This is a genomic window from Olsenella sp. oral taxon 807 (assembly GCF_001189515.2).
In the GTDB taxonomy this organism is placed as follows: Bacteria; Actinomycetota; Coriobacteriia; order Coriobacteriales; family Atopobiaceae; genus Olsenella_F.
On the sequence record NZ_CP012069.2, the window covers coordinates 749,306 to 806,976 of the forward strand.

46 protein-coding genes (2 of these 46 running past the window's edge) are annotated in these 57,671 nt (G+C 61.3%); 32 read left to right on the forward strand and 14 right to left on the reverse strand.

All coding sequences use genetic code 11. The features are described 5' to 3' along the window. Positions 1-827, forward strand: partial view of a CCA tRNA nucleotidyltransferase gene (locus tag ADJ70_RS03185; RefSeq protein ID WP_050343423.1) — the 3' portion only. It extends 628 nt beyond the left edge of the window; only the last 827 of its 1,455 coding nucleotides appear in the window; its start codon lies beyond the left edge, outside the window; it ends in the stop codon at positions 825-827. Between the two features lie 8 nt (positions 828-835). Here the strand turns inward: ADJ70_RS03185 and ADJ70_RS03190 are convergent, their stop codons facing one another. From ADJ70_RS03190 to ADJ70_RS14475, 3 genes are all read right to left on the reverse strand, one after another. Continuing rightward, positions 836-1,507: a CoA pyrophosphatase gene (locus ADJ70_RS03190; protein ID WP_050343425.1), complete on the reverse strand. Its 672-nt coding sequence runs from the start codon at positions 1,505-1,507 to the stop codon at positions 836-838. Positions 1,508-1,813: 306 nt separating this feature from the next. Continuing rightward, positions 1,814-2,116 carry an STAS-like domain-containing protein gene (locus tag ADJ70_RS03200; RefSeq protein ID WP_050343429.1) on the reverse strand — a complete coding sequence of 101 codons (303 nt, stop codon included), beginning with the start codon at positions 2,114-2,116 and terminating at the stop codon, positions 1,814-1,816. 742 nt (positions 2,117-2,858) lie between these two features. After that, positions 2,859-3,233 (reverse strand): hypothetical protein, encoded by a 375-nt coding sequence (locus ADJ70_RS14475; protein WP_157051381.1) that lies wholly within the window; start codon positions 3,231-3,233, stop codon positions 2,859-2,861. A gap of 832 nt (positions 3,234-4,065) precedes the next feature. Here ADJ70_RS14475 and ADJ70_RS03210 point away from each other — a divergent pair. From ADJ70_RS03210 to ADJ70_RS03250, 9 genes are all read left to right on the forward strand, one after another. After that, complete coding sequence (locus ADJ70_RS03210) at positions 4,066-5,559, forward strand: anthranilate synthase component I family protein (protein ID WP_050343433.1); 1,494 nt, start codon at positions 4,066-4,068, stop codon at positions 5,557-5,559. Beyond that, positions 5,559-6,131 carry an aminodeoxychorismate/anthranilate synthase component II gene (locus ADJ70_RS03215; protein ID WP_050343435.1) on the forward strand — a complete coding sequence of 191 codons (573 nt, stop codon included), beginning with the start codon at positions 5,559-5,561 and terminating at the stop codon, positions 6,129-6,131. The genes ADJ70_RS03210 and ADJ70_RS03215 overlap by 1 nt, the downstream gene beginning before the upstream one ends. 136 nt (positions 6,132-6,267) lie before the next feature. Next, on the forward strand, positions 6,268-7,290 hold the full coding sequence (trpD, locus tag ADJ70_RS03220) for an anthranilate phosphoribosyltransferase (RefSeq protein ID WP_050343437.1): 1,023 nt from the start codon (positions 6,268-6,270) through the stop codon (positions 7,288-7,290). 26 nt (positions 7,291-7,316) lie between these two features. Next, entirely contained in the window at positions 7,317-8,147 is an 831-nt protein-coding gene (trpC, locus tag ADJ70_RS03225; protein ID WP_050344726.1) for an indole-3-glycerol phosphate synthase TrpC, read from the forward strand. After that, on the forward strand, positions 8,144-8,809 hold the full coding sequence (locus tag ADJ70_RS03230) for a phosphoribosylanthranilate isomerase (protein ID WP_050343440.1): 666 nt from the start codon (positions 8,144-8,146) through the stop codon (positions 8,807-8,809). Before trpC ends, ADJ70_RS03230 begins: the two co-directional genes overlap by 4 nt. Next, entirely contained in the window at positions 8,806-10,005 is a 1,200-nt protein-coding gene (trpB, locus tag ADJ70_RS03235) for a tryptophan synthase subunit beta (protein ID WP_050343442.1), read from the forward strand. Before ADJ70_RS03230 ends, trpB begins: the two co-directional genes overlap by 4 nt. Then, complete coding sequence (gene trpA / locus ADJ70_RS03240) at positions 9,998-10,837, forward strand: tryptophan synthase subunit alpha (protein ID WP_216597307.1); 840 nt, start codon at positions 9,998-10,000, stop codon at positions 10,835-10,837. The genes trpB and trpA overlap by 8 nt, the downstream gene beginning before the upstream one ends. Before the next feature lie 101 nt (positions 10,838-10,938). Beyond that, a complete protein-coding gene (locus tag ADJ70_RS03245) occupies positions 10,939-12,054 on the forward strand; it encodes a DUF3810 domain-containing protein (protein ID WP_050343444.1) in 1,116 nt (371 codons plus the stop codon). A gap of 857 nt (positions 12,055-12,911) precedes the next feature. After that, on the forward strand, positions 12,912-14,216 hold the full coding sequence (locus tag ADJ70_RS03250) for a glutamate-cysteine ligase family protein (protein WP_050343445.1): 1,305 nt from the start codon (positions 12,912-12,914) through the stop codon (positions 14,214-14,216). Between the two features lie 282 nt (positions 14,217-14,498). Here the strand turns inward: ADJ70_RS03250 and ADJ70_RS03255 are convergent, their stop codons facing one another. Then, positions 14,499-15,620, reverse strand: a complete 1,122-nt coding sequence (locus ADJ70_RS03255) for a 5-methyltetrahydropteroyltriglutamate--homocysteine S-methyltransferase (RefSeq protein ID WP_050343447.1) — start codon at positions 15,618-15,620, stop codon at positions 14,499-14,501. 128 nt (positions 15,621-15,748) lie between these two features. Continuing rightward, a complete protein-coding gene (locus ADJ70_RS03260) occupies positions 15,749-18,628 on the reverse strand; it encodes an AAA domain-containing protein (RefSeq protein WP_050343449.1) in 2,880 nt (959 codons plus the stop codon). A 366-nt stretch (positions 18,629-18,994) separates the two neighbouring features. Here ADJ70_RS03260 and ADJ70_RS03265 point away from each other — a divergent pair, with 366 nt between their 5' ends. The 4 genes from ADJ70_RS03265 to ADJ70_RS03280 all read left to right on the forward strand — a co-directional run bounded on the left by ADJ70_RS03265 (position 18,995) and on the right by ADJ70_RS03280 (position 23,005). Beyond that, positions 18,995-20,182 (forward strand): pyridoxal phosphate-dependent aminotransferase, encoded by a 1,188-nt coding sequence (locus tag ADJ70_RS03265; protein WP_050343451.1) that lies wholly within the window; start codon positions 18,995-18,997, stop codon positions 20,180-20,182. A 159-nt stretch (positions 20,183-20,341) separates the two neighbouring features. After that, positions 20,342-20,866, forward strand: a complete 525-nt coding sequence (locus ADJ70_RS03270; RefSeq protein ID WP_050343453.1) for a hypothetical protein — start codon at positions 20,342-20,344, stop codon at positions 20,864-20,866. Between the two features lie 5 nt (positions 20,867-20,871). Continuing rightward, positions 20,872-22,050: a DUF2207 domain-containing protein gene (locus ADJ70_RS03275; protein ID WP_050343454.1), complete on the forward strand. Its 1,179-nt coding sequence runs from the start codon at positions 20,872-20,874 to the stop codon at positions 22,048-22,050. Positions 22,051-22,144: 94 nt separating this feature from the next. Then, the gene (locus ADJ70_RS03280) at positions 22,145-23,005 is read left to right on the forward strand and encodes an aldo/keto reductase (protein ID WP_050344730.1); all 861 of its coding nucleotides are present in this window, start codon (positions 22,145-22,147) and stop codon (positions 23,003-23,005) included. A 27-nt stretch (positions 23,006-23,032) separates the two neighbouring features. Here the strand turns inward: ADJ70_RS03280 and ADJ70_RS03285 are convergent, their stop codons facing one another. Next, positions 23,033-23,803, reverse strand: coding sequence for a S9 family peptidase (locus ADJ70_RS03285; protein ID WP_050343456.1), 771 nt, complete (start codon positions 23,801-23,803; stop codon positions 23,033-23,035). A 412-nt stretch (positions 23,804-24,215) separates the two neighbouring features. On the opposite strand from ADJ70_RS03285, the gene ADJ70_RS15270 reads away from it, so the two are divergent. The 3 genes from ADJ70_RS15270 to ADJ70_RS03300 all read left to right on the forward strand — a co-directional run bounded on the left by ADJ70_RS15270 (position 24,216) and on the right by ADJ70_RS03300 (position 29,115). Next, the gene (locus ADJ70_RS15270) at positions 24,216-25,175 is read left to right on the forward strand and encodes a hypothetical protein (RefSeq protein WP_253273220.1); all 960 of its coding nucleotides are present in this window, start codon (positions 24,216-24,218) and stop codon (positions 25,173-25,175) included. A 101-nt stretch (positions 25,176-25,276) separates the two neighbouring features. Continuing rightward, positions 25,277-26,446, forward strand: coding sequence for a CAP domain-containing protein (locus ADJ70_RS03295; RefSeq protein WP_050343458.1), 1,170 nt, complete (start codon positions 25,277-25,279; stop codon positions 26,444-26,446). Positions 26,447-26,631: 185 nt separating this feature from the next. Continuing rightward, complete coding sequence (locus ADJ70_RS03300) at positions 26,632-29,115, forward strand: glycosyltransferase (protein WP_157051382.1); 2,484 nt, start codon at positions 26,632-26,634, stop codon at positions 29,113-29,115. Between the two features lie 137 nt (positions 29,116-29,252). Here ADJ70_RS03300 and ADJ70_RS14900 read toward each other — a convergent pair whose 3' ends face one another. Next, positions 29,253-30,383 (reverse strand): GH25 family lysozyme, encoded by a 1,131-nt coding sequence (locus ADJ70_RS14900; protein ID WP_050343462.1) that lies wholly within the window; start codon positions 30,381-30,383, stop codon positions 29,253-29,255. A 1-nt stretch (position 30,384) separates the two neighbouring features. On the opposite strand from ADJ70_RS14900, the gene ADJ70_RS14905 reads away from it, so the two are divergent. Beyond that, positions 30,385-30,927, forward strand: a complete 543-nt coding sequence (locus ADJ70_RS14905; protein ID WP_050343464.1) for a hypothetical protein — start codon at positions 30,385-30,387, stop codon at positions 30,925-30,927. A gap of 291 nt (positions 30,928-31,218) precedes the next feature. Here the strand turns inward: ADJ70_RS14905 and ADJ70_RS03315 are convergent, their stop codons facing one another. From ADJ70_RS03315 to ADJ70_RS03330, 4 genes are all read right to left on the reverse strand, one after another. Further along, positions 31,219-33,642, reverse strand: a complete 2,424-nt coding sequence (locus ADJ70_RS03315; protein WP_050343466.1) for a glycosyltransferase — start codon at positions 33,640-33,642, stop codon at positions 31,219-31,221. Between the two features lie 215 nt (positions 33,643-33,857). After that, positions 33,858-35,156, reverse strand: a complete 1,299-nt coding sequence (locus ADJ70_RS03320; RefSeq protein WP_083443779.1) for a glycosyltransferase family 2 protein — start codon at positions 35,154-35,156, stop codon at positions 33,858-33,860. A 185-nt stretch (positions 35,157-35,341) separates the two neighbouring features. Continuing rightward, a complete protein-coding gene (locus ADJ70_RS03325; protein WP_050343469.1) occupies positions 35,342-36,271 on the reverse strand; it encodes a zinc dependent phospholipase C family protein in 930 nt (309 codons plus the stop codon). Positions 36,272-36,322: 51 nt separating this feature from the next. Next, positions 36,323-38,413: a glutamine synthetase III gene (locus tag ADJ70_RS03330; RefSeq protein WP_050343471.1), complete on the reverse strand. Its 2,091-nt coding sequence runs from the start codon at positions 38,411-38,413 to the stop codon at positions 36,323-36,325. Between the two features lie 350 nt (positions 38,414-38,763). Between ADJ70_RS03330 and ADJ70_RS03335 the strand changes: the two genes are divergently transcribed. The 8 genes from ADJ70_RS03335 to ADJ70_RS03370 all read left to right on the forward strand — a co-directional run bounded on the left by ADJ70_RS03335 (position 38,764) and on the right by ADJ70_RS03370 (position 47,240). Continuing rightward, entirely contained in the window at positions 38,764-39,156 is a 393-nt protein-coding gene (locus ADJ70_RS03335; protein ID WP_050343473.1) for a hypothetical protein, read from the forward strand. Positions 39,157-39,177: 21 nt separating this feature from the next. Next, a complete protein-coding gene (gene polA / locus ADJ70_RS03340) occupies positions 39,178-41,904 on the forward strand; it encodes a DNA polymerase I (protein WP_050343475.1) in 2,727 nt (908 codons plus the stop codon). 59 nt (positions 41,905-41,963) lie between these two features. Further along, the gene (gene rnhA / locus ADJ70_RS03345) at positions 41,964-42,485 is read left to right on the forward strand and encodes a ribonuclease HI (RefSeq protein WP_050344733.1); all 522 of its coding nucleotides are present in this window, start codon (positions 41,964-41,966) and stop codon (positions 42,483-42,485) included. A 74-nt stretch (positions 42,486-42,559) separates the two neighbouring features. Further along, positions 42,560-42,937: a heavy-metal-associated domain-containing protein gene (locus tag ADJ70_RS03350; RefSeq protein ID WP_050343477.1), complete on the forward strand. Its 378-nt coding sequence runs from the start codon at positions 42,560-42,562 to the stop codon at positions 42,935-42,937. Between the two features lie 342 nt (positions 42,938-43,279). Further along, positions 43,280-44,320: an iron-siderophore ABC transporter substrate-binding protein gene (locus ADJ70_RS03355; RefSeq protein WP_216597308.1), complete on the forward strand. Its 1,041-nt coding sequence runs from the start codon at positions 43,280-43,282 to the stop codon at positions 44,318-44,320. A 3-nt stretch (positions 44,321-44,323) separates the two neighbouring features. Beyond that, positions 44,324-45,355, forward strand: coding sequence for an iron ABC transporter permease (locus ADJ70_RS03360; RefSeq protein WP_050343479.1), 1,032 nt, complete (start codon positions 44,324-44,326; stop codon positions 45,353-45,355). Next, a complete protein-coding gene (locus ADJ70_RS03365) occupies positions 45,352-46,377 on the forward strand; it encodes an iron chelate uptake ABC transporter family permease subunit (protein ID WP_083443780.1) in 1,026 nt (341 codons plus the stop codon). The genes ADJ70_RS03360 and ADJ70_RS03365 overlap by 4 nt, the downstream gene beginning before the upstream one ends. After that, positions 46,338-47,240 carry an ABC transporter ATP-binding protein gene (locus tag ADJ70_RS03370; RefSeq protein WP_216597309.1) on the forward strand — a complete coding sequence of 301 codons (903 nt, stop codon included), beginning with the start codon at positions 46,338-46,340 and terminating at the stop codon, positions 47,238-47,240. Before ADJ70_RS03365 ends, ADJ70_RS03370 begins: the two co-directional genes overlap by 40 nt. A 122-nt stretch (positions 47,241-47,362) precedes the next feature. Here ADJ70_RS03370 and ADJ70_RS03375 read toward each other — a convergent pair whose 3' ends face one another. Beyond that, the gene (locus ADJ70_RS03375; protein WP_050343482.1) at positions 47,363-48,097 is read right to left on the reverse strand and encodes an HAD family hydrolase; all 735 of its coding nucleotides are present in this window, start codon (positions 48,095-48,097) and stop codon (positions 47,363-47,365) included. Between the two features lie 379 nt (positions 48,098-48,476). Between ADJ70_RS03375 and rpsA the strand changes: the two genes are divergently transcribed. From rpsA to ADJ70_RS03395, 4 genes are all read left to right on the forward strand, one after another. Then, the gene (gene rpsA / locus ADJ70_RS03380) at positions 48,477-49,682 is read left to right on the forward strand and encodes a 30S ribosomal protein S1 (RefSeq protein WP_050343484.1); all 1,206 of its coding nucleotides are present in this window, start codon (positions 48,477-48,479) and stop codon (positions 49,680-49,682) included. A gap of 257 nt (positions 49,683-49,939) precedes the next feature. Then, a complete protein-coding gene (locus ADJ70_RS03385; RefSeq protein WP_050343486.1) occupies positions 49,940-50,356 on the forward strand; it encodes a hypothetical protein in 417 nt (138 codons plus the stop codon). Between the two features lie 56 nt (positions 50,357-50,412). Further along, complete coding sequence (gene coaE, locus ADJ70_RS03390) at positions 50,413-51,045, forward strand: dephospho-CoA kinase (RefSeq protein WP_050343488.1); 633 nt, start codon at positions 50,413-50,415, stop codon at positions 51,043-51,045. Continuing rightward, positions 51,035-51,649: a lytic transglycosylase domain-containing protein gene (locus ADJ70_RS03395; RefSeq protein ID WP_253273221.1), complete on the forward strand. Its 615-nt coding sequence runs from the start codon at positions 51,035-51,037 to the stop codon at positions 51,647-51,649. Before coaE ends, ADJ70_RS03395 begins: the two co-directional genes overlap by 11 nt. On the opposite strand, the gene ADJ70_RS03400 is transcribed toward ADJ70_RS03395, so the two are convergent. Beyond that, positions 51,646-54,168 carry a hypothetical protein gene (locus ADJ70_RS03400; RefSeq protein ID WP_050343493.1) on the reverse strand — a complete coding sequence of 841 codons (2,523 nt, stop codon included), beginning with the start codon at positions 54,166-54,168 and terminating at the stop codon, positions 51,646-51,648. The two genes, ADJ70_RS03395 and ADJ70_RS03400, sit on opposite strands and share 4 nt — an antisense overlap. A 172-nt stretch (positions 54,169-54,340) precedes the next feature. Here ADJ70_RS03400 and uvrB point away from each other — a divergent pair, with 172 nt between their 5' ends. Continuing rightward, positions 54,341-56,659 (forward strand): excinuclease ABC subunit UvrB, encoded by a 2,319-nt coding sequence (gene uvrB / locus ADJ70_RS03405; protein ID WP_083443782.1) that lies wholly within the window; start codon positions 54,341-54,343, stop codon positions 56,657-56,659. Positions 56,660-56,978: 319 nt separating this feature from the next. After that, positions 56,979-57,278 carry a PTS sugar transporter subunit IIB gene (locus ADJ70_RS03410; protein ID WP_050343495.1) on the forward strand — a complete coding sequence of 100 codons (300 nt, stop codon included), beginning with the start codon at positions 56,979-56,981 and terminating at the stop codon, positions 57,276-57,278. Between the two features lie 174 nt (positions 57,279-57,452). Here ADJ70_RS03410 and ADJ70_RS03415 read toward each other — a convergent pair whose 3' ends face one another. Further along, positions 57,453-57,671, reverse strand: the 3' portion of a protein-coding gene (locus ADJ70_RS03415; RefSeq protein WP_050343497.1) for an NAD(P)/FAD-dependent oxidoreductase. The gene runs 1,440 nt beyond the window's last position; only the last 219 of its 1,659 coding nucleotides appear in the window; the start codon falls outside the window, past its right edge — the gene reads right to left on this strand; its stop codon occupies positions 57,453-57,455.

A 57,671-nucleotide genomic window follows, 5' to 3' on the forward strand; every position in this document is an offset into this window, starting at 1 on the left:
GCATTGGCCAGGAGCTCTCGGGCATCGTCATGAGCGGGCGGCTCGCATGGGCGCTCATGGCCCAGACCGAGGTCATGTGCGAGGCCATCCCCGAGCTTAGAGCTTGCGTGGGCTTCGAGCAGCACAGCCCCTACCACGCCTACGACGTGTTCGAGCACACGGCGCGCGTCTGCAGGGCCGTCGAGGAGTTCACGGGTGGCCTCGCCTCTGCCGAGCTGCGCTGGGCGGCGATGATGCATGACATCGCCAAGCCCCAGACCTTCACGAGGGACGAGAGTGGGCGCGGTCACTTCTTTGGCCATCCCAGACGCGGGGCGGACGTCACGCAAGGCGTGCTCAGGAGGCTGGCGCTGCCAAAAGAGCTCGTGGCATCCGTGGTGGCGCTCATCCGCCTGCACGACCATCCCCTGAGCCCGACGGAGCGCTCCGTCTCGCGGATGCTCCTTGCGCTTGAGCGCGCGTGCCCGGGACATGCGCGGGAGCTTGCCTTCTCGCTCATCGACCTTAAGCGCGCTGACGCGGTGTCAAAGACCGTCACCGCTGCCTCGTATGCCATCGAGCTCGACCGAATGAGCGAGCTGCTGCGGCGCAGGGTCGCACGTGGTGTCTGCTGCCGGGTTAGTGATCTTGCCGTGGGTGGTGCAGACGTCATGCGCGAGTTGGGAGCGGCGCCAGGCCCTCTGGTCGGTGCCGTGCTGGCCGACCTCCTCGCCCAGGTGGTCGACGGGCGGCTTCCCAACGAGCGCGAGGTGTTGCTCGACGCCATCCGGACCAAGTCCAAGACCAGATCCAAGCGCAGCCTCGGTCTGCCTGAGGACCAGCCCTGACTCGCAGATCAGCTCCGACTCGCCGTGTGGGCGTGAGGGTTACCGTTTCCTCTCGGTGAGGGGCCTGCCGCCTCACCTCCCAGTCTCATGAGCTGGACGAAACGGTCGATGACCCGCGCCGTGGCGCCCCAGACGGGTGGGTCGGTGTCATAGAAGGGGATGTGGTCCACCTTGTTGCGCCAGGCGTAGTCGCGCCCTTGCGGGACCAGCTCCCAGGGGAAGTCGTCGGGAAACTCGCGAAGCAGGGAGACCTCGTAGCGACGTGGCTCGTGCGAGAGGAACCATGCGAGCGGGATCCTGAACGTGTGCTCGACCTCGTCGGGGCTGAAGCTACCCCCATAGTTTGCTATCGTGCCCACGAAGGCATGGAGCGTCGAGCCACCGGGCCCCTCGATGCCACCGAGGCCTGAGAGAAGCTGTATCTGCGAGGGAGCGACAAGAAGCTCCTCGGCTGCCTCGCGCAGGGCAGCCTCCTGTGGCTGCTCCCCAGCCTCGATGGAGCCTCCCGGCAGGCAGACCTCCCCGGGTTGGGTGGTAAGCGAGCGCGCCCGTCTCTCGAAGAGCACGTCATAGCTACCGTCTTTCCCACTGGCATCGACGAGCGACACGAGTACGGCGGCCCCGCGCCTCTTGCCCTGCCATCGCGCGAGCCCGCGCTCGAGCCGTCGTCTGATGTCCATGCCGCCTCCCGCTCACGTCGTTGGGGTCCATCACGTAGGATGGGTAAATGATAGCGCTATGGTAGATTATAGGATCGTTCGAGTGGGGAGGATCGGGCGATGAGACTCGAGCGACATCCGTCCCATGATCTCCAGGCGGGCGGGGCTTTGCCACTCGCAGCTGCCCTTTGCAGTGTACAGTGTCGCATTGGCTTGATGGAGATCGCTCGTGCCCACATTTCTGTCGTACCTAATCAGGTACCTCTCAGTGCGCTCACTGTCATGCATAGGTGTATGGCTGCTTGTCCGTTGGTGTGGGTGGGCCACCTAACGAGCCATGGCGGTATTCTGGGCGAGACGGGCATCTATTGCGCCACGTATGACACGAGCCCACATCGGCGAGATGTTCTTGAACGTTGTGCGTGCCCGCATCGCATCCATGCCCATGGTAAGTGCCATGCGCCCAAACACCTCGTCTGCAAACGAATTCGTGATACTGTCCACGCCCGAGAAATCAAACGTGACGACCTCTGCTGCGGAGATGACCTTTGGAAAGATCTGGTCATAGGCCACCCTGCCCGCTACGCGCGTAATCAATGCCTGACCAAAATCTGCCATTGAGATGACCATCTGACCCTCCTATCTCTCTTCTGTCATACCTAACGTATTACGTACCCCAGTCGCAACCATCGTCATTCCTAATAACTTACCACAGTGGGTTGGATTCGACATATCGACCATTTGTGGGATCCCATCGGGCTGGTTTGCTCTCGCCTCCATCATGCATATCGGAATCAAAAATGAGGCTTCGTGAGTTCGCTCGCATGCAGAGCGCGTCCCTTGGTGAGGCCCACACGCAAAGTGCGCTTTTCCGTGAGGGGCCGCACACAGAATGCGCTTTTCCGTGAGGGTCCGCGCGCAGAATGCACTTTTCCGTAGAGTGCGCTTTTCCTCACCTGGGCAAACGTGGAGCCACCTCACGCAAAGGCGCATTCTGCGCAGATGGCCTCACGTAAAAGCGCAGTCTGCACCCGCCACCTCACGGAAAGGCGCACTTCGTGCGACCGCTCGCATGCAGAGCGCGTCCCTTGGTGAGGCCCACACGCAAAGTGCGCTTTTCCGTGACATCGCCCGCCCAGAATGCGCCTTTCCGTGAGGGTCCGTGCGCAGAATGCGCCTTTCCGTGAGGGCGACACCCCCAGAGCGCGTCTTTACGTGAGTCGCCGGTTGCGGAGTGAGGCGCTTGTGTACGCTGTTGCGCCGTTGCGAACAGACGTGGGGACGCAGGAGTGTACACAGATCGGCGAAAATGGGCCCTCGGAGCCGGTTTGGGGCACTTGTGTACACTGTTGCGACGCGATTCGCCGAGGCGTCAACCCACACTAACCCCCGAAGAGCCAAAAATTTCCCTCTCTGTCTCTGGTATGCGCATGACTATCAGGGTGCCCGGGTAGTATAGGCCGTCCATGGTCTCGGTCCCGTTAGAGGACACATGGATGGCAGACTTTCTGATAACAGTCCATACGTGGCCCTCTGTGACCTTCGCCAGACGGGCGGCAAAGGCGAGCCCCATACCGCCGCTCACCTTATCTGTGCCTACCTCCGAACAGCCAAACCACTCATCGGTCTTAGCCTCGAATGCTAGGGTAACGAGCTCATTTATAGGATCGTTCGAGTGGGGAGGATCGGGTGATGAGACTCGAACGGCATCCGTCCCATGATCTTCAGACGGGCGGGGCTTTGCCACTCGCAGCTGCTCTTTGTCACGCGCCTTCTCGCGCAGGCGGTCTTCCGACTCGTGTAAGCATGGCAGGCACAGTGCTTCGATTCTCAGGCTCCATCCGCGCCAAATCGCGCCCAATCGCGCCAAATTGCGCCAAAACGCGCCACATGGGATATGTTGGCGCAAATAGGAAGCTCGTCGACGAAGGTGTTATCGCGCCGGTGGGCAATGGCCGGGCGCGGAGGTACGTGCCAGCTGGACAACACGTCACATAGCTATGTCGGTCAGCGATATGAGCCCGTTCTGTGGGCCACGTCTCGCAAATCTCCCTTGGTGGCATGGGCCTGCATGGAGGTCCGGACGAGGCCTTGTTGTCGATCGGAGTCGCCGAGGATCTCATTCGAACGACATCCGTCCCATGATCTCCAGACGGGCGGGGCTTTGCCGTCGAGATGGCGTGGATTATTCATGACGCGAAAATCAGCTGGTCTTGTCAGGCCTTAGCGGCTATAGTCTATCTTCAATCGAAGAGCGAGGCCAAACCTGTGAGGCGGAAGGTAGACGCAGCACGCGCGTACAGAGATTCCGAGGTGCTGAGATTCGGGACGAGATGCGAGGCGTTGAGTGGACCGCTGAGGGCGCACCGAACGGACCTGTGAGGTCTTACTAGGCTGCGACGTAAGGCACGCGTTAGCTGCCGGGGATGTGATGGCATCCCAAAAGTGCGCGGGCAGCTCTGCTCGCGAATCAAGGTGGCACCGCGGACTGTTGCACCTCATGGGTCCGTCCTTGACGTCCGGTTACAGTGGATTGTCGGGGATGGGCTTTTTTGTCCCCGCACAGGGGAGGTCGAGGAATGTATCCGTCCTTGGAGGAAGTCCGGCGCATCGCTGCGTCTGGTGACTACCGACGCGTTCCCGTGAAGCGGGAGCTACTGGCAGATGACTTCACCACAATAGGGGTATTGAGGGCGTTGCGCGCGACGAGCGCCCATGTGTTTTTGCTCGAGAGCGCGGAGCCTGGTCAGCACGCGGGCCGATACTCCTTTCTGGGCTTTGCGCCCAGCATGGAGCTGAGCTGCCTTGACGGCACGCTGAGGGTTCGTCGTGGCGTCGAGCTTGCCGGGGCCGATCCCGCAGTTGAGGTCCACCAGGTGGATCATCCCGGAGACTATCTCCGTCGGCTCATCGATGAGAACCGCACGCCGCGACTCGAGGGCTTCCCTACGTTCACGGGCGGTCTTGTGGGCTATTTCTCCTATGACTACCTCAAGTACTCTGAGCCCACGCTGCGACGCAAGGGCCTGGGGCAGGAGGACTTCCTCGACATGGACCTCATGCTCTTTGACGATGTCATTGCCTTTGACAGCTATCGCCAGCGCGTCATACTCATGACGGGCGTCCGCACGGACGACGTCGACGCGTCCTTTGCCCGCGCGGGCGCACGTCTCGATGCCATGGAGCGCCTCATTCGCACGGGCAGGCGCGGGGACTTCGAGCCGCTGCGCCTTAAAGGTGAGCTTACACCGCAGCTTAGCGAGGCGCAGTGGAAGCGCATGGTCGAGGTCGCGAAGGGCCACATCTACGAGGGCGACATCTTCCAGGTAGTGCTCTCGAACCCTATCTCTGCCCCGGCAGAGGGGAGCCTCCTCGACTGCTACCGGCTTCTGCGCTCCGAGAACCCCTCTCCCTACATGTTCTATCTCAGCTCGGATGACGTGGAGATCGCAGGCGCGAGTCCCGAGACCTTAGCCAGGCTCGAGGATGGCACACTTTACACCTATCCGCTCGCGGGTACCCGCCCGCGCGGCGCCACCAAGGATGAGGACGAGGCTCTCGCCCGAGAGCTCCTCTTGGACGAGAAGGAGCTCGCCGAGCATAACATGCTCGTCGACCTCGGCCGCAACGACCTTGGTCGGCTCGCCAGGCTCGGTAGCGTGAGAGTCGAAAACTACCTTGAGGTCCTGCGCTTTAGCCACGTCATGCACATCGCATCGTCCGTCTCGGCTACCATCGCCGACGGTTACGACGCCGTGGACGTGATCGACGCGGTCCTTCCGGCAGGTACGCTCTCGGGCGCTCCCAAGCTCCGCGCCTGCCAGATCATCCAGGAGCTCGAGGGCGCGAAGCGTGGCATCTACGGTGGCGCCATCGGCTACATGGACCTCTCGGGCAATCTCGATACCTGCATCGGCATACGGCTCGCATACAAGAAGGACGGCCGGGTCTGCGTCCAGTCAGGAGCCGGCATCGTGTCCGACAGCGTGCCCGGGCGCGAGTTCCAGGAGTGCCAGAACAAGGCCCGGGCTGTCCTGGACGCGCTTTGTAAGGCGCAAGGAGGCATCGACTGATGATCATCCTCATCGACAACTACGATAGCTTCACCTATAACCTCTACCAACTCTTGGGAAGCGCTCGTCCTGACGTCAGGGTCATCCGCAACGACGCGATGGGCGTAGCCGAGCTCAAGGGCCTCGAGCCGGATGCGCTCGTCCTCTCTCCCGGTCCGGGACGCCCCGATGAGGCGGGCGTCTGTGAGGCGGCTGTGCTCGCCCTCTCGGGCGTAGTTCCCATCCTTGGGGTGTGCCTTGGACACCAGGCCATCTGCGAGGCCCTTGGTGCCACCATTGTCCACGCCGAGCAGATCACGCACGGTAAGTCGTCGCTCGCTGCGCTCGACGAGGGCTCACGGCTCTTTGGTGGCATCGGACCGACCGCACGGGTCGGACGCTACCATTCGCTCGAGGTCGACCCAAAGAGCCTGCCCGCCTGCCTGCGCGTGAGCGCCTCGACCGAGACGGGCGAGGTTATGGCTGTGGAGCACCTGAGCCATCCTACCTTTGGCCTGCAATTTCACCCCGAGTCCATTCTCACGCCGTCGGGGGAGAAGATCGTGCGCAACTTCATGAGCCTCATCGAGTGAGGGCGCTGCGTTTTCGGCATCACGCGGGGACGCCCGGCCTTACTCCCACGGGCTCGTCCCCGCCCCACAAGCCCGCCTCACGCCCGTCACGTGGGGGTCGGGCGATGACACGACCCATCAACAGGAGGAATCGACCATGATCAAGGAAGCCATAGACAAGATAGTTCAGCACGGGGACCTCAGCTACGATGAGGCCTATACCACGATGCGAGAGATCATGGGCGGGAAGACCTCGCCCACCCAGAACGCGGCGTTTCTTGCTGCCCTCTCGACGAAGTCCACCAAGGCCGAGACCATAGACGAGATATCCGGTTGTGCCGCCGCGATGCGCGAGCTTGCCACGCCCGTGCCGCACCCCGGCATCGAGACGCTCGAGATCGTGGGGACGGGAGGGGATCGCTCCGGTACCTTCAACATCTCGACGACTGCGGCGCTGTTGTGCGCGGCGGCAGGCGCGAAGGTCACCAAGCATGGCAACAGGGCCGCCAGCTCGCAGTGTGGCACCGCAGACTGCCTCGAGGCGCTCGGTGTGAACCTTTGCCAAGACCCCGAGAGGGTCCTGGCGGAGCTTGGGGGTTGCGGTATCGCGTTCCTCTTTGCCCAGAGCTACCACGCGGCCATGGGCTACGTCGGCCCCATCCGCAGGGAGCTGGGCTTTCGTACCGTCTTCAACATCTTAGGCCCGCTCACGAACCCCGCACGCCCCACATACTTCCTGCTCGGTGTCTACGACGAGTATCTCGTTGAGCCAGTGGCTAAGGTCCTCGCGAAGCTCGGGGTGAGACGCGCCTACGTCGTCTATGGCACGGACCGCATGGACGAGATCTCCCTGTCAGCGCCCACCGCCGTCTGCGAGCTCAAGGAGGGCTATTACCGCAGCTTCACCCTGCAGCCTGAGGACTTTGGCCTCAAACGCTGCAAGAAGGAGGATCTCCTGGGCGGGACGCCTGCTAAGAATGCCCAGGTTGTGCGTGACATCCTTACAGGCAAGCTCGATGGGCCCAAGCGCGACGTGGCGCTCCTCAACGCCGGAGCGGCGCTTCACGTCTGCGGCGTAGCCGACTCCGTGGCAGAGGGCATCGAGGTCGCACGGGAGCAGATCGCAAGCGGAAACGCGATACGGACGCTCGATGCCTTTATCAGGCAGAGCAACGCGTGAGGGGCAGGGCTGCCATGGGAGCGCACATGACGAACGGAGAGGAGAGCATCCTCAAGAGAATTGCGGCGAGGACCTGCGAGCGCGTCGCTGCCGAGAAGGTGGTCCACCCGCTGGCAACGGTGGCTGCCGCCGCTGAGGAGCGGGCCGCCAAGGAGCGAGCGGCACATCTCGCCCCCAGCTTTTCCTTCCCGTTCGAGAGGGCGCTTCGCGCGCCTGGTCTGAGCCTCATCTGCGAATGCAAGAGGGCAAGCCCCTCAAGGGGGCTCATCGCCGCCGACTTCGATCCGGTGGGTATCGCGCGAGAGTACGAGGACGCGGGCGCCGATGCCATCAGCTGCCTCACTGAGCCCTTCTGGTTCCAGGGGGCAGACAAGCACCTCGAGAGGGTTGCCCAGGCCGTCTCGATCCCCGTCCTTCGCAAGGACTTCGTGGTGGACGAGTACATGATCTACCAGGCAAAGGCCATTGGTGCCGACGCGGTGCTCCTCATCTGCGCGATTTTAGGCGACGCCCAGCTCAAGGCATACATAGGGCTCTGCGAGAGGCTTGGCCTCACGGCGCTGGTGGAGGCCTACGAGCCCGAGGAGCTGTCGCGTGCGCTCGAGGCGGGAGCGAGGGTGGTCGGCGTGAACAACCGCGATCTGCACAGCTTCGAGGTTGACTTTGGCCGCAGCATCGAGCTTAAGTCCATGGTCGGGCCTGATCGGGTCTTTGTCTCGGAATCAGGGATACGCGACGCCCGTGACCTGAGGCGCCTCGCTGAGGCCGGTGTGGATGCCGTGCTCGTCGGAGAGGCGCTCATGCGTCGGACAGACAGGCGCGCGGCACTCGACGAGCTGAGAGGAGGCCTCTCATGAGGGACAGGGAAGCGACCGGCGTACGTGCCCATGAGCTGCTCGCGCCGTCGGAAGGCGCCCTGCGTGTCAAGCTCTGTGGCATGTCTCGAGACGAGGACATCGCGGCGGTCAACGATGCGGGACCCGACCTTTGCGGCTTTGTCATCAACTTCCCTCGTTCGCCCCGCAGTGTCTCTCCCGAGTCGCTCGGACGGCTGGTGGGTGAGCTTGACGAGACGATCCTTGCGGTTGGCGTCTTCGTGGACCAGCCGGCTACATTCGTGGCTCAGGTCGCCCATGATCTTGTGGATGTGGTGCAGTTGCACGGATCGGAGCGAAACAGCTACATCACCCGCCTGCGCACCCTGACAGACGCTCCCATCATCCAGGCATTTCGCGTTCGCACGAACGCTGACGTCATGCGTGCGAACGCATCTTTTGCAGACCTCGTGCTGCTCGACAACGGCTGGGGGACGGGGAGGTCCTTCGACTGGTCGCTCATCGGGGGTATCAGGCGTCCCTTCATGCTTGCGGGCGGTCTCACAGCGGACAACGTGGCGGGAGCGGTCGGGGCCCTCTCGCCCTGGGGGGTCGACATGAGCTCGGGCATCGAGACGGATGGACGTAAGGACCCACAGAAGATCAAGGCCGCGACCCAGGCGGCGAGAGGAGCTTTGCGATGAGTAACTCAACGCATTCGAGAGGACGCTTTGGCATCCACGGGGGTCAGTACATCCCCGAGACGCTAATGGGTGCGGTCATCGAGCTTGAGGAGGCGTATGGCCGCTACCACGCTGACCCGACCTTTACCGCAGAGCTTACGGGTCTGCTCGACAACTACGCGGGCAGGCCGTCTTTGCTCTATCTCGCGCACAACATGACCGAGGACCTGGGAGGCGCTAAGATCTACCTCAAGCGCGAGGACCTCAACCACACGGGTGCGCATAAGATCAACAACGTGCTTGGTCAGGCGCTCCTCGCCAAGAGGATGGGCAAGGGACGTCTCATCGCCGAGACCGGGGCAGGGCAGCACGGCGTGGCGACCGCGACCGCAGCGGCCCTCATGGGCATGGAGTGCGTGATCTACATGGGCGTGAGGGACATGGAGCGTCAGGCACTCAACGTCTATCGCATGCGCCTTCTGGGCGCCGAGGTCCGAGGCGTCTCATCAGGCACCGGTACCCTCAAGGACGCGGTGTCCGAGACCTTCCGCGAGTGGGCCAGCCGTATGGACGACACCCACTACTGCCTCGGCTCCGTCATGGGGCCGCATCCCTTTCCCACGATCGTCCGTGACTTCCAGGCCGTCATCTCGCGCGAGGCGCGCCAACAGTGCCTCGACGCCGAGGGGAGGCTCCCCGACGCGGTCCTGGCCTGCGTGGGTGGAGGGTCAAACGCCATAGGCAGCTTCTACCACTTCATAGGGGACGAGGGAGTCGAGCTCATCGGCTGCGAGGCCGCCGGGCGGGGCGTGGACACCACGAAGACCGCCGCGACCATGGCTACGGGCTCGCTCGGCATCTTCCACGGGATGAAGAGCTACTTCTGCCAGGACGAGTATGGCCAGATCGCACCTGTGTACTCCATCAGTGCGGGTCTTGACTACCCGGGTGTCGGCCCCGAGCATGCGATGCTGCGTGACTCGGGTCGCGCCCGCTACGTGGCCGTAACGGACGATGAGGCCGTCGGTGCCTTCGAGTACCTCTCGCGCACGGAGGGCATCATCCCTGCCATCGAGAGCGCACACGCGCTTGCCTATGCCATGAGTCTCGCACCCACCATGCGTGCGGACCAGATCATCATCGTCACGCTCTCGGGCCGTGGCGACAAGGACGTGGCGGCCATCGCCCGCTACAGGGGGGAGGACCTTCATGAGTAGGGACGTGGCGGCAAGACGAGAGGAGGGCGTTCGCATGGGTGGGGTGGCATCAGCCTTCACCGCCGCCGACGGTAGTCGAAAGAAGGCCTTCATCCCGTTCGTCACCTGTGGGGATCCATCCATTGGTCTTACCGAACAGGTCGTGAGGGCCATGGAGAGGGCCGGGGCGGACCTCATTGAGCTGGGCATACCGTTCTCGGATCCCACGGCCGAGGGGCCGACGATCCGGGAGGCCAACGTTCGTGCCCTCAAAAACCATGTCACCACCGACGAGGTCATCGATATGGTGGCGCGACTTCGCTCGGGGGGCCTCGGGGTCCCTTTGGTCTTCATGACCTATGCCAATATGCTCTTCTCCTATGGGCTCGAGCGCTTTGCCAAGCGCGCCGCAGAGGCTGGCGTCAACGGTGTCGTGCTGCCCGACGTTCCCCACGAGGAGAAGCAGGAATTTATGGGTCCGCTTGGGGCGGAGGGTCTCGAGCTGGTGTCCCTGGTCGCTCCGACCTCACACGATCGCATCAAGGAGATTGCCTCCGACGCCCAGGGCTTCGTGTACGTCGTGAGTTCGCTGGGCGTCACGGGCGTACGCTCCAAGATCGTCACCGACATCCCCGCGATGGTAAGGCTCGTTCGCGAGGCGAACCCCACCATCCCGACAGCCGTGGGCTTTGGTATCTCTACGCCCGAGCAGGCCGCCACCTTGGCTGACGAGTCCGACGGCGCCATCGTGGGCTCGGCCATCGTCAGGCTCTTGGCGCAGCATGGAGAAGATGCCGTGCCCTATGTCGAGGACTACGTGCGAGAAATGGCGAAGGCGACGCATGGGGCCTAGCGGATCCCGTGTGAGCGCGCATGCGCAGGGAAGTCCCCGTACCATCTTGTGTGCTATGGTCATGGAAAAGCGGTGTTCAGGAGTCGTGGGAGGTATTCGTGATGGCAGATCAGGAGGGGAGAGGGGGCCTCTGCACGCCGACGCGCTGGCGACTCATCGCGTCGGGGGTGCTTCTGGCCGCGTGCCCTCTGCTCGTGCTCCTCTTTGAACGTTTTGGCGAGGCGCTGTCTGGTGGCTATCGCCCGTTCTCAAAGGGACTCCTCTCCCTTCAGGCGACCGTCGCGAGCGTTGCGCCCTTCGCGCTGTGGGACTTTCTCGTCGTGGGCCTTGCCTTGGCCGCACTTTTCACCCTCGTTCGTCGTGTCGTACGAAGGCGTCCCTTGCTGCCGTGGCTCTCTGTCGTCCTTTTGGTCAGCTCCGCGACGCTTTTCCTCTTTGTGTCGGGTTGGGCGCTCAACCACTACGCACCCTCGCTTGCCAACGAGATCGGTCTTGAGGTGGGGGCGTACACAGACGATGAGCTTGCGGCGGCGACCAGACACTACCTCGAGCGGGCCGCAGCGCTGGCCCCCTCGGTTCCCAGAGGTGAGGATGGCGAGCTTCTGAGGCAAGACTTCTATGAGTTGGCGCGTATCGCAGGTGGCTCGTACCGTGAGCTGTCGGAAAGCTATGGCATCTTCGAGGGATCTCAGGCACCCGTGAAGGCCCTCTTGCTGCTGGGGGAGCCGCTGCTTCTCAGTGGGCACGTGGGAATCTTCTTCTCTCCTACGGGGGAGTCGAGTGTGCCGGTCAACTGTGCGGTAGCGGACCTGCCGTTCACGATGTGCCACGAGGCCGCGCATCGCCTTGCCATCGCGCGCGAGCAGGAGGCGAACTTCGCCGCCTTTCTCGCCTGCACCACGAGCGACGACGTGAGGTTTTCCTACTCGGGCTACTATGGCGCCTTCTCCTTTTGCTATAGCGCCCTGCGTCGGAGCGATCCCGACCGTGCAGCCCGCCTGCTCGACGAGGTGCGCACATCTGGCCTCGATGCTGGTGTCGGTCTCGTGCTTGCTGACCTCGTGGCAACGGGCAGGCACTACGATGCCTATGAGGGGTGGTTCGGAAGGGTCGGCAGTGCCGTCAATGATGGCTACCTTCGGAGTTTTGGCGAAAGGGAAGGCGTCAAGTCATACGGTCTTGTGGTCGACTACCTGATAGCGTGGGATAGGCGATGAGTTCCTTGTTGCCTGAGGATGTCGCAGCGCACTTCGCCGTCGTGCCTCATCAAAAGGCGCACTCTGTATGTGGGCAGTCACGCAGAATGCGCCTTTCCGTGAGGTCCAACGCAAGGCGCGATCGCAGAATGCGCTTTTCCGTGAGGGTCCGTACCCAGAATGCGGTTTTACGTGAGGGTCCGCTCGCAGAATGCGCTTTTCCGTAGAATGCGCTTTTCCTCACCTGGGCAAACGCGGAGGCACCTCACGGAAAAGCGCACTCTGGACGGGAGACGTGACGGAAAAGCGCACTCTGCGGCTGCGCCTCACCAAAAGGCGCACTCTGTGTGCGGGCAGTCACGCGGAATGCGGTTTTACGTGAGGTCCAACGCCCAGAATGCGCTTTTCCGTGAGGATCCGTGCCCAGAATGCGCTTTTTCGTAGAATGCGCTTTTCCTCACCTGGGCAAACGTGGCGGCACCTCACGCAAAAGCGCATTCTGTGCCGACGCCCTCACGCAAAAGCGCACTCTGCCCCGACGCCCTCACGGAAAAGCGCACTCTGTGCCGGCGGCGTGACCAAAAGACGCATTCTGGACGGGAGACGTGACGGAAAACCGCACTCTGTACCGGCACCTCACGAAAAAGCGCACTTTGGGCCGCGCCCCCAGATCGCGCCTCACGGAAAAACCGCACTCTGCATTCTATGCATGTTATGTGCCGCTTCCCATGGGGTGTCCGATCTCTCGTTGGGGTAGTGGCACGACGGCTAAGTTATGGCTGGTACGGTATGTAACAATCCGACTGCATGCGTGTCTTCCTTGCAGCAACTGCGAGACGTTACAGCTGGTACGATCGGTATGGATAAGGGAGGCTGTGATGGCAGCATTCGACGAAGCCATTCTGGAAGAGAATCGTCGCCGCATCATCAGGTACTTCGAGGGTGGCGCGCGCGAGCTGCAGGGTCCCGGGACCCTTGGCACCGAGGTTGAGCACTTCGTGATCGCGGATGACGGAAGGCCCGTCACCTATGAGCCCGCAGATGGCCTCATTGGCATACGAGACGTGCTGGGGCACATCGAACGGCTCTATCCCGAGCACACCCGCAACGAGCAGGGTGACCTGCTGGGTCTTGGTGGTCCTGAGAGCACGGTCACCCTGGAGCCTGCGGCGCAGATTGAGGTCAGCGTCGCGCCGCATGTGGCGGTGGCTGACGTCATGGCGGGCTATCGCCTGTTTCGCGAGCGTGTGGACCCCTACCTTGCTAAGCATGGTGCCCGTCTCCTGAGCGTGGGCTACCATCCAACGCGCAGGGCTCGTGAGCTCGCTCTTATCCCCAAGTCTCGCTATGACTTCATGGACCGTTACTTCGCCCACATAGGTCTGCACGGCGAGCGCATGATGCGGGCATCTGCCTCAACGCAGGTTTCGGTGGACTTCTCGAGCGAGCGGGACGCCGTCCGCAAGCTGCGCGTTGCGTCGGCGTTGGCCCCCGTGCTCACGGCCATCGCGGACAACACGCGCGTGTTCGAGGCAGAGGCCAACCATGTCCCCCTCGCCCGCCTGCGACTCTGGCGTGACGTGGACAACGCGCGCTGCGGAACCATACCCAACGTCTTCAGCGACGGCTTTGGCTTTGGCGACTACGCGGACTGGCTGCTTGGGACTCCGCCCATCTTTGTGACGCGACCCCCTACGAGGGGCACCTCCCCTTCCCGCGTGCGGGAGGCATTCGATCTGCCGTCATCACTCATGTATGCCGATGCTCCCATGGGCACACAGGACATCGAGCATCTGGTGTCGATGTTCTGGCCAGATGCGCGCCTCAAGCGCTTTGTGGAGATCCGCCCGGCAGACGCCCTGCCCGAGCAGGGGGTGGCCGGCTACACGGCCCTCATCAAGGGCCTCTTCTACTTCGAGTCCTCCCTGCGCGCCGTCGAGGACGCACTGGGCGTGGAGGGCGGGTCCTGGAGGTTGCGCGCCGCCGACGTCGAGAAGGCCATCGTCTCGGTCAATCGACGAGGGTTTGGTGGCGTGCTGTATGGCCTGCCGCTTTCGGAGTGGGAGGACCTGCTCTTCTCACAAGCGCGTCAGGCGCTCGACGGCAATGAGGGCAGACTCCTCGACTGGCTCGAGGGGTTTGCCCATGACAAGGACTGGTGGCAGACAGGCGAGCGTCCATGAGACAGGTCCCGTCGCTTGCTGTCCCGTCCCGCTCAAGGGAAGTTCCCATCGCGGATACCCACTGCGCCTGGCATCTCGTCGCGCCCAGGCGCCCTCGCCCCTCTACGAGTACAGCCTTGCAGAGGGGCGAGGCACGACCAAAACAGGCTACGCCACGCCGAACGTCATCCCTGCCGTTCCCTAAGGAGGCGCTGAACAAATCGAACGAGAGGAATCGTAGAGTTGCGTTTGGCAGGTCGGGATGACTCTACGGTAGGTTGGTCTGGTTTGTTCAGCGCCTCCCTACGTTTCCCAGACGCGCTCGGCGATGCGCCTGACGAGCGCGACCTTGGCCCACTGCTCGTCCTCGCTCAGCTCGTTTCCCTCTTCGGTGGACGAGAAGCCGCACTGCGGCGAGAGACGCAGGCGCTCCAGGGGTACGTAGCTTTCAGCCTCGCGGATGCGCGCGATGACGCTGTCCTCGTCCTCGAGCTCGGGGAACTTTGAGGTCACGAGACCCAAGACGACGATCTGGTCCTTGACGTGGGCGAGGGGAGCGAAGTCTCCGGCGCGATCCGTGTCATACTCCAAGAAGAAGGCGTCGTAGTTGGCACCACCCAGGAGTACCTCTGCCACGGGGTCATAGCCGCCCGATGAGAACCAGGTGGAGCGGAAGTTGCCGCGGCAGACGTGGGTGGTGATGGCCATGTCGGCAGGCCTCGCCTCGAGGATTGCGTTGATGGTCGCCACGTACCTCCTTGTGACCCCGTCGAGATCGATACCTGCCTCCTCGTAGGCCCTACGCTTCCGGACGTCGCAGAACTCGCCCCAGCTCGTGTCATCAAACTGCAGGTAGCGACAGCCGAGGTCGTAGAAGGCCCTCACGGCGTCCTGGTAGGTGGCGACAATATCGTCAAAGAGCACCTGCTCGTCTTGGTAGCGCTCGATGGGATCGAAGCTTGCCTTTCCACGCACGCAGGGAATGAGATGCAGCATCGAGGGGGAGGGAATCGTCATCTTCGTGGGGTAGTTACCCACTATCTTGCGCAGCTTGGCATAGTGTGCAAGGAAGGGGTGGTCGCCGAGGCCGATCCTGCCCGTGAAGCGCAGCTGGGCACCCTTGGGCTTGGGACCTTTGAACTCGACGGACCAGTCTGTCGTGTCGATGCGCTCGACGCCCCCGAGCTCCTCGAGAAAGTCGAGATGCCACATGGCGCGGCGGAACTCCCCGTCGGTGACGGCGCGAAGGCCAGCGGCCTTCTCCTTCTCGACGAGCTCGGCTATACACTCATCCTCAACGGCGGTGAGCTCGTCGTGTGAGATGTCGCCTGTGACAAAGGCGGCACGTGCCTTCCTAAGACGGGCGGGGCGTAAAAAGCTGCCGACGATGTCATAGGCGTAGGGTGGTTGCTTGAGGGCTGCCATGGGCTTTCCTTTCGTCTGGGACTGACGACACTGAGACGATCTAAGTATGAAGGCATCTCCTGCCTGTCAGAGCGTCTGTTTTCGCATGAGCGGTCATCTGATGGAACGATAGCGCAGGTGTCCACGAGTCATAGCGTCCACGAACCATCCGTGTCGATCACGATGGAGGTCGCCTTGCGACTCGAGAAGCCGTCTGGACCTAGTGCCTGCCTGAGGCCGTCACGAAGGGTCGCGACAATCACGTCTTGCCCCTCATTGGCCCTGATACGCCTGAACGGAAGACCGATCTTGTCGAATATCCCGTCCTTCATGCGATCACGCTGTGCCTGTCGTCCCCGGTCGTTTTGAGCCTCGTCCAACTCGAACGCCGCGAGTGGGCTGTTGTCTATGTGACGGAACAGCATGAAGTCCACGTGTGCCGAGGTGCTGACGAACCGCTCCTCCTCGGCCAGCCAGCCCGAACCTACCATCCCGCCGTCTTTTGGGACGAGCAGCTTCAAGGGGTAGTTTCTACACCACCCAATATGCCCGAGCATCCCTGTGGACTCGATCGTCTTCTTGAGCAGAACCTCGACCTGTACCTCAAAATACTGATCAGACGTGTTCTCCTGCATCTGTTTCAGAAAGGCGTCTCGCTCCCCAGATGAGTCCGAGTACAGGTAAGGGAACACCGGCCGTACCCTCGATCGCTCGATCGGGCCGCTATGGTATTCGATGTAGCGTCTCAGGTCGGCGATGCTGCCCTCCCCGTTGGTTGCGCCCCGTGTCGCTATGAGCCACAGGCAGCTCTGCGCCCTAGACACCGCCACATTTACCAGGTTCGGGTTGTTGAGGAGGTCCGTTGGCTGACTGGCGGTTGTGACGAGCGCCATCGCGGCCTTCTCGCGACCCTGGTACTCGCGCACGGCGCCTACCTCGAGTTGCGTCGAAGCTGTATCGGGCAGGTCTGACAGGCACTCTCGTATCCCGTCCGCCTCCTTGCGATATGGGGTTGCCACCCCGATGTCGCTTGCGCTGAAACGTGCCAGGAGCTGCGGAAGGACGTCTTCCTTAAGGATTCTGGCCTGGGCTTTGCCGTAGTCGCCTGGCCCCTCCCCGAGCTCGGTACCGAGCGAGCATCCGAGTGCGGGAGCGTCTCCCTGGGCGCCTGTCTCGCTCATCACCATGAGCTGTCCACCATAGAACTGACGGTTGCAGAAGCCGATGATGTCAGGAGCGCAGCGATAATGCTCTCTGAGCAAGGTACATGGCATTCTATGCTCCTTGTTCGAACGAGAGATCTCGTCCAAGCAGTCCAAGAGACTATGCGTGGAATATTCATAGGAACTCGGTAGGTCTCCCAGCGAGCATGCCTGAGCGCTTTTGGCGTGCTCGGCAGACAGCACGCAGGGGAGCTGGTTTCTATCGCCCACCACGACGGCGCGCCTTGCCGAGGACAGCGCAAGAAAGCCCGTGAGCAGATCGACCTGTGATGCCTCGTCGATTATCACGTAGTCAAAGGGGAGGCCACCCTTTCCGAGCTGCTTGCGCGCGTCATGGGTCGTGGAGCTGATTACTGGGTACTCCCTTCGAAACTCCTCGGGCTCCTTCATGGGATCTTCGAAGTGGCGACGCGTCCTTCCCATGCCTCGACCAAAGCGGTCATAGAGCGCAGCCTGGAAGAGTTCTCTTGAGCGCGCAGTGACGGCTTGGATTGCGAGACCCGCGTTGTGTGTGGCGAGAAAGCCCTCGTCCGATTCGACGGCGTCTCTCATGAGACTCAAGTCGTGCTGGTAGAGGGTACTGTCTACCTTGATCTCTAGATCCACGCCTGCGGAGCCGTAATCTCTCCACCTGCCGATGCCCCACATGAGGGCATAGCGTATCCTGCTTAGGAGAGGTATGCGGCGGCCTGCGTTGGCGCAGGCAACAACCTCGTCGTGCAGCTCGCGTAATCGCGAGGGACTCAGCTGCCCTTTGCAGGTGAGTGTGTCTACGGTGCTTCCCTCACCAAAGTGTGAGTACTCAAGCTCGAGATCGCGCAGGCGCTCGCGCAAGCTCGCCACCTTGCGTTGCCTCCCATAGACCTCACGTAGTAGCTTGCTGCCCGCATTCACCTCGTCTGCCAGCTGCTTCTGCTCGCTGCGCGTCCGCTTCCATCTCAGAATGCTTACGGGATATGGCTTCAGCCTGTCCTGCTTCCTTACGAAGTCCATCTGCTGGTCGCGTCGTCCCATCTCTGCTACCAGAAAGCCCATGCCCTCATGCCTGAGCTTCTCCACGACATTGTTTGTGGCAGAGTTGTTTGGAGAGACGACCAAGACCGTCTTGTCTCTCACGATGAGGTTTGCGATGATGTTGAGGATCGTCTGGGTCTTGCCCGTGCCAGGTGGACCTTGGATTACTGAGATCCTGTTGTCAAGTGCGGCGTCTATGGCGTCCATCTGACTGAGGCTCGAACCAAATGGCAGGATGACCGGTCCCGCGTCAGCACGGGGCGCTCGAGGTGGGCTGGGCTTCACAAGAAAGGAGGAGGCGAGGCTTCGAACGGAGTCATTGGCAAGAGACTTCAACTGATTGAACAGGTGATTTCTGGCTGGTTCGTCCCCATCGGTAGGGCGGGTGGCGATCGAGACGTCAAGGAGATACCTGAAGAGTGATGAACCCCTGACGAGGGACTCTCTCGCGACAGTCGCGTCTTTTTGATAGGTATGCCGCTTACCCCGCTCATCTATGACAAGCGTCTGTAGCGAATAGTCCGGGTTGCTGGTAGACACCTGACGTGCGATGCGTCGTGGATTCAGGTAGCGGTCATTGCCCACCCAGTAGCAGAAGCGATCCTCGATAGGGGCCTCCTTCTCCCTGACGAGGGCGACCATGTCGCTTCCATAGCTGTACTGCCGTCCTGGATTGGCGCGATATACCAGCTTATACGTATCGTCGGGCATCAACCGAGGCCGTTCTAGGAGGCTGCTCGTCTGGTCTTCGAAGCGCTTGCTGATGTTGCTATATACGTAGATCCTTTCCATCAAAAACAGACTCCCCCTCGACGGCCCACTGAGTCATGATACCGCCAAACGCTCCGTAGCACCTAGGTTCGCCCCTACACATATAGACGATGTGCATAAGCGAAGATGCGAACACATGGCATCATCGATAAACTGAAGCAAATCACAAGCCCTCATGTGCGGCGCGCATCTATCACGGCTGCTCATACAGGCCTCGGTGGTCCTTCGGAAAGCTGTCTTTGGTCTGTCGAGGTGACGTGTTTCTATACAGCCGCGATTCTTGTCAGGTGGGACCAATGCTTCCAAAGGGATACCATGATTGTCGCGATCACACAGTCCTGCTGGTGGAAAAGACGAACGTGTCCTACGGGTCATAGGGGGATGACAATGCAAACGCTCAGCACCAAGACCTCGCAATTCTCCGATTCCGTCATACGGCGCATGACGCGCGTGTCGAATCGGTACGGTGCCATCAACCTCTCGCAGGGCTTTCCCGATTTTGACCCTCCCAGGGAGATAACAGACTGTCTGGCCGAGGTTGCCCACAAGGGGCCGCACCAGTACGCCATCACCTGGGGTGCCCAGGGCTTTCGCGAGGCGTTGGCCCGCAAGCAGACGCCGCTCATGGGCATCGGTGAGATCGATCCCGACTCCCAGGTCGTCGTAACCTGCGGATCGACTGAGGCCATGATGTGCGCGATCATGACCGTGTGCGACCCAGGGGATCGTGTGGTGGTGTTCTCTCCGTTCTATGAGAACTATGGGGCGGATACCATCCTTTGCGACTCAGTTCCCAGTTACGTCGAGCTGTACGCGCCCGAATTCAGCTTCGACGAGTCCGAGCTCGAGCATGCCTGTGCCCTGCCGCACACGAAGGCCCTCATCCTCTGCAACCCCTCGAACCCCACGGGACATGTCTTCACCCCGCAGGAGCTTTCGTCCATAGCGGACCTCGCCGAGAGGTACGACCTCTATGTGATCACGGACGAGGTCTATGAGCACATCGTCTATGCCCCCTATAGGCATGTGTACTTTGCTGGCCTGCCCGATATGGCCGAGCGCACGATCTCGTGCAGCTCGCTTTCAAAGACCTACTCCATCACCGGTTGGCGTCTTGGCTACACCATAGCACCCGCAGGGATAAGCGAGCGCATCAAGAAGGTGCACGACTTTTTGACCGTGGGTGCGGCGGCGCCGCTCATGGAGGCGGCAACGGTGGGTCTCGGGTTGCCACAGGGCTACTACGACGAGCTGTTGGCGACCTATACCCGAAAGCGTCAGCTCTTTTGCGAGGGATTGCGTCGATTGGGCATGCCTTTTGTGGAGCCACAGGGTGCGTACTTCGTGATGTGCGACATCTCGGAGGCGGGCTACGAGAACGATGAGGAGTTCGCCGTCGAACTGGCGCGTCGTATGGGTGTGGGCGGCGTGCCTGGATCATGCTTCTTCAATGTTCCCGAGAACCGCTTCATTCGCTTTCACTTTGCCAAGAGCGATGGCGTGCTCAACGATGCCTTGCAGCGCTTGGAGGGATGGCAGGATAGGATGGCAAGGCGCTCGCCCTGCGACGTGTAGCCTCAACCTCATCGGCCTTCGGCGTACGCTATGTGGTAGGCGCCAGGATCGAGAGGGGCGGCCAGGGGGGAAGGCTCCTGCCATGTTCCCGGTAACAGGCTTATTCGCTATGATGGGGACGTGGGCGTGCTTGTCGTGTCTAATGGAATGGCGGGATCGATGAACCTCGAAATGCAGTTCTGGGACGGTTTGCGCGAATGGGCATCACGGTGCCTCGACTTCTGGAAGGATGTGGGGTCGCTCGGTGCCACCAGCGGAGGCTCCAGAGGGACAGGGCTTGAGTCCCTTGGCTTCGTCACCACCGCCCTGATGTCCTACTGGCTCGTGCTTCTGATCCTCGTCGCGCGTGGCATCATCGGAATGAACGAGCAGGGGCGCTATATAGCCCATGCGGAGCGCTACGAGAGGACCATGGCAACGCTGGGAGACTCTCGCAGACGGCAGGATGGTAGGTGGGTGGCGTACTACGAGGCCTCGATAGATGGGTCAAGGCGCAAGCTTCGGTGGGAGAGCAGCCTTGAGCCGACGCCCGAGGCTAATCTTTGGTATGAGCCCGGCACGGCACACGGCTGGGTCGAGGGCAACGCTTACGACCCTCATAAGAAGTGGAGGGTGTTCGCCTTCGTGGCTCCCCTCGTCGGCGTTATCGTGTGGACAACCGTGACGCTGTATATGGCGAGGTGAGGCTGGTGGCTACCGAGAAGTATCTGCGCACCGGCAGGCTTGCGCGCTGGTCTCGTCTGCGCGATCTCTGCGGGCTCATTCCGCTCGCCATCGCACTTCCCGTGTTCCTTGCCATTCTCCCGGGAAGTGGGGTGACCAGTGTCATCGGCGTGCTTGCGGTCATGGTGATAAGTTTGGCAGTTGGCGCCTTCACGGGAATGCCAGTCCTTGCCGTCTGCTTTACCCTGTGCTCTTCCATGGTGAGTCGCACGCGTGCGGAGGCGAGGTTTGTCGCGACGCGAGACATCACCTACTACCGCGAGACGCTCAAGGGCGTGAGCCCCGCACTCCTCTCTATGGTCAGTGACCTGCGGGTGGAGCCGCGCAAGGACATAGCTGCCAGTCTTTTGAGCCTCCAGATGAGGCATATCGTCTCGTTTGGGCCTCGGGGAATCGAGGTCACGGACGCTATGGCCGACGATGTCGCCTCACTTGTTCCATCAGATGCATTTCTCGTTTCACGTCTGCGTCAGGGCGGCATATCAGCTGCAGACTTTGGGGAGTGGTCTAGGTTGGCCGAAAGGGAGGCCCTCTCCACGAGCTACCTCCTTCGCTATGGCTTTGGAGGAGCCATGAGGGTCAGTGGCTGTGCGAGCGGCTGCCTGGAGGGTTGCGCCATTCCGATGCTGTGCGTTATTGTGGCGCTCATGGTGGGCGCCCTCGCGCTTACGGGTGGGTTGGGACCTGCGTTCGAGGCGTTCTCCTCCTTCATCGCGGGACCGGGGAGGACGCGCGAGCTGGTTGCCCTCGTCGAGCATGACCCTGGCGTGCTCGTTCCCTTCATCCTCCTGTCCCTCTCACTGCTCATGGGCGTCTATGGGACCCTGTACCTGTTCGTGAACGCGATTGTGACGGCCGTGCGCAGCAGCGTCCGCACCAATGACATCCGTCGCACGGCGGCAGGCGATGTCTTGGCCGAGTGCGCCTTTGGACTCAAGAACTATCTGAGCGACTTCACCTGTCTTTCCGATGCGGACCGAAGGGCACTTGTGCTCTGGGACGACTTCTTTGTCTACGCGGTGGTGCTCGACGTCAACGAGCGGGCGGCCCGTGAGGTGCTGCCCCTCAAGGGAGTGAGTCTCGACGAGCTGCTTGCCGCAGTGGGCGAGAGGGGCGCGGCAGATTCGGTCTCCCCAGTCTGCTAGGATGGCCCATGAGCCGACAACGTCCGTGCGCGTGACCGCGCTCATCGAGACGCGTGGGTTCGCCCATTCGGCTACAGAAAAGGAAGGTGCACAGATGACGTTCAAGCCAAATCTCATGTTGCGTGATGGCAGGCAGATGCCTCGGCTTGGTATGGGTACCTGGCGTTTGGGTGAGGGGCTTCATCCTCGCGCCCAGGAGCTCGCTGCCCTGAGGACAGGTATTGACGCTGGAATCCGTCTTATCGACACTGCCGAGATGTACGGCGACGGGGCTACTGAGGAGCTTGTGGGCGACGCCATACGGGGCGTTGAGCGCGAGGATCTCTTTCTTGTGTCGAAGGTCTGCCCACAGAATGCCAAGAGGCACGACATCGAGCGGAGCCTTGATGCCACGCTCGGGCGTCTTGCCACCGACCACCTCGACCTATACCTCCTGCATTGGCGTGGCGCAATTCCCCTCGAGGAGACCGTCGAGTGCATGGAGGAGCTGGTCGAGGGTGGCAAGATCTTAGCGTGGGGTGTGTCGAACTTCGATACAGACGATATGGAGGAGCTCGCGTCCGTGGCTGGCGGCGAGCACTGTGTTGTGAACCAAGACCTGTACCACCTGGGTTCTCGTGGGGTGGAGTTCGACCTTCTCCCTTTGATGCGCAGGCACCAGATCCCACTCATGGCCTACTGCCCACTGGCGCAGGCAGGAAGATTGAGGGGCGATCTGGTTGGGAGCGACGCGGTGCGACAGACGGCCGCCGCGCACGGTTGCACGCCCATGCAGGTGCTTCTCGCCTTCGTGCTGCGCCGTGAGGACATCATCGCTATTCCGAGAAGCTCGAGTGCCCAACATGTGCTCGAGAACTTCGAGGCGCGCAAGGTCGAGCTTACCGACGAGGACCTTACGCGCCTTGATGGCGAGTTTCCCGCGCCCACCCGCAAGGTTCCCCTCGACATAGAGTGAGCTCCCGCATAGGGCGGGAGCCGGGCGTTACTTGTTGATGTGGGCAAGGAGCCAGTCTGTGGATATGTTCACGACCTCGCTGTAGGCTGGCTCCTTGAAACCGTGCTTGCCACCCTCTATGACATGCAGCTCCGCGTTGGGGAAGATCTCGGCTGCGCGCTGCGAGTAGGAGAGGGGCACGTTATCGTCAGCGTCGCCATGGAACAGGAGCACGTCGCGCGGGAAGGCGCCGATGTGATCGTAGAAATTGTAGTCCCAGCAGCTGCACAGGAAGGCCTTGCTCACCATCGTCGACATGACTTTGAAGCTGTCCGGCAAGAGCTCGCGGCTGGGGCAGGCGGCGTGCACGGCGTCGTAGAGATTGAACGCGGGGTAGAGGAGCACGACGCCGCGCACGAGGTCGGCATTGGCGCGCGCCGCCATGAGGGTGATCGACGCTCCCAAGCTCGACCCCATGAGAAAGAGGTTGTTCTCGTCCACGTAGGGCTCGCGAGAAAGCTCCCAGGCCACAGACTCAAGGTCATGCTGCTCGGTGAAGAGGGACATACCTCCCGGTTGCTCGCTCGAGCTGCTGTACTGTCCCGAGCCACAGAAATCGAACACGTAGGTTACCATGCCGTTCGCTGCAGCGGTGCGCGCATAGGGCTCCATGTCACCACGGTTGGTTGAAAGCCCGTGCGAGAAGACGGCCGTCGCGCGCGGGCGTCCGTCCTCAAGGCCCTCAGGCAGGAAGAGCTTGCCGTAGATGTCCTTGTCTTCCCGCTTTCCCCACCACTCTTGCTCCCTATAGTTACCCATGCTGGTCTCCGTTTCGCATCGAGCTCGATCGTAGGCGTCAAGTATATCCGAGGCACGTGTACAGGGTAGCATGTTGTCATAGCTTGTGGCAGCTCGCCTGCGGCTAGAGATGGGCACTCCACAGCTCCTTGTGGACGCTACGTGACCTCTCGCGTGCGGCACGGTGACACTGGTGCCCTGGACAGTCGGCTTCTGAACGGTCGGGCGGCTTGCCTAAGGGTGACCCCATGACATGTCATGGGGAGGCGGGAATTCAGCTTGTGAGGCCATGGCTTACGATCTTATGGGGCCTTCTCGGGGCGCGATGTGGAAGAAAATGCTTGCCGTTCTCGGGTCGAGCGTTTAAAGTGATATCAAAGCCTCATAGCCTCTTTGTGTAGGATTCCATTGTCTGTTTGGAAGGGAGAGCGTGATGAAAGATCGGGTGACTGTGAGACAGCTGCGAGGAAACCTTCTGTGGGTGATACTCGCGCTTGCTCTTCCTGCGCTTCTTGTTGCCCCGTCTTGGGCACTCGCGAAGGAGGACATCAACTCGAAGGCGTCTGCCTTCACGGTCGTGGGCGGCACCTATGACGGGAGTGAACAGGTTACGTGTAAGGCGGACTCTCTCAAGGAGGGCACAGACTATTCGGTCAAGTTTGAGGATGCCGTCAACGCCGGTACGCACGTTGCCGTCATAACGGGAATGGGCTACTACGAGGGCACACTCCTGAAGCACTACACCATTGCCCCGGCCGATGTCACCAAGGCCACGATCTCGGGCCTGGATGACGTCCACTACACGGGCCAGGAGGTTAAGCCTACCCTTACGCTCACGTATGGCCAGCTCAAGCTTAGGGAGGGCGTTGACTATACGCTCAAGTTCTCCAAGAACAAGAAAGTCGGGATGGCGGAGGTGACCGTCACAGGCAGGGGCAACTATGTCAACAGCTTTGACAGGAGCTTCCAGATACGATACAGGCATCAGCTTGTGTACCGCCTCTACAACAAGTGGTCTGGTGAGCACCTCTTCACGACCGAGGCGAAGGAGTACGAGGACTGTGGTCGTCAGGGCTGGACGCAGGAGGGCGTGGCGTGGGACGCGCCAGATCCCTCCGATACCCCCGTCTATCGCCTGTACAACAAATTCAATGGTGAGCACCTCTACACCACGAGCAAGAGGGAGCATGACATTCTCGTTGCCAAGAAGTGGACGAGCGAGGGCGTCAAGCTCTACAGCGCGGGCGGCATGCCCATTTACCGCCTGTTCAACCCCTATGCGCAGGTAGGAACGCACATCTTCACTATCGAGCGCTCAGAGTACGACAGCTTGGCTGGGGTAGGCTGGCGTCAGGAGGGCGCAAAGCTCCAGGGTCTCTACGGCTGGGAGTAGCGAGGGCCTGGAGTGGCAAAAAGGGCGTTCGTGTGGCCGTAGCTTAGAGGAGGCTATGGGCATCGACACAAGGTAGGGTATTCGTCTCAAAGGAGGACCTCATGAGAAAGCGACCGTTAACCCTCGTCACTGCAGTGCTGACAGCACTTCTTGTCCTGACCGTGCTGCCCACGGCAGCATGGGCGTCGACCACCCAGCGGATCTATCGCCTCTACAACCAGTGGAACGGCGACCACCTCTTCACGAGGGACTCCGGCGAGCGCACGGACCTCATGGGCAGGGGCTGGAGCGACGAGGGCACCGCCTGGGAGGCGCCGGCCTCCGGCACCAGCGTCTGGCGGCTCTACAACCCTTGGTCGGGGGAGCACCTCTACACCACCGACAAGGCCGAGTACGACGGCCTCGCCAGCCGCGGCTGGAGCCGGGAGGGCGTCTCGCTCCACAGCGGCGGGAAGGCCCCCGTCTACCGCCTCTACAACAGGTGGCTCACGGCGGGGACGCACCTCTACACCACGGACAAGGCCGAGTACGACAGGCTGGTTAAGATCGGCTGGTCGGGGGAGGGCGTCAAGCTCTACGCCGCCTCCTCGTCGGGCGGCTCGAACCCCGGCAAGCCCTCAAAGCCCGCCAACGGCCAGAGGCTCTTCGAGTCCCTGGGCGTCAACGTGGGGGCCCTCGCCAGCCAGGCCGAGGCGAAGGGCTACACCGCCGCGGCCGGCTACACGCTCGTCGACGCCGACAACCCCAAGAGCGCGTTCCACCTCGACAACATACGCAAGGCGCTCACGATAGTGGACCAGACCAACGCCGCCCGCGCGGCGCGCGGGCTTTCCGAGCTCAAGCTCACGCCGACCCTGATGGCCCAGTCCGCCATACAGACCAACGTCTCGACCAAGCTGGTGCATCACTCCAATATATTTGATATTGGCGAGAACCTCGCGTGGGGCTACGCCTATGACAAGGCCGTCAATGACGCTTGGATGAGCGAGGAGTCCACCTACAACAAGTACGTGGCGGAGCATCCCGACAGGAAGATCGTATGGGAGAACGCCAATAGCCACTGGAACTGGTCGCATGCGAACCCCGATATCGCCCATACAGTAGGTCACTATCTCAACATCATTGACCCTCACTGTGCTGCTATGGGCGCGGCGTACAGCAAGATCGATTCGGGGAAGTGGAGTGAGTCTGAGGGCGAGGTCTTCACCCTCTCCCTGCCGTCCGGAGAGCGCACCTACACGACGGCCGAGTTCAGGGCGCTGCTCGGCTAGCCGAGACGCGCCAACGATAGTGCCCCGCAGGTTTTTGGGGCACTAAGAAATCGTCTCAACTGGGCAAACGTCACTGGGATAGTGCCCCGCAGATTCTGGGGCACTATCCCAGATGCTACAGCCATCCTAGCGAGCGCGGCATTTTGATCTACGGACAGTTCTGCGCACACGATGGGGGCTATCTCATGCAACTGCGACTATCCGATACGATACGAGGCGTGGGCAAGATCTTCCTACATCTAGTCGCGGATGTGGGCGAGGACGTGGCACGTGTCCGTGCGTCATCCTTTGTCGGCACAAACGAGCTGCCCGTACGTGTCATCCCTGCGCCTGCGGGCGTTGATGGTTGGGTGCTGGTCCTGCCCCTTACGCAGGCCACGCAACGGCTCGTCGTGAGGGCGTATGATCTTACGGGGCAGCTCCTTTGCGAGCTGCATGAGACCATTGCCCACGACTGGGCAAAGCGTCGCTCTCAGATGAACACGATCCTGCGCAATCAGACGGCGTGTGCCATGCGCAACTGCGACGAGAGGCTTCCCCTTTCCGAACTCACCGAGTGCAGGGTCACTAACCTCATTGACCGTGGCAAGACGGAAGTCATCCGCCTCGAGCTTACGCTGCGCGCCTACGAGAGGGCCAGCGACCTCGCGGGTGATGTTTGGGTCATAGCGCAGGACAAGGAGGGCGTGCCGCTTGCCGTCGCGCCGCAGATCTGCTTGGGTGACACCGTGCTTCCCGAGCAGGAGGTGCCCGCAACCTTCTTCCGTCGCATAACGCTCTCGCTCGAGATTCGCACGGGCGCCTCGTTCGTTCGCCTCTGGGTGCGATTTGATGTCGAGGCTCGCGATGATCTGGTGGTCACCCTCGACGAAAGCCAACTCAAGCAGCTGAGGGAGGATTGGTTCTACCTGACCCTCTCTGCTGACCGAGACCCTATCTATGACCAGTGGTATCGCGAGCGCCATCGGGCCAAGGCATGGCAGCTCGAGGGACAGCGTCGGGCCTTTGCGGCCGGACGGCTCGGTGTGAGTCCCCTCTTCTCGGTAGTCGTGCCCCTCTATGACACGCCTCTCGACTATCTGAGGCAGATGGTCGAATCCGTTTTGGCGCAGACCTACGGGAGGCTCGAGCTCATCTTGGTGATCGGATCTCCCGACAACGGGGAGCTCGTCCAACTTGCCGAGCGCTATGCTAGGCGCGATGAGCGCGTCCATGTGGTGGCGCTCGATGCGAACAGGGGCATCGTCGGCAACACCAACGCGGGGGTCGAGCGGGCGAAGGGTGACTTCGTGGGCTTCCTTGACCATGATGACGTCATAGAGCCCGACCTGCTCATGTGCTATGTGGAAGGCCTTGCCACGCACCCTCAGACAGACCTCTTCTACTGCGACGAGGACAAGCTCGTGGATGGTCGCTATGAGCAGGTGTATCTGAAGCCCGACTGGAGTCCAGACCTGCTGCGCTCGCTGAACTACGTGTGCCACCTGCTTTGTGTGCGAACGTCACTCGTTCGCGAGCTGGGAGGCTTGCGCGAGCGTTTCGAGGGAGCCCAAGATTATGATCTCACGCTGCAGGCAGGTGAGCGGGCACGCAATGTCTACCACGCCCGCCGCGTGCTCTACCACTGGCGCGCTAGTGCGGAATCGACCGCACATGATGCCAGTGCGAAGTCCTATGCCAGGGCGGCCGGTCTGCACGCGCTGCAAGAGCACCTCGATCGCGTGGGTATCGCTGCTAAGGCAGTGGAGGATGCGGATGTCCCCAACCTCTATCACTTGCGCTTTGACATCATGTCTGCCAGCTCAGCGACGGGTGGGCACAGTTTGGCACAACCTCCTCTCGTCTCCATCGTGATTCCCAACAAGGATAGCGTCACTCTCCTTGCCGCCTGCATTGACTCCATCTTCGAGAGGAGCAGCTATACGAACTTCGAGATCGTGGTGGTCGAGAACGAGAGCTCGAGCCATGAGACCTTCGACTACTATCACGAGCTGCAGGCTGCGCATGACAACGTACGCGTCGTGACCTACTTGCCGGATACGTCGAGCTTCAACTTTGCGGCCATCATGAACTATGGCATCGCGCAGGCGAGAGGGGAGTACGTCCTCATGCTCAACAACGACACGAGGGTCATCACGTCGGAATGGATCGAGTTTCTCCTTGGCCATGCCCGGCAGGATGACGTGGGTTGCGTCGGCGCCAAGCTACTGTACCCCGATGACACGATCCAGCACGCAGGTGTCATCGTACACAGGGGAGGTCCCAACCATACGGGCATCTACCTGCCCCGTGACTCGCAGAACTACTTTCACTCGGCGCAGGTGTGCCGTAACTTTCTTGGCGTGACGGGCGCGTGCCTCATGGTCAGGAAGGCGACCTTTGATAGGGTGGGGGGCTTGGACGAGGCCTTTGCAGCGGACTACAACGACGTAGACTTCTGTCTGAGGGTGTACAAGGCCGGCTACTGGAACGTCTATGAGCCCCAGTGCGAACTCTATCACCTCGAGTCGGTGTCTCGGGGCAAGAACGAGACGCGCGAGAGGGCGCTGCGCTTCAGGCACGAGAAGGGCATCCTCGCCGATCGCTGGCCGCGCTACCACGAGTTTGCCGATCCGTTCATGCATCCCTGTATGTGGGCGATCAACCCCTACTGGCACCTCGACGTGTAGTGCTCGCAGCACAAGACAGGGCGCCGGGCGGCAGCGTCTGCGATCTGCCACCCGGCGCCCTGTTGCGCTCCGTATGTCATGGGACCTATCCTACCAGGCAGTATTGTCACGCAAGGCGACGATGCCGCCCAAGGTCCTTACGCCTTTCGTGCCAAGGCATTCCAGTCGAGGTCGCTGCCATAGAAGTGGTCAAGGTCAAGATCCCTACCGTAACCGCTGACCCTTCCCGTCGAGGTGTACTGGTACATCGTGGGACTCGACCAAGCACCGAAGCTTCCAGACGGGAGCTTGGGATCCTGCACGTGGCCTCGGACATTGTCGTACCTATAGAGGTATTGGGCCACCCAGAGTTTGTACCCACTCTCTGCGACGGAGGACCAGTCGAGTTCTCTGGTGACGTTGCGGCTCATGTAAACAAGCGGCCGTATGCCCGTCAGCTGATACGTGCTGTCCAGGAACTCCTTAGCAAAGTCCGCACCCCTTTCGATGACGTCAGAGCCGGTTGTGTTCTCAAAGTCGAGGAAGAGGGCGGCTCGTCCCAGGTAGGGCTTCACGGCGTTCACAAAGTAGCGTGCCTGATCGCTCGGAGAGGCGTCGGCTCTCAGGAAGTGGTAGAAGCCAAGCTTCTTCTTGCTGTCAAGGGTCTGGTCAGCCCAGGTCCTGTAGTACGGGTTGACGTAGTCGGTACCCTCGGTAGCCTTGACAACGACGAAGTCCGTTGTGTTAAGCCTTCTGACGTCGATGCCCCTTTGCCACGAGGCGATATCGATGCCGCTGAGGTGGTAGTGAGCTATCGCACTGGCATCCACCCAATACCTGCGGCCATTCGAATGGGTGATCCAAAAGCCGCTGATGGGGTTGGCTGGGTTGGTTGACACGTACCAGGCCTTATTCTCGCCCCTCCAACCATGCTCTCTCACGAGCTTGTCGTACTCGCCCGCGTCTGTAGTGTAGTGGTGCGTGCCGACCTTCTCGTAGGGGTTGTAGAGGCGCAACACCGCAACGCCGCTGTCGGTGTTCTGTGCGAAGAAGCTCGTTCCCTCCTGGGTCCAGCCATACCCCTTGAGCCTGTCGTACTCCGACTTACTCGTGGTGTAGAGGTGATCTCCGCTGTACCTGTTGTAGAGACGGTAGACCGCCCTGCCCGACGATGCGCCCACCCAGGCAACACCCTCCCAGGTCCAGCCGCGGTTCGCGTTCGCCTTCGCCTCTTCAAGGTCCTTGGTGTAGAGGTGCTCGCCTGTCCAGGAATTGTAGAGGCGATACACGTTGGAGTACGTGGTGGGGCTCTGCGCCGTGAGCTCCGTCTGCGCGGGTGTATCGACAACCTTCGGACTGGACGAGGGCTCACTGGCTACCTTACCCTCGCTCGTTGCCTTGCCCTCTGCGGTGGCTGCAGACGTCGATGCAGTACCGGGAATCGCTTCCTTTCCAGCGGCAGCTGGCGTGGCCGGCTGTGCCGTAGCGGGTGCAGTGCTCGAAGTCGTTGAGCTTGTCGGATCGTCAGGTTCCGTTTTCGCTGCCGTGGCAGACGTATGGCTGCTGCTGCCTGTCGGCGATGTGGCCGAGGCGTTATCCGCTGAGCTGTGGCTGCTCTCGGCCGTGCTGTTGGATGTGGGCTTGTCTGCGGGGGCGTTCTCTGCCTTTGTAGCTGCTGTGTTCGTGGTGGTCGTCGTGCTGCCTCGTGTGTTGCTGGACGCCTTGTCCTGCACGGCGGCAGAACTGGAGCTTGCCTTCTCCTCGATCGTGCTGTGGGTGGCAGTGCCCTCTACACCAGTCGCGACTCCTTCTTTGACCGATGACGTGGCCTGAGTAGCTGCCACGACGGTGGCCGAGGCCGCCTCGGTTTGTTCGCCTGCGTGGGCGACGCACGGAAAGCCTGCCAAGGCGGTGATAACGCCCAGGCCGCAGAGGACGTAGATGGGAGCGTGCCGTTTGGTACATCTCATGATCTGCCCAGTCCAATCTCCTCCTGACGAACGGAGGGGGTCAAGATTAACATAAACTCTAACGTTAACATGACATCGCCTTGGCTACCTTGAGCGGACACATTATCCATAGACCCCCGAGCTGTCCCTCTGACCTGTCCTTTAAGGTCCAAACTCACCACCTCAGGTGGTAGTAGTTAGAGAAGCGATCGAGGTTTGCGTTGACCAGGTCATCCCCGTGGGCGTAGTACTCGGGGTATTTGCTCAGGATGTAGGACTTCTCAACGAGCAGCCTCTGCTGCAGGCGCTCATCGAGGGCCTCGCGCCCGCGCGTGGAGAATTCTCGGTGATAGAGCAGGGCATAGGGCGTATAGCTCACAATGAGGTCGTGCGCACGGGCACGTAGGCAGAACTCGGAGTCGTTGAACCCAACCGCGAGGTTCTCGTCATAGCCGCCGAGGCTGTCAAAGATGCGCCTGGGGATGAGTTGGCAGGCTCCTGTGACCATGTTCATGTCAGAAGGCAGCACCGCCGTCCCATCATAGCCTGGATCGTCCCTGTAAAGACTCTGATTTATGTGGGCATTGTCGTGAGCGGGGTTTGCGATCATCCCTGCGTGCTGGATGAGCTCATCGCCAAAGAGGAGCTTCGCGCCAACGACGGCGACCTCGGGACGGTAGAGGGCGACGCCGAGCATCTCCTCGATCCAGCGTCCCTCGATGACCTGGGTGTCGTTGTTGAGCATGATGAGGTACTGCCCCGTGGCCTGCGAGGCGCCAAAGTTTACGAGTGAGGAATAGTTGAAGCCTCCATCGCCGACATCCGCACTACTTGCCCGGCCTGTCTTCAGCATGCTGGGCGTCCAGGTGACGATGTTGACACGTGGGTCTTTCTCATGAAGCACGTCATACAGCTCAAAGGTGGCCGCCTCGCTGCTGTTGTTCTCGACGACGATGATCTCGAGCGTGGGGTAGGTCGTATGCTGGAGTATGGACTCCACACAGGCCCTGAGCAGGTCGGCCTTGTCCTTGCTCGGGATGATGATCGAGACGGGGGGTGGGTCCTGCGGCATGCGGTAACGTAGGCGAAAGCTTCCTGGTACGGGGCCGGGCTCGATGTCTGCGGCCACACGGCAGCGTGAGAGGTGTGTCCGAAGGGCCTGCCTCTTCTCGTCTTGATGAGGGCATGAGGCACCGCTCCTGTGGCTCAGAAGCTTTGTAACCTGGCCGACGCTGGCCTTGACCTCAAATGCTCTGAGCGCGAGGCTATAGCCCAGCGCCCCGTCATCAAATCTGCAACTGTGGTCGCATTTGCCGTCTTCTGGCGAGTCTGTCTGCAGGAGCCTCTTAAGCACGCTCGTCCTCACAAGGAGCACACCGCCAATGTAGCTGATGGCACGAAGGCGACCAAGGTTGGGAAAGCACTTGAAGTGCGGGTGACACAGCCTACCCTCATGGGACTCGTCCTCGTCGGCGTAGGTGAGGTCGAGCGATGGGTCACGCTTTATGGCGGACACGAGCCGCCAGAGGGCGTCGGGCTCAAGCCGGTAGGGACCCTCGATTACGAGGCAGAGCTCACCTTTGGCGGCTCGCGCGAGCGCGAGGGCACCCGTCTTGTCGAAAGATCCCGCCCCGTCGCCTCCTCTCCCGCGTACAAGCTCCCAATGAGCGTAGCTCTGCTGCTTGAGTGAGGGAAGCACGTCATCGGGGTGCGTTGCCAACACAGAGACCAGGGGCGCCTCGCCATCGCGAACAAGTTTCGTGAAGCACCGCCTCTGACGAGCAAGCATTTCGGTAGAGACCCTCTGCGCGAAGAACCAGTCCTCGTAGGCAGGGTCCTTGCCCGCATCGAGCATGCGCCCGCAGCTCGCGTCATATATGCGTTGCGTCATGAACGGCAGCATGCAGCAGAAGGCCTCGATCGGATGGTGGTCCTCTGCCACACCCGCGTCAGTCTCTGGCCCTTCACCCAGCGAGATCACGAAGAGCAGTTGTTCCACATCCTGTGGTAGCACCGCAGAGAGGCTGATGACCCGCTCGCTGAGCACATGGTCCTCTTTTGAGGGGACAACATGGTCCTCGAGCATGATGGTTCGCGCATCCATTGGCTGTCCGTCGAGGCCATAGAGCTTAAGCTCAGGCCTAGAGCGTCCGTCGGCCGTAGGGAGTGTGGCTTGCAAGCGCCATACGCGAGTGCCTGGCATGCCGCAGAAGATGTCGCTCACCCAGAGGCGAGGTGCACCCGGGACATCGATACGAGTCCTTCTAAGCGCATCTGCCTGTTTCGGCCGACATCTTGTAAGCAGACGTGAGCGGAACTTTGAGCTCAGGCTACCGAAGGTGGCATGTGCGAGGCCTCGCCCCGTGGCATCCTCGACCTCGAGCGTCATGTCTTGGGAGAGCAGGGGAAGCACCGCAACGCACAGACCCCGCTCCTCTGCCGTGCCCGCATCCAGCCCCCAGGCCGTGAGCTGCCACGGGGCACGAAATGGCCTGAGATAGGCGGGGAAGCTTTTACCGAGCGTCGCCATGCGCACGCGGGCGCGCAGCCCCTCGAGCGTCCTGCCAGCGTCACCCAGCGAGAGGGCAATGTAGCCCACTCCCTCGCCTCGGCATAGGGCCAATGGCCTTCCGCCCTCCCCGTCGCTTCTGGGGGCTGTATGGTTATTGTGCATACGTAGGACCTGAGATTCTAGCGATTAGGCGGCACTGGGCTGTGGCCATGCCCCTCGCTGCGTGTTGTTATCTTTCCACTCCCGATTGTAGGGCAGTTCATTTCGCTCGTCCATATAAGCGCGTGGGCGCGAAGCTTCCACTACGAATGGCGCCTTATGATGTCGCGTACGCAGCGCAAAGGTGCGGTAAACCTGCGTCCGATCTTAAACGATGCCGAGCTGCGGACGTTTGCAAGATCATCCTCGAGTACCGCAGTACGTTTTCTCAGCGCGTCTACCTCTGATCTGAGCAGATCGATCTCACGATCGCGCCCCTCGATGTCCCGCTTGAGGCGACAACTGTCCAAGCGCAGGTTGGATAGGTAGACTTCCTTGTCAAACTCGCTCTTTCTGTATTCTCCGATGAGGAACGAGAGAATCTCGTCCACGTCCCCCTTAAGCAGGAGGCCGAGGAGCTCCTCCAGCCAGGCGCTCTCAACAGAGGTGGTGGGAAACGATGTGAGCTCGAGCTCGTCGTTCGCGGCACTCCAGACCGCGTCGACGATCATGCGAGTTGCGGCTATGGAGCTTGACACCCTGATGTTGGCGGCGACGCCCTCCAGCAGCCAGTTCGTGTAGCTCGTGCGATACAGCGTCCAGATGCCCTCTGCCTTGAGGTGGCGTGACAATTCGATGAAGCCGTCGAGAAAGTCAAGCGGATAGGCGCTGCTCGTCTGCATGGCGCTCTCTCTGTTGAGGACGCGATATTGGTTGAGATACTCCTCCAGCGGGGCGATCCGCTCTGCATGGGCCAGGGCACTGCAGGTGAAGAGTATGTCCGCCGAGCGATGCACGTGCTGGAAGTGCAGGCCATGTGCATGGACGAAGGGCATGGAGAAGAGCTTGTTGTGCACCCAGTTCTTGAACGAGTTGAATATCCTCTGGGGATACTCGTGCGGGTTGAAGACCTTCGTGCCCGGAGGCAACCATGAGATATCCATGCAGTCGAGGATGGGGGCCACCTCCCCCGTCTGGTCGTTGAGCCCGTTGGTCTGGAATACGACAACGTCTGCTTGGCTGTCATCAGCAAGGGAGATGGACTTCTCGAGCAGCGTGGGCTCCATCAGGTCATCTGAGTCCAGAAAGTAGGCCCAGCGTCCCCTCGCACGTTTGAGTCCGGCGTCGCGAGCGGGCCCTTCTCCTGGCTCTGACTCTGACAGCACTCTGACGCGTGAGTCTGCAGCCGCACATTCCTCGAGCAGCTCAGGCGTCTTGTCGGTCGAGTTGTTGTCCACACAGATGAGCTCGAAGTCTTCCATGGTCTGCGCCAAGGCGCTCTCAAGGGTGCGGCGAAGGTACCTCTCGGCGTTGTAACAGGGCACGACGATGGAGGCCACAGGCGCACCTGTCGACGAGACGGATTGGTGGCCCGAGGTGGCGCCTGTCGAGTGTTCAGACAAGATCGCTCCAATTCGTCACGTGTGCAGCCTCTTGCTGCCGTATCAAAACTTCCTTCCGCTTGCGAAGCACATTATAGCTGTTAGGGCAGGGTGACGACACAAGTTGTGGACGGTTTTGGAGGCAGCGAGTCATCAGGGGGTACCCCAGGCGGGCACGACACGGGTGCAGCATGCCTACCCCCCACTCATTCCTCGATGGGTTTGCCCCGGTAGTCGCGCTGTCCGAGTAGGAGTACGAGTCCGTCTTTGTCCGCCCGCACGAAGTCCTCTGCGAACGCCGGCCATCTGTCGAGCGTATTCTGAAAGATGTCGGCAAAGCTCGCGTCCGACCACTCGCCCGTGGTCGGATCTGCCCACGGGTTATGCTCGAGGTTCGCGGCTGCGCACTCGTCACTCGTCGTAGCCCTGTGTGCAAGGGCGCTCAGAATGGAGTAGCTCCTTCCGATGCGTTTGATGGACGAGATCGCCTGTGAGACGTGCGAGCCTGCGGGCTCGATTATGCGACACACGAGCTCGTAGTCGGCCACACAGTTGGCATACTCATTGGCATTCAATTTAATAGAAAAAACCTGTAGTGCTGTCTGGGAGAGGAGTGCGCTCGCAATGAGACCGATCCTCTCGGTGCGTACGAGCATGCTTGCGGGTGCTGTGTCCTCGATAGTGCGTCCGCACAGGGACCAGAGCATCCAGCTGTCCAAGTCGCTCTCGATGATGGCGTGCACCTCGCTGTGGGCATTCTCAAGGCCGACGCCCGCAGAGCAGATGGCGTCTTCCTGTGCGTAGATGAAGGGATGGACGGAGCTGTCAAGCAGGTAGTGTGCGAGCAGTCCGAGCACGAAGGCACGTCCGATGGTCTTGTCGCTCTCGCGCAGCTGGACTACGGCCCCGCGCAGGGAGTAGAAGGCCTGGTGCACCTTCTCCCTGTGCATGCGATTTCCGAGCCTGTGACAGCTTGTTGCCGCCTCGGGAAGCGTCCTGAAACGGAAGAGAAAGGGGTCGGGGCCCTGGTTGCCTAGTAGGAAGGCAATCTTTTCCTCCTCGCTCGAGAGCAGTGTGTCGGGCAGACGTCTTGCGGCCTCTTCACCAAAGAGATGGTGTGTTATGAGCGCGGGCATCGTGGACCTCGTTTCACGTACGTGTCTTGTACCAGGCTGGTTACCTGCAGCCTATACCCAGAAGAGCATCTTGTTGTAGCTTGGCACGGGCCAGAAGTCGCGACCGCAGATGCGCTCCATGCCGTCCACGACCTCACGCAGTGCGTCCATGACGGGGATGACCTCGTCGTGGTAGAGGCGATCCTGCTCGCCGCAGTCCTTGACCCTGCGCGCCTCGGCGTTCTTTGACTCGAGCCTGCCCACGTTCTCGCAGATCTTGTCGATGCCATCGGTGATCTGCTGCGCGAGTGCCAGCTCCGCTCTGCCCACGACGCCGATCTCCCTCTTGGTTGCGATGGAGGTTGCGAGGTTTCCCGAATAGTCGATGAGCGCAGGCAGGTAGAGGTGGCGAACCATGTAGCTCATGGTGTTGGCCTCGATGTTGAGGAGCTTGGCATATTGTTCTGAGGCGGCGGCGTAGCGGGCGCGGATCTCGTTTTCGGAGAGGACGTCGTATCTCTCGAACATCGCGATGTTCTTAGGCTCGATGATGCAGGGTAGGGCGTCAGCCGTGCTCTTGAGGTTGGGAAGACCACGTCTGGCGGCTTCCTGTTCCCACTCGCCTGCGTAGCCGTTGCCGTCAAAGATGATACGCTGGTGGTCCCTAAAGCTATGGCGTACGAAGCGTAAAGCAGTGGCCCTGAAAGGCTCATCCGGGCACTTGGACACGTAGGCGCAGAAGCGATCGAGCTGCTCGGCGACGGCGGTGTTGAGCACGACGTTGGGATCCGAGAGGTTTTGCTGACTGCCACACATGCGAAACTCGAACTTGTTGCCCGTGAAGGCGAAGGGGGACGTGCGATTGCGGTCAGTGTTGTCACGCAGAACATCCGGTAGCGCCGGGACGCCAAGGTCAATCTGCTCACGGTCATGGCTCTCGGCATGTTCTTTCTTGATGAGCGCGTCCACCACGGGCGAGAGCGCATCGCCCAAAAAGACCGAGATGATGGCCGGCGGTGCCTCGTTGGCGCCAAGGCGATGGTCGTTTCCGGCAGAGGCGACGCTTGCGCGCAGCAGGCCGGCATGCTCGTCCACGGCAGAGATGAGACAGGCAAGAAATACCAGGAACTGCAGGTTATCCTCGGGATCGTCACCAGGCTCAAGGAGGTTCTCGCCGTCTGCGCAGAGCGACCAATTGTCATGCTTGCCTGAGCCGTTTACATACTTGAAGGGCTTCTCGTGCTCTAGGCAGGCAAGACCGTGGCGCGTGGCCAGAAGCTTGAGCTTCTCCATGGTGAGCAGATTGTCGTCGATGGCGAGAGAACCCTCCTCGAAAATGGGTGCGATCTCGTGTTGACAGGGCGCGACCTCGTTGTGCTTGGTGCGCACGGGTACGCCGAGTTTCCAGAGCTCGTCATCCACCTCCTTCATGAAGGCGTTGACAGTGGGGCGTATCGCACCAAAGTAGTGTTCCTCGAGCTCTTGGCCCTTGGCAGGCTCGCAGCCAAAGAGGGTTCGGCCGCAGAGGACGAGGTCGGGGCGCGCCTCGAAGTCCTCTTCCTTGATGAGAAAATACTCCTGCTCGGGACCGCAGGTGGTGACCACGCGCCTGGGCCTCTTGCCGAAGAGGGCGAGCGCGCGCTTGGCCTGCTTCTCGATGGCGACCTCGGAGCGCAAGAGCGGCGTCTTCTTGTCGAGTGCCTCTCCGGTGTAGGAGATGAAGGCTGTGGGAATGCAGAGCACCTCATCCTTGATGAAGACGGGACTCATGGGGTCCCATACGGTGTAGCCACGAGCCTCGAAGGTGGCACGAAGCCCCCCTGAGGGGAAGCTTGACGCATCTGGCTCTCCTTGGACGAGCTCCTTTCCCGAGAAGGTCATGAGTACCGTACCGTCGCCCTTAGGGGTGATAAACCCATCATGCTTTTCGGATGTGATGCCTGTGAGCGGCTGGAACCAGTGGGTGAAGTGGGTGGCGCCTCTCTCGAGCGCCCAGTCCTTCATGGCGTGGGCGACCTCATTGGCTATCTTGAGGTTGATGGGCTTGCCCTCGTCGATGGTCTGGCGTAGCTCCTTGTACGTGGGCTTGGGGAGACGATCCTGCATCTCCGCATCGGTGAAGACCAGGCTGCCGTACTCCTCCGATACCTTGTCCGTTGCCATGTGAGCTTCCTCTCCGTCTGTGACGAACCTGTTCTGTGGGCCTGGGATCTCGCCTGTCGGCTCATGGGTGTCGTGCGCCTATACAATACCATGAGGTTGCTATCAACTGCTCCAAAGGTCATGCACGTTTCGTTCCGCTGGTAAAACGGTGCGTTATGCCTTTGTTGCTCATATTGAGCGTGGATGGTGGTTTGGTCGAATGTGGGTGCTTGCACGTCGGGATGCGGTCTCTTGCGCTGCCGTATGTCCTCGCTGCCCGCCATCGGCTTGATGTCCGGCGCTCCGATGGCGTCTACCCGCTACAATGGTGGCGACCCACGGTGTTCGAACGTTTGCAGAGAGGTGTCGGCATGAGATATCTTGACTCCGATGAGGCAGTTGCCGACATCTGCCTGTCGCCGCTCGGTGATGCAGCAACAGCATCTGAGCGTGAGCTTGGTAGGGGGGTTCTTGTCCCGAACCAAGTTGTCGACCACGTTCGGGATCTGATTGCTGCCAAAGAGGAACCCTTGGGCACTGCCTACATGGAGATCAAACGTCTCAACCATGAGGTTGTTGATAGAATCAGAACGTGGCTGCAAGCCTTCGGGCACAATGGCGCAGTCGGGGCGGTGCTACGTGCCGATGTGTATAAAACGGCCAATCTTGCGGATGCGCAGGATGAGGGCGTCTCGATCTTTTGGTCGCACGTGCTCTGCACGTTGGGGGACGTTCTGCGACGGACAGGAATACGGACTCGATAGGGGGAGAGGGCCTTGGCAGAGATGGCTTTGCGAACTGGTGCCGGAAGCGATGAGGCAGGCACACCGGAAGACCCTGCGCGGCGCACGATTGCCGTCATCGATGGCAACTCGCTCATGCACCGTGCGTTTCACGCCATCCGCCAACCCATGAGCGCGCCCGACGGGCGAGCCACCAACGCGCTCTTCGGCTTCTTCAACATGTTCATCAAGCTCGTGGACTCGTTTGGCCCCGACGGCGTGATCTGCGCCTTCGACAAAGGCAAGCCGCAGGTACGCATAGACCTGCTGCCACAATACAAGGCCCAGCGCCCGCCCATGGACCCGGCTCTGCGCGAGCAGTTCCCCATGGTCAAGGATCTGCTGCGCGTGCTCGATGTGCCCGTCGTGGAGTGCGAGGGCTGGGAGGGTGATGACATCCTGGGCACACTCGCGCGCACGGGCGAGGAGGCGGGCTATGAGATGTATCTCTTCACGGGGGATCGCGACATGTACCAACTCGCGACCGAGCGCGTGAGGATCGTCTCGACCAAAAAGGGCGTCTCGGAGGTGAGCGTCATGACGCCCGAGAGCGTGGACGACCTCTACCACGGCATTACGCCCGGGCTCGTGCCGGACTTCTACGGCCTCAAGGGCGACTCGTCTGACAATATCCCCGGCGTCCCGGGGATCGGCCCCAAGAAGGCGTCGGCGCTCATCGTGCGCTACGGTAGCCTCGACGAGGTCATTGCCCATGCCGACGAGGTCAAGGGCAAGATGGGCGAGAACCTTCGTGCCCACGTCGAGGATGCCCTGCTCTCGCGCAAGGTGGCGACCATCCGCACGGATGCGCCGATCGACGTACGCCTGGAGGACGCGAGGTTTCCGACCTTCGACGCCGCCGAGGTCACGAGGGCCTTTGGTGCCTTGGGCTTCACGGGCATCACAAGGCGGCTGGCCAAGCTGGCGGGAGGTGTGGGCGAGGTTGGAAGGACACAGGCGTCTGAGGCGGGGCCCAAGCTGCCCGAGGCGCTCTCTGGCGAGGAAGCGAAAGCCGCGCTTGCGAAGGCAATCTCGGAGGGGGAGTGGGTGGGGGCTGCCGTCGAGGGGCCGTCCGAGCGCAAGGGACAGGCCTCGCTCTTTGCCGAGTCGCTTCCGGCTTGCGTCTGGCTGGCGACGGCAGATGCACTCCTGCACCTTGAGGGCGTCCCTGCGGTGGAGGCCGTGACGTTGCTCGTGCGTGAGGGTAGGGTGGTATCGGCCAACGTGAAGGCACTTCTGCACGTCGCCTGTCCGGTCGACTCGGCGCAGGCCATGGCGATCGAGCCCCAAGACGTTGACCCCACCCGTATCTTTGACACGAGTGTGGCCGATTACCTGCGTGAGAGCGACCGAAGCTCCTATGAGCCCACAGCTCTCGCCGCTGAGCTCGTGGGTGCTGAGGCCGTTCTTGAGCCGACGGCCGAGCTGCCCCAGGCGGCGCTCGACTGCTGGCTTGCGCGCGAGCTGCGCGGGCCTCTTGAGGAGGCGCTCGAGGCTGAGGGCTGCGCGGAGCTCTTTCACGGGCTCGAGATGTCGCTTCTGCCGGTGCTTATGCAGATGGAGCGCACGGGCCTTTCGATAGCCCCTGACGTCCTGCATGAGCAGGCCGTCGACTTGGGCAGGGAGATAGAGTCCATGGCCGCTCGGATCAAGGCCGAGGCGGGGGAGGACTTTAACCTCGACTCACCGCAGCAGCTCTCGCATATCCTCTTTGACGTGTGGGGGCTTCCCACCTTTGGCCTCAAGAAGACTAAGACGGGCTTCTACTCCACGAACGCCAAGACCCTCGATGACCTGGCAGCCAAGGATGCACGGGTGCAGGCGGTGCTCGACTATCGCGAGCGGACCAAGATCAAGAGCACCTACCTGGATGCGCTTCCGGCCGACATCAGGCAGGACGGCCGCATTCACACCACACTCAACCAGACCGTCGCCGCGACGGGGCGCCTCTCGAGCTCTGATCCCAACCTGCAGAACATCCCCACCCGCTCCGAGCTGGGTCACCGGGTGCGCACGGCCTTCACGGTCCCTGCGGGGTGTGTGTTTCTTGCCTGCGACTACTCCCAGATTGAGCTGCGGCTCTTGGCCCACCTGTCTGCCGACGAGCACCTGGTTGCCGCCTTCAACTCCGGCGCTGACTTTCATCGCGCGACGGCGGCCCGCGTCTTCGGTGTGCCCGTCGAGGAGGTTACGCCGCAGCTCAGGAGTCGTGCCAAGGCCGTGAACTTTGGTATCGTCTATGGGCAGCAGGCCTATGGCCTCTCGACTTCGCTCAAGATCGGGCGTGGTGAGGCGCAGGAGATGATAGACCGCTACTTCGAGGCCTACCCGAGTGTTCGGGCCTACCTGGACGAGAGCGTCGAGCAGGCTCGCAAACTCGGCTACGCCATCACCATGTACGGCCGTCGGCGCTACACCAAGGACATTCACAGCCGCAACTTCCAGCTCAGGAGCTTCGCCGAGCGCACGGCCATGAACCACCCCATGCAGGGCAGCGCCGCAGACATCATCAAGATCGCGATGATCCAGGTCGCCCAGCGCCTGCGTCAGGAGGGCCTGCGCTCTAAGATGGTGCTGCAGATCCACGATGAGCTGGACTTCGAGGTACCCGAGGATGAGATCGAAACGCTTTCGGCACTCGTGAGGCAGACCATGGAGGGCGTCGTCGAGCTACGCGTGCCGCTTGTCGCGGACGTGAGCTATGGTGCCAACTGGGCAGAGGCCAAGTAGTGGCGGGGCAGGTGGCCGGCACGAGCTTCGACGAGTTCACGAGAGAACACCCTGACGCCATGACCCAGGGGCCTTCGGATGGCGATGGCTCGAGGCGCGCGCACGTGACCATCTGGACGGACGGCTCCTCGCGCGGCAATCCCGGACCCGGTGGCTATGGGGCGGTGCTCCGCTACACCGATCCCTCCGGTGCCGAGCACACAAAGGAGCTCAGCTGTGGCTATGCGAGGACTACGAACAACCGTATGGAGCTCATGGCCGCGATCAGGGCGCTCGAGTCGCTGAGACGTCCCTGTGAGGTGGAGCTTCACTCCGACTCGCAGTACGTCGTGAACGCCATGAGCAAGGGCTGGGTCTGGGGTTGGATCAAGAGGGGCTGGAAGACAGCAGGCAAGCAGCCAGTCAAGAACCCCGACCTCTGGAAGCGTCTGCTTGCGGCGGTGAGGCCCCATCACGTGACATGGCTCTGGGTCAGGGGCCATGCCGGCACGGACCTCAACGAGCGTTGCGACGAACTCGCGACCAATGCGGCAGACGGGCGTGCGGGTCCGATGGAGGTCGATGTGGGCTTTGATGGCTGAGTCGCCTCGCGGGTGCGGGTGCGTGTACCACAGTCATACTTGAAGGTGTGAGCGAGGCTTTTTGGAGGTAGAGCATGAAACCCATCGATATCATCATCCTCTCGCTTGTCGCGGTTGCGGTCGTGCTTGGGATCAGGAGGATCATAGGCGTCATCTCGGGCAGGCGCAGCTGTTGCTCGGGGGACGTGAAGAGCTCGGCGAAGCGCTTCAGGCGGGTTAGGGTACAGGACACGGACGAAAGCCACTACCCCTATCGGACGGACCTGACCATTGCGGGTATGAGATGTGAGAATTGTGTGAAGAACGTTGAGGCGGCGCTGGACTCACTCTCGGGCACCTGGGCGACAGTCGATCTTGCGAGTCGAACGGCGCATGTGCGCTCCAAGAACCCCATCGATGATGCGGCGTGTCGCGACGTGGTGAGCCAAGCAGGCTATCGCGTCGTGACCTAGACGCTCTGCGGTCAGAACCGTGAGGAGGCAGGCGTCATCGTCGGTGACGCCGAGTGTTGTGCGGTGCGGTCTCTCTTGGTTTGTCCCTTCCCGGCACAGGTCCCATTGCTGTCTCTGGATGCCGATTTGCCAAGGACGAGGATCCGCATGTAACGCCTGTGGGGCTATAGGTATAGTCTGAGTTGCGGGATGTAGAAAGTGTGGGAATAGTTTAATATGTCTTACAGCAGCTGGCATATGAGAAAGCACTCAACCAGCTGACCAATCGGTATGGTAAGGCATTGGTCGCCAGCGTGCGGGACGTCGATGTCCTGCGCTGGCACCCAAAGAAGGGATTGTCCCATGAAGCTCTCTCGCAGAATGTTTGTTCTTGACTCGGCTGCCATGTTTGCCGGCGCGCTGGGCACCACCCTATTGTCCGCTTGCTCCAATGGAGTGCAGCAGGATAACTCGACACAGGGTTCCGCTACCGATGGGGCTTTCTCCGTAACGATTGACCATGCCTTCGGCTCCACCACGATCACATCCATGCCATCGCGGGTCGTTACGCTGGCATGGAACAACCATGAGCCCATTCTTGCCCTGGGCATTACCCCGGTGGGCATCTCTGCAGCGAACTTTGGTGTTGCGCATGGCGAGAAGATGCTCCCGTGGACGAAAGAGGCCTTCCAAAAACTTGGCGTCGATACCCCGACCGTATTCGATGACACCGACGGTATCGATTTCGAGGCGGTGAGTGACACGGCACCAGACGTGATCCTCTGTCCCTACTCGGGCTATACCCAGGCAGACTACGACAAGCTGAGCCAGATCGCCCCCACCGTCGCCTACCCCCAGAAGGCGTGGTCCTGCCTTTGGCGTGAGCAAACGCGCATCGAGGCAAGGGCGCTTGGCAAGGAGGAGGAGGCCGAGAGACTCATTGCTGATCTTGAGGACCTGATGAGGCAGAAGGCGTCTCAGAGCAGGATCGCGGGTCAGGCTGCAGCGTTCCTCAACATCTCGCCCACCGACATGGGAACGGTCTACGTGTACCTGCCCAGCGATCCGAGGGGAGCCTATCTCGCTGACCTCGGCTTTAAGACCCCAGAGAGCGTGACTGCCCTTGCGAGCAGCGAGGACAGCTTCGCGGCGACGCTCTCCGCCGAGCAGGCCGATCGTCTCAATGACGTTGATATTGCTGTTACCTATGGCGATGAGGCCTTCCTGGCACAGCTTCAGGCTGACCCACTCCTTGGCAGGCTGCCTTGTATCCAACACGGGGCAGTCGCCCTGCTCAAGGGGGATGAGCCACTCGCGGCATCCTGCACTCCCGGACCGCTCTCCATTCCCGCAACGATTGACCAGTACCTCGACGTGTTGTCGAGCGCACTCGAGAGGGCATAGCCGATGCACCCGTGCAAACATCCTCTTGGGGGCGCTGTCATCCTGGTGGTCCTCCTTATGTTTGTGGGTGCCGTGTCCCTGTCCCAAGGGGCACGGATCGTTCCTGTCGGTGAGGTGGTGGACATCTTGCGCGGTGTGCCCGTAGCCGATGACTTTTCTACGGCGGTGGTGCTCGAACGAGTACCTCGTCTCATGTTCTGCCTGCTTGCGGGTGCCGCATTGGGCGTGAGTGGCCTGCTCATGCAAATGGTCACACGCAACCCCATCGCAGATCCCTCTATCCTGGGCGTGAACTCGGGTGCGTCGCTGGCCGTGGTGTGTGGCATCGCGTTTCTGGGCATCACCACGGCACCGCAGTACCTGGTTCTTGCGACGCTGGGCGCCGCCGTCACGACCTTCCTCGTGTTCGGTATAGGTTCCGTGGGAGGGACCACCCCACTCAAACTGGCCCTTGCTGGCACAGCGGTCTCGGTGGCACTCAGCTCGCTTGTGAGCATCATCGTGATGCCGCGCTCCAACGTAATGGACACGTTTCGGTTCTGGCAGATGGGCAGCGTCTCGGGCGCCAGCTGGGAATCGCTTGCGATTCTTTGGCCCGTGTGTGTGGTGGGCATGCTGCTGTCTCTTGCCTGCTCGTCGGCGCTGGAGGTCCTTGCCCTGGGAGATGAAGCCGCCGTGGGGCTTGGCGCCAAGCCTAGCCTGGTGCGCCTGGTGGCCTCTGCTGCCGCAGTACTCCTGTGCGGTGCGACCACGGCGCTTGCTGGCCCCATCGGCTTTGTCGGTCTCATGGCCCCGCACGTGGTGAGGCTTGTTTGGAACGGCGGCATGCGTTGGCAGCTCGTGCTCTCGGCGCTGGCCGGTGCGCTCGTGCTTACACTATCCGATGCCATTGGCAAGACTGTCCTAGCACCTAGCGAACTCGAGGTGGGTGTCGTGACGGCTGCCGTGGGCGCTCCCGTCTTCATTGTCGTGGCCATCGTGGCCAGTTCTCGTCCCAGCCAGACAGTTACCCGACAGGGAGGTGAGTCTTCATGACGATGACACAGGAGCTCGTCGCCCGCTCGATTGTGCAGAGCAAGAGGCGCGTGCGCGCAGCCACCCTTGCCCTTGTTGCCCTCGTGGTGCTGCTGGTGGCACTCGAGCTGTGTCTGGGTTCGACAAACTACGACATCCCCACCGTGGCCTCGGTGCTCGTAGGACATAACGTGCGCGGTGCGACCTATGCCATCTGGCAGGTGAGGGTGCCGCGCATTATCGCGGCCGTCTTGGCAGGTATCGCGTTTGGCATAGGAGGCAACACGTTTCAGACGGTGCTTGGAAATCCCCTCGCAAGCCCGGATGTCATCGGCATCTCGTCCGGTGCGAGCACAGTCGCCGTCATCGCCATCATGGTGTTTGGTCTTGGCGTGCGTGAGGTCTCGCCCGTGGCCCTTGTTGGGGGTATCTGCATCTCTCTTGCGATCTTCGGCCTGTCGCAGCTTGGAGGGTTCTCAGAGGGCAAGTTGGTCCTCATAGGCCTTGGCACGCAGGCGCTTATGCGCGCCGTCACATCTGCGGTGCTTCTGTATGGTGCCGAGTACGACGTGCCCACGGCCCTACGTTGGCTGTCGGGTAGCCTGTCAGGCATGGATCTTGGCGATGTGGCGCCCCTGGTGCTCGTGCTGCCAGTGGCTCCCGTGGTCCTTGTCCTTGGTCGCGACCTCGAGACACTGGTGCTAGGACAGGACGCTGCCCAGACGCTTGGTGTGAGGGTCTCGCTCTCAAGAGCCGTGCTGCTCTTGGGCAGCGTGGCCATGATAGGTATAGCTACGTCGGTCACAGGTCCTGTCGCTTGCGTGATGCTCCTGGCGGGTCCCATTGCCACGCGTCTTGTAGGGGAGAAGAGCCGTGCGACCATGGCTGCCGCCATGGTCGCCATCGCGCTCATGCTTTTGGCGGACCTCGTGGGTCATAACCTCTTGGGTACGCGCTTCCCGGTGGGCGTGGTGACGGGTATTCTAGGAGCTCCGTACTTGCTGTGGCTGTTGATGAGGGAAGGTGGGGTGAGCAGGACATGAGCCAACGCGGCGAACGACCTGCGTCGGTTGGGGGTACGGGTCGCACCACAGTAGGGGTCGGGTACGACCATGAACTTGCGGGGTGTGGGCTCTCGTGTGGCTATGGGGGCCGGCCCGTCGTTAACAAGGTGAACCTGAGCTTGCCCAAGGGCAAGGTGTCCGTCATCATTGGCGGCAATGGTTGCGGCAAGTCTACGCTGCTCAAGACGCTTGCACGTCTTCTTGATCCTGTGGGGGGATCTGTGGTGCTCGATGGCAGGGACGTGCATCGCATGCCCACCAAGGAGCTTGCCCGCACGCTTGGCTTGCTGCCTCAGTCGCCCTTGGTGCCCGAGGGCATCCATGTGAGTGACCTCGTGGCGCGGGGACGCTATCCGCATCGCTCGCTCCTGCAGCCTCTGCAGGATGAGGACCTGCGCATCATCGCCGAGTCGCTTGACATGGTGGGTATCGCAAGTCTGGCGGATCGCCCGGTGGATGAACTTTCGGGAGGCCAGCGTCAGCGCGTGTGGATTGCGATGGCGCTGGCTCAGCAGACGGATATCTTGCTCTTGGACGAACCGACCACCTACCTCGATGTTGCCTACCAGCTTGATATCCTCGACACGCTTGAGCAAATCAACCGCGAGCGGGGTGTGACCATCGCCATGGTGCTGCATGACATCAACATGGCGGCTCGCTACGCGGACCATATGTATGCCCTTGCGGGTGGCAGTATCGTGGCCGAGGGGACTCCGTGCGAGGTTGTGACGCCATCGGTGCTTGCCAAGGTGTTCGGTTTGGAATGCGTTGTCATCGACGATCCCGTCTCGCACACGCCACTCATGGTTCCCACGATTCGGGTGACTGCCACCGTCGCCTGATGGTAGTCACCGGAGCTGCCCATGTGCCCACCGGCTGACCTAGGTGCGCCCCGGCCACCTGCAACGGGCTGCGTGTCGGGCAAGACGAAGCTGGATGGGGGTGTTTGGCCTCGGTCCAGCTGTCATGCCCGTGCGTCGAGCGTTGCGATAAGCTCGGGCAGCCTTGAGGCCAGCTCTATGAGGCTACCCCTGAAGACGCCCTTCTTTGGCCTACCGTGTCCCACGTACGCGACGGGCATCCCTATGCTGGGCCTCGGAAAGTCGCTCCCGGCGTCGTTTCCCACCATCAGGCACTCGCTTGCCGCACAGCCCAGCTGCGCCGCGAACTCCTCGAAGTAAAGGGCGTTGGGCTTGGTCCGCCTGGCGTTGCCGACGTGCGAGACGTCTGCGAATCCGCTCGGGTCGAGTTCACCCCAGGTCATGCGCACCTTGTCCACGGCAAGCGAGACGACGGGGTTGGTGGCAAGGGCAACCGTCAGGCCGAGTTCCCGCGCCGCCTCGATGACCTCGTGGGATCCCGGCCGTGGACCCGCTTGCACGAGTCCGCCTTTGAACCTCTCGATATAGCAGCTGTCGTAGTACTGCATCACCTCTGCCAGCGGCTCCAGGCCAAACGGGCGTCTTAGGCGCCGCTCCACCACACGATGGAAGAGCTCCTCGTTAAAGAGCGCGTCTGTGCGCTTTGTGCTGCACATGGCTAGGTAAGCGGCTATGATGGCAGAGGAGGCGAACGGCGGGGCAACGCGCAGGACGCGCGAGAGGATGCGCGCCTGGCCCGCCATGTAGCGCGCCATGAAGGCGGCGAGGTTGATGTCGATGAGCGTGTTGTCGAGATCGAACAGCACCGCCTTGATCATCTGGTTTCCTCCTCCCGCATGGCCCCATGATTTTGTCTCGGCTCGTATTGTACAGGCCCGTTGCGGTGCGGGTGGGAGAGGTAGCACACTGGCAGCGAGAAACCAGACAGAAGGTCGAGTCACACCACAGGCGCTTCTTGGCGAAGGGGCTTCAAGGTTTTGGTTACTGCGCGCCAATGAGTCTTAAAAAAACATACGCGTTTTTGGCGTGACTCTTGAAATTACAGCTACACAAAAGGTATGCTACATTTTGCATGGGAGCGCTGCCATGCAACTGTATCTGTCGGCCCCCGAGAGCATGTAAGTTTCCAATTGCGCGCCGAGCGCCCTAGGCAGCGATCATGTAGATCGGGGCCCCGCTTCCGAAAGGGGTCCACCTTTGAGTGAGATTCAGAACTCGTCCATCTTCTCTTTGGATGACGTATCCGACGAAGAGATGAACAACCTCATCGATGGTACGATTACCAATTTCGATGAGGGCGACCTTGTGACGGGCACCGTCGTCAAGATCGAGCATGATGAGGTACTGCTTGACATCGGCTATAAGTCTGAGGGCGTCATCCCCCAGCACGAGCTCTCGATCCGCAAGGACGTCAGTCCCTCCGACATCGTCTCCAAGGGTGACCAGATCGAGGCTCAGGTCATCACGAAGGAGGATAAGGAGGGTCGCCTGATCCTTTCTAAGCGCCGTGCCGAGTATGAGCGTGCCTGGAAGCGTGTCGAGGAGAAGTACCAGTCCGGTGAGAACGTTGAGGGTGAGGTCATCGAGGTCGTTAAGGGCGGGCTTATCCTCGACATCGGCCTGCGGGGCTTTTTGCCCGCCTCCTTGGTCGACCTGCGTCGTGTCAAGGACCTCACCGCCTATCTGGGTACTCGTGTCGAGGCCCGTGTCATCGAGATGGATCGCAACCGCAACAACGTCGTCCTCTCCCGTCGTGCTGTCCTCGAGGAGACCCGTAAGGCGGAGCGTTCCGAGATCCTCTCTAAGCTCCAACCCGGCATGCGCCTCAAGGGTACCGTCTCCTCGATCGTGGACTTTGGAGCTTTCGTGGACCTCGGTGGCATCGACGGCCTGATCCACATCTCTGAGCTCTCTTGGAATCACGTCAACCATCCCTCCGAGGTCGTCAAGGTCGGCCAGGAGGTCGAGGTGCAGGTCTTGGACGTCGACCTCAATCGTGAGCGCATCTCTCTTGGCCTCAAGCAGACCACCGAGGATCCCTGGAAATCGCTCGTCAAGAGGTATCCCACCGGGGCGATCGTCGAGGGTAGCGTCACCAAGCTTGTGACCTTTGGTGCCTTCGTGGATCTCGGTGATGGCGTCGAGGGCCTGGTCCACATCTCTGAGATGGCCAACAAGCACGTTGACGCCCCCGCGCAGGTCTGCTCTGTGGGCGATAAGGTCCAGGTCAAGGTCATGGAGGTCGACCTAGACCGTCGTCGCATCTCTCTCTCCATGAAGGCTGCGGCCGAGACCTTGGGCTATGAGGTCGAGGTCAAGCCCATGGAGGCCGAGAGGGGAGCCAAGGGTGAGGGCGCTTCCGCATCCAAGGACAAAGGCGAGGAAAAGGTCGTCGAGGAGTAGTCTCCTCTCTTATCCTGCAATTTGTGTCTGATTCGGGTGGGGTCGCCTCTGTGGCCCCACCCGAATGCTTTGGGTACAGTTCCCTGCCTTGGACGAGCTGGTGTTGCCCTGAGCTTCGATGCGGCATGCCCATGAGTCGTATGGAGGCATGACACGGATGGGTGGTCGGCTCCCGTGTCGGGTATATACAGGAAGTATCGCAGCGAAGCGGTTATGTCACGCGGGCAGATGACGTGATAGAAGAGAGGGGAAGGCTCATGTCAAACGGAAGTGATAGTTTCCAGGACAGGCTGTATGCCTTCATGCGCGGGCGTAACGGGGCAGACGAGCTGGCCGTCGCTATCGTCGCTATCGCCGTTGTCCTTGGCGTCATCGACATGTTCGTCCGGTGGACGCCTCTGACCGTCGTTGTAATCCTGCTGTTCGCCTATGTTGTATTTAGAATGTTTTCGACTAACGTAAAGTCTCGTCGTGACGAGAATGAGGCCTTCGTAGATGTCATCGGGCCCGTACGGCCTTGGCTGCGCAATCCCCGTGCGGCCTTTGCCGAGAGTCGCCAGTACAAGCATGCCGCCTGTCCAAACTGCCACCAAAGGGTGCGTATCCCTCGCGGGAAGGGTCATGTGAGGGTCACCTGTCCCCAGTGTAAGCAGAAGTTCGATATCACGAGCTAATGGACGGCAGGTGACGGCCGGGGCTGTGGCGCGGCCGCGCGAGTTGGGGAGGCGAGATGTACACGGTCTTCCTTGCGGGAGGCATTGCCTCAGGCAAGTCTACGGTGGCTCGCGAGCTTGAGCGCCTTGGTGCGACGCGAATCGATCTTGATCAGCTCTCGCGTGAGGTCCTGGCGGCGGGTAGCCCCTGTCTTGCGGAGGTCACTTCCGCCTTCGGGGAGGAACTTCTCGATCCCGTCACAGGTGAGCTCAACCGTAGCCTCTTGGCAGGCCGTGTCTTTGGGAGCAAGGAGTTGCTCGCGAGGCTCGAGCAGATTGAGCTTCCCCACATACGAAGCCTCCTTAGAAGAAGGCTTCACGAGTTGGCGATATCGGCTGTCCCTTGCGCTGTCGTGGAGGTTCCTCTGCTTGACAGGGCAGTCTCCCTCCTTGACCTTGCCGACGAGGTCCTTTGCGTCTGCTGCCCCCACGAGCGGCGCCTTGCGCATGCGGTCGGGCGCGGCATGGACGTCGAGGACTTCGAGCGTCGCCTTGGGTGTCAGCCCTCTGACGAGTACCTGCGCAGTCATGCGGATACCATCATCGAAAACACGGGAAGCTTGGCTAAGCTTTTGGACAGAGTTCGCGTATGGTGGTATGCCCATGGAAACTTTGTCCAAACTGAGGGGAGAGACGCTCTTGGCACGTAACAGGAAACTGCGCTTCTTTCGCTGGTTCAGGGTCATACCCCTGCTCGCGATGGCTTTGGCCTGTGCCCTGACCTTTGCGGTAGACTATGCCGCAGACGCCGCGCCCCGCTCCATCGTGCGCAGTTGGTTCTATCCTGTGCACCATGCATCGCTTATCAAAGAGACCTCGAGTCGGCAGAACGTGGACCCGTACCTTGTCTGCGCAATCATCAAGTGTGAGTCAAACTGGAACTCCGCTGCGTCGTCATCTGCGGGAGCGGTGGGGCTCATGCAGCTCATGCCCTCAACGGCCAAGGAGATCGCGCGTTTGGGACTGGTCGATTCCTCGCGTTACGACTACAACAGGCTCACCGACCCTACGACCAACATCGTCTACGGTGTTGCCTATCTTGGCTATCTCAAGAGAAACCTCGGCAACCAAGATGAGGTCATCGCGGCGTATAACGCGGGCATCGGCAGCGTGAGCGGTTGGCAATCGGGCGGCGGTGACATCTCGTCCAATATCGTGTATGCCGAGACGTCCGCCTATCTCGCACACGTGAACGACGCGTACCGTCACTATCGAGAACTGTATCCCGATGAACTCGTTGACAGCTACAGCTAGGCGAGTGAGGATGCCATATCGGCCAAGACATCGTCTGGACGAAGCGTGTGCAGCGTCATGACCAACGCTCGGGCGGTTGGAAATATGCCTGCGTCGCAGCAGAGGGTCGCCGCCTGACGCATGCGCGCGACGGCATCATCTCTGAGGCCTGTGGGGATTCCCGCTTGACACAGGGCTTTCGAGGCTTCCTCCAGCTCCATTGGGCTAAGTCCCTCGCCTTGCTTGAGAAACTCGTCGAGCTCACGTCTGGCGTAGGGGTAGGGGCCGTCGGGACGGGTGAGGGCAAGGGTGTAGCAGGCAACTGCGAGATCGTCTCTGCCAATCGAGCGCTCGGTGAGGGCGAGGCGGTAGTGGAGCCATGCGATGTCGTAGGAGTCCATGGCATGCTCTAGGCATCGTATGAGGGCATCAGCCGCGTCATAGAATCTCGACTCCATCCCGCAGATGGCGTTGAGCTCCATGGCCGTGTCGATGCAGATCGGGCCAATGCGTAGCATCTCGCTCGCATAGCGCTTGGAGGCCTTGAACTCACCCATCATCCTGTGTGCACGGGAGGCGAGTAGGAGACTCTTGTAGTATGCGGTGGGAACGAGCCTCAACTCGCGTGGGTCGTCTCGTGTCATGAGATTGTACTCGATGCGCTCTGCGACCGACTCAAAGTAGCGCCAGACCGCATGTTTATCGTCCTGGTAGCGTCCAGCCCTCGTGATGTTGGTGAGCGCACCCTCAACCTGGTCGAGCATGGCGCGCGGGTCGAGCTCATCCGCATCGCTCAGCCGCTCCGCCCGCGCGAACGCTTGGTCTATCGGTCGTGCGCCCGACATGAACAGAAGGGCGATCTCCTGCGTATCCCCCACGTCCATCGTGCCGTTCAGCAGGCGTTGGATTGTTTCTGAGCACGTCGCCCTCACCGCGTCGTCTTCGCTCGCGTCCTTGAGCGCGACGAGGGCAGCGACGGCACTCTCGGTGGTCGTACCGAGCTTGTCTGCAATGGAGGCGTACGCGTCCATGCGCGCGGCTTCCTCGAGAACCTCAAGTCCACGCGTCGTGCGTGTGCCTGTCACGCTTGCAAGTGCGGGAGAAAGCCTCTGGTCGCGGGCGCCTGCGGGCTTCCTGCGCCATGTGGGAGAGATCCGCTCATCGTCGAAGGTGACGGAGGGTTTCATCGGCAGAAACCAACCGTCTTGTCCGAGGGTGAAGCTGATTGCCCTCTCGCCGGTGGGCAGCATCCCGTCGTCTAGGGCCTCGGAGGCCGCGAGCATCTGGAGCCTGTGCTTGTCGCTGCGCGAAAGCGAGAGGGCGAGGACGTCCTCGTCTGAGCCGTAGGTTCGACAGCTTACGAATACGTGGGTGATCGCTGGGATGGCCTCGAAGGCGCAGCGTGCGACGATCACGGCGAAGCGCAGTGCGTATCCGCGCGCCTCTGCCACCTGTCGAGCACGTCCGGCAAGGACCGCGAGGCAGCTGGGTCTGGGGACCTCGAGCACGATGAGGGCGTTGCCCTGTGAGAGGTCCATACGCAGCTCGTGGATGACGCGAAAGGGCAGGGGAAGTGACTCGAGTTGTGTCATGAGCCTGTAGCGACACTCCCATTCCGAGTTCGTTGCACTCATGGTACCCGAGGGGTAGGCTAGAGAGAACTCGTCTGATGGTGGCGGGATGGGGACGCTCGTGTGCACTAGGTCGCGAAGGTAGCCATGGATGCGAGAGAGCGACGCGGGATTGTCGAGCGAGGTGTTGAGCGTGGCCAGGGGCAGGTGGAGCGCGAGGTTGATGGCCATCTCCGTTGCGACAAGCGCGTCATGGGTGTCCCTGTCTTTCTCCGGCTCGTGTGGGCTGAGCCACATGCAGCCATTTCGAGGTAGGAGGTTGGCATGCAGGGGCGGCAGCACCCCTCGCGTGACGCCCAGAAGCTCGAGCGCCTCGGCAAGGCGGTTGGGGACTCCCTTCTCGAGGGTGTGTCTTGTCATGTCCGCGAGGGTGGCGCCTGCGTCATCCGCACGCTCAAGCATCTTCACGAGGGGAATCGTCCGCTTGCTCGCAGAGACGGGAATGGCCGCAGCGGCTGCTGCGGCGATGGAGCTTGCCGATGACGTAGGGGTAGTCCCGATGGCAGGGGGGCGTGGGTCGCCCGGAGAGGCGGTGGGGGTGTAGGACCCGTGGCTGGCATACGGAGCGTAGGGGGTCGTGCCTAGATGTATCGTCTCGGTATGGTAGTCCTCTGCGCGCGGGTACCCAACGTCTGGGTCTTTGGTAGGCGCAGACGGGTCACTATGGCCTGCCGATCGAAATCGTGACCAGAGGAAGCGAAGAGGTATGAGGACAAGAAAGACGAGAAAGCGTATCAGTAGGATGGGGCTGGGTGAGCGGGACCCGTTTGTCGCACCGTGGTCAGGTTTGAGCCATCCTGTGAGGAGGAGTAGCGTGAACACGATGACTACGATCACGAACGTGACCACGGCGTAGCCCCAACGGGTTTCAAAGAAATCCCTGCCGCCCCTCTTGAACCTATCCGTCATGACGCCCCATCCTCAATGTCGTCTGGAAGTACCCTCTGACCAGTATACGAAACGAACCGTCAATCGTGTGTGGCAATGCCCCCTGTACCTCACGTGAGGTACAGGCGCAGGGGGTACACTGGAGCTGGAATGTGATGGTAGAAGACGCAGCGACGGGGGCGTGACGTATACGATGGCGCAGGACGTGGTGGTAGATGGTGGCGTGGCGGCAGGTGAGGGGGGTTCGCGCTCGTTTGTGGCGCAGGACGGTCATACCATACGCTACGAGCCCCTGGCAGGTACGGCCGAGGCCAAGGAGCGCTACGGTGCCGAGCTCAAGCGCTTTGGCTTGGAGCACGGTGACGAGAGACTTGAGGTCGTCTCGGACTTCGAGCCGGCCGGCGATCAGCCCCAGGCCATCGAGAGGCTCTCGGAGGGCGTTGGCAGGGGGCTTCGCTACCAGACGCTTTTGGGTGTCACGGGCTCTGGCAAGACCTTCTCGATGGCCAAGACCATAGAGCGCGTGCAGAAGCCCACACTCATCATGGAGCCCAACAAGACGCTGGCCGCGCAGGTGGCTTCCGAGATGAGGGAGCTCTTTCCCAACAATGCCGTCGTGTACTTTGTGAGCTACTACGATTACTACCAGCCCGAGGCCTATGTTCCGCAGACGGACACCTACATCGAGAAGGACGCCTCCATAAACGAGGAGGTCGAGAAGTTGCGCCACCAGGCCACGTCGAGTCTGCTCTCTCGCCGCGACGTGATCGTGGTCGCCTCCGTAAGCTGCATCTACGGCATCGGCAGCCCGCAGGACTATGCGGGACTTGCTCCCAACGTGGACAAGTCGCAACCACTTGAGCGTGACGACCTCATTCGTGAGCTCATTGACATCCAGTACGATCGCAACGACTATGACCTCGCGCGAGGGACCTTCCGTGTGAGGGGCGACACCGTGGACGTGTTCCCCCCGTATGCAGAGAACCCCCTGCGCATCAGCTTCTTTGGCGACGAGATCGAGTTCATCGCCGAGGTTGACAGCGTCTCGGGCGAGGTCGTGCGCGAGTTCGACGCCATCCCCATCTGGCCTGCCTCGCACTACGTGACCGAGCGGCCCAAGGTTAACCACGCGATCACGACCATCGAGGAAGAGCTCGAAAGACGCGTGGCCGAACTTAAGGCGAACGACATGATCCTCGAGGCTCAGCGTCTCTCTCAGCGCACCGGATATGACCTCGAGATGCTCGAGACCATGGGATACTGCTCCGGCATCGAGAACTACTCGCGTCACCTGGACGGCAGGCACGCCGGCGAGCCTCCCTACACGCTCATCGACTACTTTCCCAAGGACATGCTCTGCATCATTGACGAGAGCCACGTCACCGTGCCGCAGGTGCGCGGTATGTATGAGGGCGATCGCTCGCGCAAGGTGACCCTTGTCGACCATGGTTTTCGTCTGCCGTCGGCGCTCGACAACCGTCCCTTGCGCTTTGATGAGTTCGAGCAGCGCATACCGCAGTTCATCTACGTTTCGGCGACGCCCGGTGACTACGAGAAGGCAGTGAGCCAGCAGGAGGTCGAGCAGGTCATCAGGCCGACGGGCCTGTTGGACCCCAAGGTCGAGCTGCGCCCGGTGCGTGGCCAGATAGACGACCTCATGGACGAGATCAAGGTGCGCGCTGCCAAGGGTGAGCGCGTGCTCGTGACCACGCTCACCAAGCGCATGGCGGAGGATCTTACGGACCACCTGCTCGACGAGGGTGTGCGCGTGAACTACATGCACTCGGATACGGCGACCCTAGACCGCGTGGCCATCATCCGCGAGCTGCGCGTGGGCAAGATCGACGTGCTCGTGGGCATCAACCTCCTGCGCGAGGGCCTCGACATCCCCGAGGTGTCGCTTGTGGCGATACTCGACGCAGACAAGGAGGGATTTCTGCGCAACCGTCGTGGACTCATACAGACCATGGGACGTGCCGCGAGAAACGCCCACGGCCAGGTGATCATGTATGCCGACAGCGTGACGGACTCCATGCGCGAGGCCATGGACGAGACGGCGCGGCGCCGTGCGCTCCAGGAAGCCTTCAACGAGGAGCACGGCATCGTGCCTCAGACCATCAAGAAGTCCATCACCGATGTGGCGAGCTTCATAGAGGAGGCATCGGCGACGCTCAACGACAAGTCGCGTATCGACGGGGAGTTTCTCACGGCGGCGGGGGCCGAGGGCGTGGGCTCTCGGGAGGGGGTTGAAGCCGACGCTCTTGTGGCCGAGCTGAGGGCGCTTCCCAAGCAGGAGGCCTCGCGACTTTTGGGCTCGCTCGAAGACGAGATGATCCAAGCCTCGGCCGACACGGACTTCGAGCGCGCGGCGAGCCTGCGCGACCAGATCGTCGCCCTGCGCTCACGTCTTGAGGGGGCGTCTGCCGCCGACGTGATCGCCCGCCTCAAGGTGACGGATCGCAGGGGCTCCGCGCACGCGACGCGCCGCAGGTACCGTAAGCGCAAGCATTAGGGACACGGAGTTTTACGATGAAGTGAGCGATTCACCGCGATGTGTGTGAATCACTCACTTCGCGCTCACGATGTGTGTGAATCACTCACTTCGAGAATTTATTCAGCACGTCTCTGACCTGCGTAGACATAAATACGTACTTTCAGTTCATGTTGGTTTCTACGGAAAAAACACTCACTTCGCGCTCACGATGTGTGTGAATCACTCACTTCGCGAGGACGTGTTGTCTCGTAGAGGCGTGCGCGTCGACTATACTAAATACAACTGTGAAAAAATGTGGATTTGCGCATCTGTGTGTGGATCCAAGAGGGGAGAGAACATGGCAGCAAGGGTGGTCGTCGCATGTGGGGCGGGGGTAGCCACGTCTCATGCCGTCGCCAACAAACTGCGCAAGCTCTTGGGTGAGAGGGGCGTCGACGCGGACATCAGGGCGGTTTCGATGAGCGATCTACGCGAGGCGCTGGCGGGTGCCGATGCCTATGTTGCCGTAGTGAAGCCCAAGGAGACCTTTGACGTCCCCACCTTCAATGGTGTGGCCTTCGTCACGGGTATGGGAGAGGACGAGGAGCTGGACAGGCTGATTGCGACCCTCAAAGACAAGGCCATCGAAGACGAGTAGCGCCTCTCAGATGTAAACAAGAACCACTCGTAGCCGAAGGTCGCTGTCCGTCAAAGACCGCTTGTTCGCCGAAGGCTACTGTCACCCAAGGCAAACTGCCCGCTGCCTGCCGAAAGGGTGCTGCCTGCCGAAAGGGCCTGATCAGCCCATGCCTGGCAGTGGATTGCCAGTCAGCTACAGCAGGCTGTCGACGAGCGCCTGTGCCACGCGAAGGCCGTCCGTGGCGGCGCTCATGATGCCTCCCGCATAGCCGGCACCCTCGCCACAGGGCCAGAGTCCTGCCGTCGAGACGGACTGGAGGCTCTTGCCACGAACTATGCGCACCGGTGAGCTAGAGCGCGTCTCCACGCCCGTAAGGACGGCATCCGCTGCCGCGAAACCGCGCAGTTGATG

Coding starts and splice junctions, on each gene's coding strand:
- ADJ70_RS03230 (WP_050343440.1), top strand. CDS start 8,144: ATGAGGGACAGGGAAGCGACCGGCGTACGTGCCCATGAGCTGCTCGCG.
- trpC (WP_050344726.1), top strand. CDS start 7,317: ATGACGAACGGAGAGGAGAGCATCCTCAAGAGAATTGCGGCGAGGACC.
- ADJ70_RS03325 (WP_050343469.1), bottom strand. CDS start 36,271: ATGCCCGCGCTCATAACACACCATCTCTTTGGTGAAGAGGCCGCAAGA.
- ADJ70_RS03245 (WP_050343444.1), top strand. CDS start 10,939: ATGGCAGATCAGGAGGGGAGAGGGGGCCTCTGCACGCCGACGCGCTGG.
- ADJ70_RS03385 (WP_050343486.1), top strand. CDS start 49,940: ATGTCAAACGGAAGTGATAGTTTCCAGGACAGGCTGTATGCCTTCATG.
- ADJ70_RS03350 (WP_050343477.1), top strand. CDS start 42,560: ATGAAACCCATCGATATCATCATCCTCTCGCTTGTCGCGGTTGCGGTC.
- ADJ70_RS03215 (WP_050343435.1), top strand. CDS start 5,559: ATGATCATCCTCATCGACAACTACGATAGCTTCACCTATAACCTCTAC.
- ADJ70_RS03285 (WP_050343456.1), bottom strand. CDS start 23,803: ATGGGTAACTATAGGGAGCAAGAGTGGTGGGGAAAGCGGGAAGACAAG.
- ADJ70_RS03200 (WP_050343429.1), bottom strand. CDS start 2,116: ATGGTCATCTCAATGGCAGATTTTGGTCAGGCATTGATTACGCGCGTA.
- ADJ70_RS03210 (WP_050343433.1), top strand. CDS start 4,066: ATGTATCCGTCCTTGGAGGAAGTCCGGCGCATCGCTGCGTCTGGTGAC.
- rnhA (WP_050344733.1), top strand. CDS start 41,964: ATGACCCAGGGGCCTTCGGATGGCGATGGCTCGAGGCGCGCGCACGTG.
- ADJ70_RS15270 (WP_253273220.1), top strand. CDS start 24,216: ATGAAAGATCGGGTGACTGTGAGACAGCTGCGAGGAAACCTTCTGTGG.
- ADJ70_RS03265 (WP_050343451.1), top strand. CDS start 18,995: ATGCAAACGCTCAGCACCAAGACCTCGCAATTCTCCGATTCCGTCATA.
- ADJ70_RS03250 (WP_050343445.1), top strand. CDS start 12,912: ATGGCAGCATTCGACGAAGCCATTCTGGAAGAGAATCGTCGCCGCATC.
- ADJ70_RS03300 (WP_157051382.1), top strand. CDS start 26,632: ATGCAACTGCGACTATCCGATACGATACGAGGCGTGGGCAAGATCTTC.
- trpD (WP_050343437.1), top strand. CDS start 6,268: ATGATCAAGGAAGCCATAGACAAGATAGTTCAGCACGGGGACCTCAGC.
- ADJ70_RS03355 (WP_216597308.1), top strand. CDS start 43,280: ATGAAGCTCTCTCGCAGAATGTTTGTTCTTGACTCGGCTGCCATGTTT.
- trpA (WP_216597307.1), top strand. CDS start 9,998: ATGAGTAGGGACGTGGCGGCAAGACGAGAGGAGGGCGTTCGCATGGGT.
- ADJ70_RS03190 (WP_050343425.1), bottom strand. CDS start 1,507: ATGGACATCAGACGACGGCTCGAGCGCGGGCTCGCGCGATGGCAGGGC.
- ADJ70_RS03270 (WP_050343453.1), top strand. CDS start 20,342: ATGAACCTCGAAATGCAGTTCTGGGACGGTTTGCGCGAATGGGCATCA.
- ADJ70_RS03400 (WP_050343493.1), bottom strand. CDS start 54,168: ATGACGGATAGGTTCAAGAGGGGCGGCAGGGATTTCTTTGAAACCCGT.
- trpB (WP_050343442.1), top strand. CDS start 8,806: ATGAGTAACTCAACGCATTCGAGAGGACGCTTTGGCATCCACGGGGGT.
- coaE (WP_050343488.1), top strand. CDS start 50,413: ATGTACACGGTCTTCCTTGCGGGAGGCATTGCCTCAGGCAAGTCTACG.
- ADJ70_RS03330 (WP_050343471.1), bottom strand. CDS start 38,413: ATGGCAACGGACAAGGTATCGGAGGAGTACGGCAGCCTGGTCTTCACC.
- ADJ70_RS03260 (WP_050343449.1), bottom strand. CDS start 18,628: ATGGAAAGGATCTACGTATATAGCAACATCAGCAAGCGCTTCGAAGAC.
- ADJ70_RS03295 (WP_050343458.1), top strand. CDS start 25,277: ATGAGAAAGCGACCGTTAACCCTCGTCACTGCAGTGCTGACAGCACTT.
- ADJ70_RS03360 (WP_050343479.1), top strand. CDS start 44,324: ATGCACCCGTGCAAACATCCTCTTGGGGGCGCTGTCATCCTGGTGGTC.
- ADJ70_RS03365 (WP_083443780.1), top strand. CDS start 45,352: ATGACGATGACACAGGAGCTCGTCGCCCGCTCGATTGTGCAGAGCAAG.
- ADJ70_RS03375 (WP_050343482.1), bottom strand. CDS start 48,097: ATGATCAAGGCGGTGCTGTTCGATCTCGACAACACGCTCATCGACATC.
- ADJ70_RS03280 (WP_050344730.1), top strand. CDS start 22,145: ATGACGTTCAAGCCAAATCTCATGTTGCGTGATGGCAGGCAGATGCCT.
- ADJ70_RS03255 (WP_050343447.1), bottom strand. CDS start 15,620: ATGGCAGCCCTCAAGCAACCACCCTACGCCTATGACATCGTCGGCAGC.
- polA (WP_050343475.1), top strand. CDS start 39,178: ATGGCTTTGCGAACTGGTGCCGGAAGCGATGAGGCAGGCACACCGGAA.
- ADJ70_RS03335 (WP_050343473.1), top strand. CDS start 38,764: ATGAGATATCTTGACTCCGATGAGGCAGTTGCCGACATCTGCCTGTCG.
- uvrB (WP_083443782.1), top strand. CDS start 54,341: ATGGCGCAGGACGTGGTGGTAGATGGTGGCGTGGCGGCAGGTGAGGGG.
- ADJ70_RS03410 (WP_050343495.1), top strand. CDS start 56,979: ATGGCAGCAAGGGTGGTCGTCGCATGTGGGGCGGGGGTAGCCACGTCT.